The organism is Halomonas sp., assembly GCF_029263665.1.
In the GTDB taxonomy this organism is placed as follows: Bacteria; Pseudomonadota; Gammaproteobacteria; order Pseudomonadales; family Halomonadaceae; genus Halomonas.
Genome location: NZ_JAJUFQ010000003.1, coordinates 230,686 through 288,356, shown reverse-complemented (window position 1 = coordinate 288,356; position 57,671 = coordinate 230,686). Strand labels below are relative to the sequence as shown.

Sequence of the window (57,671 nt, the reverse complement as noted above, 5' to 3'; positions counted from 1 at the left end):
ACAAGCGGCTCTGGTGCTATCACTGATTTCTGGCTTGATGCTGGCCGCCATGGGTTTTCTGCGCCTTGGCTTCTTCGCCAACTTCCTGAGTCACCCGGTGATCGGTGGTTTTTTATCTGCTTCCGGCCTGCTGATCGCTCTGACCCAGTTGACCAACCTTCTCGGCATGCAGGCCAGTGGCTATAACGGCCTTGAGCTGACAGGCAGCCTGTTACGCCACCTGGACAGCTTTCACTGGCCTACGGCGAGTGTCGGGATCAGCAGCCTGATCTTCCTCTATCTTGTTCGCCTGTACGGCCTGCGTGTCCTGAAAGCACTGTTGCTCCCGGATGCCATCGCCGCCCTTTTCGTTCGTGCCGGCCCGGTGATTGCCGTCGTGGTGGCCACATGGATCAGTTGGCACTTTGACCTGGCGGCCAGCGGAGTGGCTACCGTGGGGCAAGTACCGTCCGGTTTGCCAGGCCTGAGCTTTCCCCTGCTCGATACCAGCATATGGCATGCCCTGCTCATTCCCGCTCTGTTGATCAGTATCGTGGGCTTCGTCGAGTCGATTTCCATGGCCCAGATGCTGGCCGCCAGACGCCGCGAACGCATATCACCCAACCAGGAGCTGATCGGACTCGGAGGCGCCAATATTGCCGCTGCCATTACCAGCGGCATGCCAGTGTCCGGAGGACTCTCACGCACAGTGATCAACCAGGAGTCAGGCGCTCAGACCCCTTTTGCCGGCATCTTCGCCACCATTGGTATCGGCATCATCACCCTGTTCCTGACACCACTGCTTGAGCATCTGCCCATTGCCACCCTGGCAGCTACCATCACGGTTGCCATTCTGACGCTGGTCGACATCCCCCTGATTCGACAGACATGGCGCTATTCTCGCAGTGATTTCTCGGCTCTCGCCGCCACCATGGCACTGACGCTGACGGAAGGTGTCGAAGCAGGCATCATTGTCGGTGTCGTCTTGTCCATCGGACTGTTCCTGTATCGCACCAGCCGTCCTCACAGCGCCATTGTCGGACGCATTCCCGGCAGCGAACATTTTCGTTCGGTCACTCGCCATCAAGTCGAGACCGCCAGCCACCTGGCCTTGCTGCGCATCGACGAGAGCCTCTATTTCGCCAACGCCCGTTATCTGGAAGACACCCTGTACGCCCTGGTGGCACAACGTCCCGAACTCACCGATGTGGTATTGATCTGCTCTGCGGTCAACCTCATTGATGCCTCTGCTCTGGAAAGCCTGGATGCCATTAATGCGCGCCTGAAGGACTCACGAGTCACTCTGCATCTGGCTGAGGTCAAAGGTCCTGTCATGGATCGCCTGAAACGATCGGACTTTCTTGACGACCTCACGGGGCGAGTCTTTCTCAGCACCTACGCAGCCTGGGCAGAGCTCAAGAAGCCGAGGAACGCCTGAACATGAAACCTGATACCTTGCTGGCAGATCTGGATACGCCGAGCAATTTGGTATCATGAATGCCTCATCCAAGGGGCAACGCTGGATATGGAACAGCCGTATATGGAACAGCCAGACATGGAACCACAAGGCAAGCAGAACCTCGCCATCAGTGGCTACCGACGACTCAAGCAGGACATCATTCGGGGGCAGTTCCTTCCTGGCGAAAAACTGCTGATGGCACGGCTCAAGGAGCGTTATGCGCTAGGTACCGGCCCCCTGCGCGAAGCCCTGTCGCAACTGGTCGCCGAGCGCCTGGTCGTGGCCATCAGCCAACGCGGCTATCGTGTTGCCCCCATGTCCCTTGACGAACTCAACGATCTTTACGATGCCCGGGCCCAACTGGAAGGTTTGATGCTGGAGCTGGCCATGGAGCGTGGTGATGACGACTGGGAGGCGGAAATACTGGCCTGCGCGCATACCCTGTCCAAGGTCGTCAAGGTCAGCGGCCTGGAAGAACAGCTCGATGTATGGGATGCCCGCCACAAGGCTTATCACACTGCCATCGTCACAGGCTGTCGCTCTCCTCACCTGCTGCAGGTGCGTCAGACACTGTTCGATCAGGTCGAGCGCTATCGTCACCTGTGGTTACGTGAAATCGTGCTGTCGAGCGCCGCCTTGGCAGCCAAGCGCGACGAACATGCCGCCTTGACCGAAACTGTACTGTCCCGAAACAAGGCCAAGGCCCGCCAGATGATGCGTGAGCACTTGATGAGCCCCGTTCCGATCATCACGGAGGTCATGATTCGCCAGGGTCTAGCATAGCCTCAGTCACTGTCGGGGATGCCTGCGGGGGAAGATGTTTCCTGCCACTTGGCCAGTGCCGCCCTGGGGTCGCGTGGATAATAGCGCTCAGGCTGGCTGGCCACATGGGGAAAGAAACGTGTGTCCTTGTAGGGCATTTTCATGAAACCGGAAATGCCCAGTCCCTCGATCAGCCGTACTGCATCAAGGATATCCTCCAGACGATCCCGGAACTCTTCTTCCCGTGATGGATCAAGCAAGCGGTAATGGTGGTGAATCTTCAGATGGGAAGGCAGAGCCTCAAAGATGATCATGCCGGTATGGTGGATCTCATTGAGCTCCTGCAAGGCACTGATGATGGCCTCGGGCAGGACAAGCAGCTCTTCGGGATCCGGGCCATCCTCGAAGTAGCTATGCAGTCGCGAGCGATCTTCCAGCTCAGGTACTCCACTTACTTCATACGACAGGCGCATGGTCGGGTCGACAATGAAAGGGTGCTCGACACCTTCTCTCTCCAGGTGCAGTGTATCCCTGGCATTGAACAGGCAGCTCTTGAAGATACCTTGGCGATGGATGGCTCTGGCCAGGGTCACCATGTTGTTCACTGCCGTGACGAAAGCGGGCTTAAGTTGTGGATCGTAGAGGTTCAGTGATGAATCGATATAGACCCCATCTGCTTCCCAGCGAACCGCCAGCCCGCCGACAAGCGGATACTTGCCCAGGCGGCTGACCGAGGCAAGAAAGGCCTTTTCGGTTTCTCCCATGCCCTGCATGAAGTTGCGGTAATAACGATCCAATTGCACGTCGTTGACGTCATTGAGGGTTTCCTCCACGCCTTCTTCACGTAGAAAGGACTTGCGTGAACTGTATACCACACAGTCGATATCGCGGGTCGCTGCCCGACTCCATACCGGCACCAGCGGGGCCTCGGGCGAGGCCGGCAGGTCAAGCATCACCAAGCGTCCCATGCGCGGCATCTCACTCAGGAAGTAATCCCCGGCCTTGAGACGTGTCTGCGGGTCAGGATCCAGCATACCGTCCAGCACCCGCGCAAACTCCATGGGCAAGCCAAGAGAGCGTGCTGGAATGGCACGCTGGCCAAAACGGCAGGACTGAGCCGACGCTAGGGCATAGAGCGTGGCAGCCACCCCTTGCTCGTCGAAACGTGGCGACGACAAGGCACCATTCAACTGGTCATCACCAATGAAATAGACATCTCCCAGACGGGCATTGGTCTGCTGCAGGTTATCCGACATCAGCTCCATGACGTTGGCGGTCACGAACTGCAGGCGGGCATCAAGCTGGGCGAAGACGGACGATCCCCAGTCAATCAGCGCGACGGTCTCTTGCTCTTCATCGAACACCAGATTGGAAGGCTTGATGTCACCATGCACTACCGGGCGCCGCGGGTTGCCTTCTGGTGTCCTTTCCTGACGCAAGGTGCGCAGGATATCTGCCAGCTGATCGGCAATCCGCACCACCAGACGCGGCGACAGGCGTCCATTGTGCAGCGAGAACTCCTCCAGATTGATACCAGGAGCTCGCTGCATGACCATGATCGATTGGTGACGCACTCGCTGGAAAGCCACCAACCGGGGCACCCGGGGGTGATCCACCTGCTCCAGCATGAACGCCTCTTCTTCAAGACGATCCTGCAGATGCTGCGGCAGCGTCACCCGAGAGAACTTGAATACGTAATGTTCTCGGGAAGCCGTGGTCATACTATTGATACCGGCAAAGACAAAGCCATAGGCGCCCTTGCCGATCAACTCGATATCACGGTAGCCCAGTTGCTCAAGCTGGGCCTGGCATAATGCAACCCACTCCTTGAGCTTGCGCGCATCATCCTGACTGAGCAGATAAATCGACTGCTCTTCGGGAATGTAGAACTGCTGTAACTGGGCCTGGGACATCTACAGAGGCATCAGGACAGATGCAATAACATGGTTTCCGGGCTTTCCAGGAAACCTTTCCATACATTACAGAAGCGAGCAATGGTCCCGCCATCGATCAGTCGATGATCACCGGCCCATGTCACCGTCATGATGGCCCGTCGAGTCACCTCGCCATGTTCATCGAAGCGTGGCAACCACTGGCTCTTGCCGATGGCCACGATAGCCGCTTCCGGCGCATTGATGATGGGTGCTGCGTAAGTGCCTCCCATGGCACCAATATTGGAGATACTGATCGTGCCGCCCTTGAGATCCTCCTGACTGACGCGGCCTTCCCGGGCAGCCTCGGTCAGGCGCTGAACCTCGGCAGCGATATCCAGCACGCTGAGCCCTTCGACTCCTTTGATATTCGGCACCATCAGTCCTGCCTTGCCATCCACCGCCATACCAATATTGCAGTGGGCCAGATACTGGATCTCACTTGCGTCTTCGTTCAGGCGTGCATTGAGAATAGGCTCGGCACGCACGGCCAAGGCCATGGCCTTCATGAAGAACGGCATCAACGTCAGGCGTAGCTGTCGCAATTCAGCCTGGGGCTTGAGACGCTGACGCAACGCCAAAAGCTCTGTGACATCGATTTCCTCCCCGTAGTGGAAATGGGGAATGGTGCTGACAGAAGCCACCATCTGGCGAGCCATGGCTGCACGAATGCCTCGCATGGGCTCGGTGTGCGAGATATTCTCGAACCCCGCCGCTGATGGCCGTACGGCAGTACTGTCGGATGATCTCTCATCCGGTTGCCTGGTCTCTGTGCTCTCGGCCTGCGCCAGATAGGCCAATACATCTTCCTTCAGTACCCTGCCCATGCGGCCACTACCGGGAATCGCCTCAAGCTTGAGGCCATGCTCACGCACCAGGCGGCGCACGGCAGGACTCGCCGGCGTACGCCCGTAGGCCCCTTTTCCCGCCGTGACATTGACACCGGAACCCTCAGCGCCACCCGACATGCCAGAATCTGGCACATGGGATCCTGATGCCGCCACATGATCCACCGCGACGGAAGAAACGGCCTTCTCATGCTTCTCGGCCATCTCGACAGCGGAGTGACCACCTTTTGCACGATAGGCAAACAATGGAGCATGGACCCGGGCCATTTCTCCCTTGGCAACATGCAACGCGCTGACTTCGCCATCTTCCGGCGCGGTGATCTCGACCATGGCCTTGTCAGTCATCACATCGACCAGGTGCTGGTCCTCCGAGATATGATCACCTACGGCAACATGCCATTCGACCACCTCACACTCGACAATGCCTTCACCAATATCCGGCAAAATGAAGTCCACGGCCCCAGCGCTGGTTTTCGTCACTTGCGAGGAACCATGTTCGAGAGGCGTTTCCCAGCGTGCCGCACTGCCTTCTGCTGGCTCCTGGCTCTTGCCGGCAGTCGTGCTTTCACCTTCGCCATCAAGGGCATCGTAACTGAACAATGTCGCGTGCACCCTGGCCATCTCACCCTTGGCCACATGCAACTGCGTCACGCGCCCATCCGTCGGTGCGGTGATTTCGACCAGGGCCTTGTCGGTCATCACCTCCACCACCGGCTGGTCTTCGACGATGGTGTCGCCCTCGGCCACCTTCCACTCAATGACCTCACATTCGACGATGCCTTCGCCGATATCGGGCAATTTGAATTCCGTCATCTTTGTCTCTCCTGTCCGTACCTGTCTCAACGAGCCACCCTCGACGGGCTAGCGGCTCAGTAGTTCATTGCGGCACGAATGGCCTCGTAGATCTTGAGATGGTCTGGCAGATATTCCTTTTCCAGTGTCAGAGGAAAAGGCGTATCCAACCCGGTCACCCGCTGAATGGGAGATTCCAGGTACAGGAAACAGCGCTCCTGAATGGTGGCGGAAATTTCACCTGCAAAGCCACCGGTTCGCGGCGCCTCATGAGTAATCACCAGACGCCCGGTTTTCAGTACGGACTCGACAACAGTATCCTCATCCCAGGGCAGGATGGTGCGTAAATCAATGACTTCACATGACACCCCATCTTTCTCGGCCATTTCCACAGCCTTGTCGATGACTTCCATCTGAGCGCCCCAGCCCAGCACGGTGATGTCACTGCCTTCCTTGGTCACTTCCGCTTCACTGAGGGGCAGTTGGTAGTCTTCTTCCGGCACTTCGCCGACAGCGGCGCGGTACAGGCGCTTGGGCTCGAAAAACAGGACCGGATCAGGGTCGCGAATCGCTGCCAGCAACAACCCCTTGGCCTCGTAGGGATTACGGGGCACCACAATCTTGAGGCCAGGAGTATGAGCGAAATAGGCTTCTGGTGACTGAGAGTGATAATGACCGCCGGAGATACCGCCACCATATGGGGTACGAATGGTCAGCCCACCGACATTGAACAGGTCGCCAGAACGATAGCGATATTTCGCCGTTTCGTTGACGATCTGGTCGAAGGCCGGATAGATGTAATCAGCAAACTGGATCTCGGCCACCGGCACGGACCCCTGGGCCGCCAGGCCATTGGCAAAACCAATGATGCCCTGTTCCACCAGGGGGGTATTGAAACAGCGGGCCTTGCCGTATTTCTCCTGCAGGTGGCTAGTGGCACGAAATACGCCGCCAAATCCGCCCACATCCTCACCGAAGCACAGTACACGCTCATCTTCAGCCATGGCGATATCCAGTGCCTGATTGATGGCCTGAAGCATATTGATCGTCGGCATCTCAAGCACCTCCCTGCTCATTGTGCGCATCCTTTTCCTGCCGCGTGGTATCCAGGAAACGGGCACCGCGCGGGTAGGCCTCGGGGTAATGCCGGATATGGTTCTTGAGCGCATCCAACTGATGCTGCAAGGCTGGCGTGACCTCGGCGTAAACCTCACTCACCAGAGTATCCAATGCAGGTGGCGGGCGCTTCTCGGCGCGCTTCATGGTTTCCAGCACTTCGCGACGCAGACTATCCTGCAGGGCTTTCTCCTCCTCCTCGTCCCACCAGCCTTGATGCTCCAACCAGGCCTGCATGCGACGAAGCGGGTCCTTTTCTCGCCAGGCGTCCTCTTCCTTGCGTGAACGATACCCGGAAGGGTCGTCAGATGATGAATGCGCCGCGAGACGGTAGGTCATCGCCTCGATCAGTACCGGCTTGTTATGCTCCACCACGAGCTGACGTGCGCGCTCGGTGGCGTGATACACCGCCAGCACGTCATTGCCATCGACACGGATCACGTGCATGCGATAGCCGAAAGCTCGGGGGGCCACACCGTCCGCAGCGAACTGCTCCACCGATGGTGTGGAAATCGCATAGCCATTATTGCGACAGAAGAAGATCACTGGCACTTCATGTACCGCCGCCATGTTCAGGGCGGCATGGAAGTCGCCTTCTGAGGCGGCCCCCTCACCAAAGTAGGTGATGGTGCAGTTACCATTGCCAGCCAGCTTCTGGCCATAGGCATAGCCCGTGGCCTGGGGAATCTGAGTTGCCAGAGGCGATGAGATGGTCATGTAATGCAGCTTGCGTGACCCGTAATGGACCGGCATCTGGCGGCCCTTGCCGTAGTCGAGTTCATTGCCAAACAGCTGGTTCATGAACTCATCGATGCTGAAGCCGCGATACATCAAGGCGCCCTGCTCTCGATACTGAGCCATGATCATGTCGGCATCATCGAGGGCTGCAGCACTGCCAATCACGGCGGCTTCTTCACCGGTGCACTGCATGTAGAAACTCAGGCGTCCCTGGCGTTGGGCTGCCATCATGCGTTCATCCATCACTCTGGTCTTCACCATGGTGTGATAGATACGCAGCGCCTTTTCCTTGCCCAGATCAGGTGCCGTGGCGCCAGGAAAAAGCGTGCCATCCTGAGTCAGGACACTGTAGGTCGGGATGGAAAATTCGTCGCCGGCCAGGAAGTCCGGCTCGTGAATCTGAGCTGTCGTTGTCATCGTGCTGTTCCTTTACCCTTTTTGAGGGCAGTGTTGTCGTTATTTCCCCGTCTCGCCAGGGGATTGCCCTGCGAACGGTCAACGCACGATGTGACGTTAACGTAAACTGAAAGAAGTTAATAGACGCAACTTTAGTCGCACAATTGAGCAAAGACACTATCCACGCTCAGCGCCAATAGCGCGACCAGCACAGCTCCCTGCACCACGTAGGCCATGTTGCCGTTGACGATACCGGCAATGATGGGATCCCCCAGATTACTGGCCCCTACTGTCGCGCCCAACGCAGCTGTCGCAATATTGATCGTCACGGAAGTCCGGATACCCGCCCAGATGACGGGAGCCGCCAGAGGCAGTTCCACCTGGAGCAGAACCTCCCTTGTTGACATGCCCATGCCTCGCGCCGCTTCCTTGACCGAAGGATCAATGCCCTCGATGCCTGCCAGGGTATTGCGCACGATAGGCAACAGGCCATAGAGCAACAGCGCCACAATGATCGGCAAGGTGCCAAAGCCCATGACAGGCACTGCCAGCGCCAGCACCGCCACGGGAGGGAAAGTCTGCCCCAGGGATGCTACCTGGCTCACCAGAGGGAGGAAATCGCGCCCCCAGGTACGCGTCACGGCCACTCCCGCTCCTACGCCTATCGCCACGGCTAGAAGTGCAGCCACTCCGACCACCAGCAAATGTCGCCCCAGTAGCACCAGCAGATCGGTCCGGGCATAGATAACCTGTCGATGATCAGGCTCGATCAATCTCAGCAACGGCTCGAGCCCATCCATCATCAGACAACCCGCCACCAGCAGCGACCACCACATCAGAGGCATCAGCCAACGCCAGGCAAGCGGACGCCCCACTGCCTGATCAGTCATTGCTCTGTGCTCCTGCCAGGCGCCGAAAACTCAGTTCACCGATGGGAATATCGTCCTCATCCACGACGGCCAGCCGCTCGACACGCTGCCAGAGCATCATCGACAGCGCCTGACGCAAGGAGGCGTCCTGGGCAATGCGATGCTTGGCCACTCCTCCAGCCCCCAGTGGTGTCATGCGTTCATGCACCGGCAACAAGGCGGCTTCCTTCAGACCGCGGTCCTCACCACCAAGCAAGGAAGCCACAAAGTCATCAGCAGGCTGCCGGAGTAGTTCCAGCGGATGTCCCTGCTGCACGATACGCCCTTGATGCATCACGACCAGCCGGTCGGCCAGGCGCAGGGCTTCATCCATATCGTGAGTGACAAAGACCACGGTCTTGTTCAAGCGAGACTGCAGCTCGCGCAACTCGAACTGCAAGGCCTCACGAGTGATCGGGTCCAGGGCGCCAAAGGGTTCATCCATCAACAGTATGTCAGGGTCTGCAGCCAGAGCCCTGGCCACACCGACACGCTGGGCCTGGCCTCCTGACAATTGGTGAGGATACTTGCTGGCGAACTCGGCAACCGGTAGCCCGAGCAACTCCATCAGCTCTTCGACACGCTGTTCAATACGCGACCCAGACCACTTCAGCAGATTCGGCACCAGGGCAATGTTGCGTGCCACTGTCCAATGAGGAAACAGACCGGTACTTTGGATGACATAGCCAATGCGCCGTCGCAATGTTTCCCCACGGAAGCTGCGAATTGGCTGATTGTCGATATGGATTTCACCATCGCTGTGTTCGATCAAGCGATTGATCATGCGCAACGTGGTCGACTTCCCACAGCCAGAGGTCCCTATCAGGCAACAGAATTCGCCATTTTTCACCGTGAGCGATATATCATCGACAGCTGTCGCCGCCGAGAATCGCTTAGTGACATGAATCAGCTCGATCAACTTGCGTCCTCCGCTCTTCGCACCCACCGCGACAATGCAGCCAGCAGGGCATCGGCAGCCACCGCCATCAGCAGGATTGGCAAAGCCCCCAGTAGCACCATGTCCATGGCCGCCTGTCCCAGGCCCTGGAAGATGAACCTGCCTAATCCTCCTGCACCAACCAGAGCCGCGACAGCAGCCAGGCCAATAGCCTGTACCGTTGTGATGCGGACACCTTCGAGCATCACTGGCAAGGCCAATGGCACCCGGACCTGAGCAAATATCTGGATGCGGCTCATTCCCATGCCACGAGCGGCGTCGATGATACTTTCATCGACGCCTTCCAGCGCCACAAACGTATTACGCACTATTGGCAGCAGACTGTAGATCACCAAAGCCATCAAGGCAGGAGCCCAACCAATTCCGCTGACACCAAGATTCGCCAGCCAAGTGTAGTGGTGGGACAGCCAGGCCAAGGGGCCCAGCAGAAGTCCAAACAATGCCAGGCTTGGCACTGTCTGAAAGAAGTTCAATACAGCAAAGGCAGAGCTCTGCAGACGAGGTACGGCACGTATCGCCAGGGCCATGGCGATACCCAATGAAAGACTCAGCACGACGGTTGCGCTGACCAGCAGCAAGTGCTCGACGACGGCTTTGTGCAAGCCATCACGACGCCCCAGATACTCCTGCCACAACGCCAGAGCATCGAGACCGAGAGGAATACAGATGGCTCCCACTACCACGGGAGATAACACACAGAGCCATACTTGCCAGGTTGCCAGCTTCAGATACGAGCGCAATTCGACCATGGCCAGCAGCAGGACAAACAACAGCACCCACAGGCTGGCTCCAATGCCGAGACGTGCCTGGGGCAAATCAGGGTCTACCAGTTGCCACGATGCCAACGTCATCCATAGTGGCATGCCGATCAGGCTGATCGTGACTAGCACCAGCACTGCCCTGGCATGTCGGGGTGAGAACTTTCTGCACAACCAGCCCCCCACCGCCAATGGCAAGGCCCACACGATCGCCATGGGCCAACCCACCACGGCCCAGACATGATAGTTCGTCCCCGGTACAATGCGATTCGGTGCCAGGCTGACGCTGGGCAGGCCCCACCATGCCAGCATGGCAATCAGCAGCAGACTCAACAGCACGAAATTGGCCCGTCCCTGGGCCTGTCCTTGTGGCATATCAGATGGCTCGATCGGTCATTCCTCGAGAGAGGCCAGATAGTCCTCTGCGACCTTGGCCGGATCCAGGCCATTGACTGCCACTTCGCCATTGAGGCGCTGGAGTGTCTCCAGGTCGAGGGATTCGAATACGGGGGCCAGCAGGTCAGCAATTTCCGGATGCGCTTCGAGCACTTCCTGACGAATCACCGGTGCCGGCTGGTAAACCGGCTGCACTCCTTTGGTATCCTCCATCACGAGCAGGTCCAGGGCTTGCAGGCCACCGTCGGTACCGTAGGTCATGGCAGCATTGACCCCACTGGTCTGCTGGGCGGCCGCCCGCATGGTGGCAGCCGTGTTGCCTCCAGACAGTACCAGTAGCTGGTCTTCATCCAGAGTGAAACCGTAGGCCTCTTGAAAGGCAGGAAGCGCAAAGTCCGATTCAACGAACTCGCTACTTCCTGCCAGTTTGAAATCACCGCCGTCATTGATGTAGGCCGCCATGTCATCAAGGGTGGTCAATTCATTTTCCCTGGCAACATCGCCACGCACACTGATGGCATAGGTGTTGTTGGCCGAAGCGGGAGTCAGCCACACCAGTCCAAGCTCGGCGTCCTTCTGCTTGACGGTATCAAAGGCCGCCGCCGCATCGTGCCATACGTCGCTGTCGGTCATATCATGGAAGAAAGCACCATTACCGGTGTATTCCGGATATATATCAATCTCATCATTGAGCAAGGCTTGGCGCACCACGCTGGTGCCCCCGAGCTGCAAACGGTCTTCAACCTCAATGTCAGCAGCAGATAGACGCTGCAGAATCATCTGTCCCAATACCGAACCTTCAGTATCGATCTTGGAAGACACCACCACTGCATCCGCAGCCTGAGCTGCAGTGGTAGACATCATTGCTGAAAAGACAGTCGCGGAAACAAGCGCAAGAGGTGCTTTCATGAGAGTACTCTCGATCCGTAGTGATGATAATCCTGTTACAACATGAACCAACCGCGTTCTTGTCATCAGAGTCGCTAGCCAATATAGAAGTATGTTATGCAGAAGAGGTAAGGATGAGACGCACCTCAGCATCAGGTATTGTTCATGTCACCATGCCATCTCTTCTCGCCTGCCTCAAATCGGCCGCCACTGATCCATCCACTGGTGCGTGATTTAGCATGGTTAATTGGTGCGCCGGATCTTGTTAACACTACTTGGCCCGGACGCCCTACGCGCCATGACCTGGGCCTGGAAGATCCAGATGTGCTGGCCAGCTATCTGGCCCATGTCGAAAGCCATCCTGCCCCCCTGGAGCGACACACAGGCAAGGCGGCCTTTACCCGCCTGGGTCAGTATCATGAGCGCCTCTGGCAGTTTCTTCTCGACACCGCACCTTCCACGACACTGCTCGCCCACAATGTTCCTGTACGTGCCGATCGGCGTACATTGGGTGAGCTGGATCTGGTCTATCGCAAGCATGATGGTACCGTGGTACACCTCGAAGTTGCGGTGAAATTCTTCCTTGGACTCATTCAGGGCCCCCGTTCTCCGAACGACATGGCACGCTGGATAGGCCCCGGTGGCCTGGACAGCCTGTCACTCAAGGTCCATCACCTGCTGCATCATCAGTTGCCACTGACCCAGACCAAGGAAGCCCGCCAGGTATTGAATGACATCTTGAATGAACTGCCCGGAGCAATACGGAGTGCATTGGCAACGTCCTGTCCCGAAGTGCAGCTGGCCATGCCCGGGGTGCTCTTTTCGCCCTGGAACCACTCCTTGCCCATGCCCGATAAGCTCAACCCCGACGCTTATCAGGGACTCTGGTGTCACTGGAGCGACTGGTCACGACTGTGCTCGGAGCTGGATGAGATGCGTTTTGGCACTTGCCTGGCCAAGCCCCACTGGCTAGCACCACCACTGCCACCCCACTGGATGTCGCGCACCTCTCTGAGCCGTACCCTGGCAGCGCATTTCGCAACCTATGCCACACCTTTGCAATTGATGCTTTGTGCCGAACCACAGTACTTCTCCGATCTTCCTTTCACGCTTCAATGTCATGCTGATGAGAAACACAAAGACGCGCCGTCCAAATATGCTGGACGACGCGTCTTTGTGGTAGGAGATGACTGGCCAAGGCAGATTCCTCTACCCCCGCTGACCTAGGGCGGTTCCCAAGCTATCAGCAAGGCTGTCCTGGAGTTTCTTCCCAACCCTCTGGCCATGGCCTCAACTTTTTTCCACGACCCACGTGGTTCCCTCACGGGAATCCTTGAGGATGATGCCAAGTTCAGCAAGCTCATCTCGGATGCGATCAGCCGCCGCGAAATCCCTGGCTTTCTTGGCTTCGGCACGAGCCTGGATACGTGCTTCAATTTCCTCAGCAGACAAAGCCAGTGAATCGGCAGCCCCCTTGAGGAAAGTGGTTGGGTCCTGACTGAACAACCCCAGCACTCCACCGAGATGCTTGAGCTCCCCAGCCAGTCGAGCTGCACGATCAGCATCGGCCTGCTCGCCCTGCTTGGCCCGGTTAAGCTCACGCGCCAGTTCGAACAGAACAGACAAGGCTTCCGGAGTATTGAAGTCATCGTCCATGGCAGCCGTGAAACGCTCGGCGTAGCTATCTGGAGAAATGCCATTCGGAGAAATGCTGCCTGAAGCATCGTCTTCCACGGCGTCCAGCCCTTCGAGAGCCGTATAGAACCGCTCAAGGGACTTGCGAGCCTCTCCCAGCGAGGCCGGTGCATAATTGATGGCACTACGGTAATGACTCGCCACCAGCAGATAGCGCACCACCTCAGGGTCGTGTTCCTCAAGCACCTCACGAATGGTGAAGAAGTTGCCCAGCGACTTGGACATCTTCTCACTATCGACCCTCACCGCTCCTGCATGCATCCAGGTATTGACGTAAGGCTTGCCTGTTGCCGCTTCGCTCTGAGCAATCTCATTCTCATGGTGAGGAAAGGTCAGATCGGGACCACCGCCATGGATATCAAAGGTGTCGCCCAGACAGCACGTGGACATGGCAGAACATTCGATGTGCCACCCCGGACGCCCGTTACCCCAGGGCGATGACCAATGTGCCTCGCCAGGCTTGGCAGCCTTCCACAATACGAAGTCCAGTGGATCTTCCTTGTGTTCATCGACCTCGATACGCGCACCTGCTCGCATCTCATCCAGGTCGCGATTGTTGAGCTTGCCGTAGCCTTCGAACTTGCGCACCCGATAATAGACATCACCATTATCCGAAGCATAGGCATAGCCCTTGTCGATCAAGGTCTGCACCATGCTGATGATCTCGGCCACATGTCCCGTCGCACGAGGCTCGTGGTCAGGACGTTTGACGAACAGGCGCCCTTCATCTTCATGCATGGCAGCAATCATGCGTTCGGTCAGTTCACCGATGGTCTCGCCATTTTCATCGGCACGACGCAGGATCTTGTCGTCAATATCCGTGATGTTGCGTACATATGTGACGTCATAACCCCGATAGCGCAGATAGCGGGTGATCACGTCGAAGGCCACCATCACCCGGGCATGCCCCAGATGGCAGTAGTCATAGACCGTCATGCCACAGACATACATGCGCACCTTCCCCGGCTCGATGGGGGTGAAGGCTTCCTTGGTGCGAGTCAGTGTGTTGTAGATCTGCATGTCAGCCCTTCTTCTGAATCTTGGCCCAACTATCCTTGAGGCCCACGGTACGGTTGAACACCAGGTGACCGGGGCGGCTGGCGTGGCGATCAGCACAGAAATAGCCTACGCGCTCGAACTGGAAACGATCCTCGGCATTGGCCGTCGCCAGGCTCGGCTCGCCAATCGCCTGAACAGAAACAAGGGACTCGGGATTCAGGTGGTCAAGGAAATCCGCATCCTTGTCCTTGTCGGGCTGTTCGACCAGGAACAGGTTGTCATACAGGCGTACTTCCATAGGAACGCCGTGCCTGGCACTGACCCAATGGATGACCCCCTTGACCTTGCGCCCTTCCGGGTTCTTGCCCAGCGTGTCGAAATCCACGCTGCAGTGCAGCTCTTCCACCTCACCGTCCGCATTCTTGATCACGTCATCGCAACGAATCACATAGCTGTTCCGCAGACGGACTTCCTTGCCAGGAGCAAGACGGAAGAATTTTTTGGGCGCGTCTTCCATGAAGTCGTCCTGATCGATCCACAGTTCACGGGTGAACGGGATGCGACGTACCGGGAAGTCATCACGTGCCGGGTGACCAGGCACTTCATAGACTTCCTCATGGTCTTCCGCGACATTGGTCAGTACCACCTTGAGCGGCTTGAGCACGCACATGGCACGCGGCGCGTTATCTTCCAGGTCCGAACGGATCGCATGCGTCAGCATGGCGATATCGACCAGGCCTCCATCAGCCCGGGTCACCCCGATCATTTCGCAGAACTTGCGAATCGATCCCGGCGTATAACCGCGACGACGCAGACCGGAGATGGTCGGCATGCGCGGATCGTCCCAGCCATCGACGATACCACTGTCCACCAGCAGCTTGAGCTTGCGCTTGGAGGTCAGGGTGTAATTCAGATTAAGCCGAGCAAACTCGATCTGACGCGGCTTGGCGGGTACCGGCAGATTATCCAGAAACCACTCGTACAGCGGGCGATGGTCCTCAAACTCCAGGGTACATACGGAGTGAGTGACGCCTTCGATCGCATCAGACTGGCCATGGGTGAAGTCATAGGATGGATAGATCTTCCACTGGTCGCCAGTCTGATGATGCTGCGCATGGCGGATACGATAGAGGATCGGATCACGCAGATTGATATTGGGCGAAGCCATGTCAATCTTGGCACGCAGTACCTTTTCACCTTCGGCGAACTCGCCCGTGCGCATGCGTTCGAGCAGGTCGAGGTTGTCCTCGACGCTGCGTTCGCGATAGGGGCTCGGTTTGCCCGGTGCGGTCAAGGTGCCACGGTACTCGCGGATTTCTTCTGCGGACAGGTCATCGACGTAGGCCTTGCCTTCACGAATCAGGTGCTGGGCCCAGGCGTACAGCTGATCAAAGTAATCGGAGGCATGCCGGACATCACCGCTCCACTGGAAGCCCAACCAATGCACGTCTTCCTTGATGGCATCGATATATGCCTGTTCTTCCTTAGCCGGGTTGGTGTCATCGAAGCGTAGATGACAGTCACCACCGAACTGTTCCGCGAGGCCGAAATTGAGACAGATCGACTTGGCATGCCCGATATGCAGAAAGCCGTTCGGCTCGGGCGGGAAGCGCGTCACGATCTTCTGTGACCGTCCGGCCTCAATTTCCTCGCGAATCTGATTGCGAATGAAATTTGGCGCGCTGGTGGTCTCGGTGGTCATGTTGATGAGTCAACCTCTGGTGGCTGTGTCTTGACGAATCGCAGGATGAAGGAACGGCCGCGTTCCCGTTTCGCGATATGAAGCAAAACCGGTATTATAACGTCACGCAATGGCAAGGCGCCAAGCCATGTCAGACATAATCAGGGGTAATCTTCCGCGACAAGTGGAACACCCCTGCGCCAGTCATCAACAAGGTCCCGTCCATGATCATCCTGCAGACCAATTTCGGCGATATCAGCATCGAACTCAACCATGACGAAGCCCCCAAGACCGCAGCCAACTTCGAACAGTACGTCAAGGACGGTTTTTATGATGGTACGCTTTTCCATCGTGTCATCGACGGTTTCATGATCCAGGGCGGCGGCTTCGACACTAACTTCGAGCAGAAGCCCACTCGCGACCCCATCGAGAACGAAGCCGATAACGGCCTCAAGAACGATGCCGGCACACTGGCCATGGCACGCACACAGGACCCGAACTCTGCCACAGCACAGTTCTTCATCAATGTCGCCGACAACGATTTCCTCAACCATACCAGCAAGACCATGCAAGGTTGGGGCTACTGCGTATTCGGTCGTGTCGTCGACGGCATGGACGTGGTCAACAAGATCAAGAACGTTGCTACCACTCGTCGAGGCATGCACGCCGATGTCCCCGAAGAGGATGTGATCATCGAGCGCGCCTATATCCAGTAAGCACGTCCGCCCTCTCTCACGCCCGCCTTCCAGCGGGCGTGATCCGTCAAGGACCCATGACACGCCATGACCACTCTGCTGATCTCCGACCTTCACCTGACCCCTGTCGCTCCAGAGATAACCCAGGGTTTCTTCGCCTGGCTCGAACGCAATACCCAGTCACCTGTGGAACTCTATATTCTTGGCGACTTCTTCGACGCCTGGATCGGTGATGACCTGATGGCGCTGGGGGATAACGACCCTACCGGCCATGCTGCTCTAGCCTGTGAAGTCGCCCGCCGCTTGAGAGCTGCCAGCGAACGTGGCGCTCGGATCAAGCTGATGCATGGCAACCGCGACTTCCTGCTCGGCAAACACTTCGCCAACGCTGCCGGCGCCGAACTTATCGGCGACCCTTCCATTATCAAGCTCGGTACCGACAACGTCCTGCTGATGCATGGTGATAGCCTATGCACGAGGGACGATGCCTACATGGCGTTTCGGGCCCAGGCTCGCGACCCACAATGGCAAGCTGGCATTCTGGCCATGTCGATACCTGAGCGCCTGGCCCTGGCTCAGAAGTTGCGAGAACAATCCGGAGAGGCCAACAGCAACAAAGCTGAAGACATCATGGACGTCACGCCCGAAGAAGTGGTTCGCATCATGACCGAGCAGAGCGTCACAACCCTGATTCATGGACATACCCACCGCCCTGATGTGCATGACATCGATCTGCCTGACACAACCGGCAAACGATATGTGCTGGGTGACTGGAGCCGTACCGAAGGCTGGGAAATTCGCGTGGAACCAGATCAATCACTGCAGCTCAACCGCTTTGCTTACACAGAGCTGACTTGACGCCCTTGCTCCTGATATCCTCTCGATCATCATTGAGGCTCATGCATTACCAAGCCGCTGCGCCTCAATGCCAGCTATCACCCCCTCTGGATCAAGATGGGTCTCCTGCGGCCAGATGATCTCAAGGCGCGAATCCCGTCGCCAGCTACTGGCGGCCAATGTCGATGGCCCGGCTCCCCTGTTGTACAGCCGCCAGCCGATATCGGTATGCATCACCGCCTTGATGCGACACTCTCCAGGCAAGGTACTCAGATAAAAGCTCAGGCGATCCAGGTCGAAGCGTTCAGAAGGATGCCAGCGCAGTCCCAGCGTGATGTAACCCAAGGCACTTCCGTGAGAACTGATACCTTTGCCTGGAGCGGGTGCCGCTTCCTCCATGAATACCATGGGTGGTACTGTTTCTACAGCGGCGGCCATGCGATGGCTGGTAGGCTGAGGCAATGCCTGCGAATGGCCCTCATCATGCCGCCTGGCACCTTCAAGCAAGCGTGAGATGGGTAGTCGCCCGTGCTCTGCCCAGGCCACCCAGCGCGGCGCAGGCCAGCGCCTGGCAACCCATTCATCCACATCCTGGCGTTGCTCTTCAGTGACAAGGTCCCCCATCGTGATGACGAGCGCATCTGCCAGCGCCAGTTGGTCACGAAATGTTTCGTGATCCCGAGACCTGGGATCGTCAAGACGACGCGGATCCAGTAATGCCAGGATGTCATTCAGCTCCAGCACTTCAGAAAAGTGCTCATCCTGCAGTACTTCCACCAGCCCGGATGGGTGCCCAAGCCCGGACGGTTCAATGATCAGCCTATCCGGTCGATAGCGCGTCACCAGCCTGATCAGTGTCGCCCGCAACACAATCGACAACTGGCAGCACAAGCATCCCCCAGCCATCGCTTCAACATGCACCTCTCCCTCATAACGGCCTTGCCCTGGCGTATCCTCGAACATGGCCTGATCGATCCCCACCTGACCAAACTCATTGACGAGAATCGCCCAGCGTTCTCCCTCGGGTTTCTGGGCAACGAGTTCACGAATCAGGCTGCTTTTGCCGCTACCGAGAAAACCAGTAATGACATGAGTGGGAATCCGGGCATGGGGTGCCATTGACGCCTCCTTGAATGTTATATAGTAACAATAACATATTCAGCACCTCATGCCAGCGATACCCCCTTCACATGCTGTTTACGGGTTTTTTTGGCGTTCAACATCCTGCAAGATAGATAACGGTATAAATATAGTTTGTTCGCACCCCATAGCCGACCAGGTCTCTGGCATCAGCCAAGGGCAGAATGCTACCTGGAAGCGACACAAAAGGGGCGCCTACGGGCGCCCCTTTTGTTCTTGCTTGTAGACCTACGGTGCTATCGTGAACGTCTAGCGTTCAATATCGCCCGTGGCACGCAAGTATTCCATAAGCCCCTGAATCATCGCCTGGGCATCAAGCCGTCGACTCATGGAAGTCACGTAACCTTCCATTTGTTCATTGGCTTCTCCTTTCGCTACCGACTCCAGGGCAATCAGAGTGACCTGATCTCCATCCACGGCACGTCCGTACACCAAGGAGCCCGCTTCATCAGGATGAGGCAACTGGAAGGCTGTCTCGACGATCGCCTCAGGCACCTGACTGGTCTGCTGTCGAGTGATGTTGGAAACCGCCTGCCAGGAAAGATCCAGGTCCTGACCATCCTTGAGCTGCTGTGCCAGCTTAGCCGCCTTCTCCTTCAGAGCGTCTCGAGTCTTGTCCTGACGCACAGCTTCGGCCACACGTTCCTGAACCTGCTCAAGAGGCAATGTCATCGCCTCACGATGGTCAGTGACACGGAGAACCATGCGACGGTCATCATCCAGCTCGATGACTTCGCTGTTGTAGCCATTATTCAGCACATCTTCACTGAACGCCTGATCCATGACTCCCGGCTCACCCAGGGCCCCTTCGCCTGCATCACGGGCAACCCAATCACTCTGTTCAAGCTTCAGGCCGAGGTCATCAGCAACGCTTTTGAGGTCCTCGGCAGCAAAGCTCTCGTCGATGAGCTGTTGCACCTTGTCATTGAAAGCGCGCTCGATTTGCTGCTGAGCAACCTGATCACGCAGCTCGTCCTTGGATTCCTCGAAACTCGGGTGATCGATCTGCGTTACCTTGAGCAGGTGCAGGGCATCACCTGTATCGACGATATCGGACACCTCACCTTCTTGCAGGGAGAAAGCTGACTTGTCAAAGGCCTCGCCGAAGATACCCTTGACGACAACGCCCAGGTCCCCACCCTTGTCCTTGGTAGCAGCATCATCGGAATACTCGGCAGCAAGGTCCGTGAAGCTTTCCCCCTCTTCAAGACGTTGCTTGACCTCGGCAAGCTCTGCCTCAGCCTGCTCACGACTGCGGTCTCCGCCGACATTCACCATGATATGTGACACACGACGATCCGCTTCCGCTGCCTGGGCCTCCCATGCCTTGTGCAGCGCCTCATCGTCAACCTTGGCATCTGCCGCCATGGCCTGACGATCGAGCACGACATATGCCACCTTGACCTGCTCGGGGCGCAGATAATCCTGCTGGTGCTCATTGTAGTAGGCTGACTGTTCAGCCTCGCTGACAGTGACCGGCTGCTCAAGATCCGCATCGGTCAAGGTGTGGTAGCGGAAGGTACGCGCCTGACGCTGCAGATCAAGCAGGTACTGCTGCTCTTCAGGCAGGACAAAATCACTGCTGATCAAGCCTTGTTGAATCTGCTGCGCTACCAGATCCTGACGCAGCTGAGCCCGGAAAGTCAGCGGTGAATAACCAGCGCCATTCAGACGACTGCGAAACAGGTCCTGGTCGAACTTGCCCTGCGCGTCATGAAACTCAGGCAAACTGACGATGACCTGATCCAGCTGTGTATCGGATATGGCCAGCCCGCCATCTTCGGCATAGCTCGCCATCAGGCGCTCGGCAATCAGGCTGTCCAGCACCTGACCACGCAATGCCCTCTCCTGCTCAGGGGGAACCTGACCACTGCGCAGAGCTCTCTGCACTGTCTGTTCCACCTGCTGGCGCGTAATGGACTCACCATTGACCTTGGCGACCTCGTCGCCGGATTTTCCGAACACGCTGATCAGAGATTCCACTCCAAACAGCGCCATGGCCAGCACCAGTACAGCGATGATGATCTTGGCGATCCAGCTCTGGGAGCGCTCTCGAATACTTTGCAGCATGCACGCCTCTGCGAAAGGGTTGAGTCGGGTCGCGACACATTATACGAAAAAAGGCGCACCGCCAAAGCGGTGCGCCTTTCAGCAACCGGCCTCAGCAATAGGCCTGGCCGGAGCATGCAACCAGGAGCAATACCTTAGTTGACGGAGTCCTTCAGGGCCTTGCCAGCCTTGAAGCTGGGGACCTTGGCCGCGGCAATCTGAATCGGCTTGCCAGTCTGCGGGTTACGGCCAGTACGTGCAGCACGCTCCTTGACGGAGAAGGTACCGAAACCTACCAGAGATACACTGCCACCGCTTTTCAGAGTTTCAGTGACGGAATCCACCATGGCGTCCAGTGCACGAGAAGCAGCGGCTTTCGGGATATCGGCAGACGCAGCAATGGCATCGATCAGCTCGGACTTATTCACACTTCACCCCTTAACTGTTACGGATAATGATACTAAACAGCGATTATTCCTGCCGACAGGTACGATCGCAGCATGGCGACAGTTTATAGCAATGCTGCAAAAGATCTGTCAAGCAACCTTCCCTGCCAATCCGCGTGATGACGGGATTTTACTCTCATCATCACGCATAAAAAGGCATTAGTGTGTGCTGACCATTGAATGAGACGAAGCAGAATCGGAGGCCAATGAATCATCTGTTTTAGGATCCACCTTATCCGACAGCGCTACCTCGAGAACCTCATCAATCCAGCGAACCGGGCGAATATCCAAGGCATCCTTGATATTCGCGGGAACCTCCTTGAGATCTCGGCGGTTCTCCTCAGGTATAAGCACAGTCTTTATACCACCACGCCTTGCAGCCAGCAATTTCTCCTTCAGTCCACCGATAGGCATGACTTCACCACGCAGGTTGACTTCACCGGTCATAGCGACATCACATCGCACTGCGCGACCCGTAAAAGCGGACACCATGGCCGTCACCATGGCAACGCCTGCACTGGGACCATCCTTGGGCGTTGCCCCTTCCGGTACGTGAATATGCAAATCTTCTTTCTCGAAGCGCTCCGGGTCGATACCCAGTGCTTTAGCACGCGCACGCACGACCGTGTGGGCAGCACTGACAGATTCCTTCATTACATCACCAAGAGACCCTGTCTTGTTGACACGCCCTTTTCCTGGAGTGACAACAGACTCGATGCTCAGCAGCTCGCCACCGACCGATGTCCAGGCCAACCCGGTGACACGACCAACCTGGTCTTCACGGTCAGCCAGCCCATAGCTATAGCGACGCACGCCGGCATAGGCTTCGATATCCTCCGCCTCCAGCGCCTGCGGAGCCAATGCTCCTTCCTTGCCTTCCTTCTCCAGGCGTTCGCGCAGCACCTTGCGGCAAACCTTGGCAATCTGACGCTCCAGTTCGCGCACCCCTGCCTCGCGGGAGTAGTAACGAATCAATTCAAGCAACGCATCCTGACCAAAGGTGATTTCGTCTTCCTTGAAACCATTGGCCTTGAGCTGTTTCGGCACCAGATAGCGAGTCGCGATGGCCAGCTTCTCGTCTTCGGTATAGCCAGGCAGCCGGATGACCTCCATACGATCCAGCAAGGGCCCGGGGATGTTCATCGAATTGGCAGTACAGATGAACAGTGTCTCGGACAGGTCGTAGTCAAGCTCCAGGTAGTGGTCACTGAACGTGTTGTTCTGTTCCGGATCAAGAACTTCGAGCAATGCCGAAGCCGGATCACCACGATGATCCATGCCGATCTTGTCGATCTCATCTAGCAGGAACAGCGGGTTCTTCACACCCGCCTTGGCCATGCGCTGGATAGGCTTTCCTGGCAGCGAGCCGATATAGGTACGACGGTGGCCGCGGATCTCCGACTCATCTCGAACACCACCCAAGGCCAGGCGCACGTACTGACGATTAGTTGCCCGCGCAATGGACTTGCCCAGAGAGGTCTTGCCGACGCCAGGAGGCCCGACCAGACACAGCACCGGCCCCTTGAGCTTCTTCACACGCTTATGCACCGCAAGGTACTCAAGGATACGTTCCTTGACTTCCTCAAGACCATAATGGTCTTCATCGAGTACTTTCTGCGCATGAAGCAGATCATGCTTGACCCGAGTGCGCTTCTTCCACGGCACCGACACCAGCCAGTCCAGATAGGAGCGAACCACCGTCGCCTCGGCAGATGACGGCGACATCATGCGCAGCTTGCCCAGCTCCTGGCGCGCCTTGTCAGCAGCTTCCTTGGGCATCCCGGACTCTTCGATGGCCTGTTCGTACTTGTCGGCCTCGTTTGGCGAGTTCTCCAGCTCACCCATCTCTTTCTGGATGGCCTTGAGCTGTTCATTGAGATAATACTCGCGCTGAGATTTCTCCATCTGGTCCTTGACCCGAGAGCGAATGCGCTTCTCGACCTGAAGCAGATCAATCTCGGCCTCGATAAGGGCCATCAGGTGCTCAATGCGGTCACGCACCCGGTCCATCTCGAGCAGCTCCTGCTTGTCACCGATCTTCAGCGACAGATGAGCGCAGATGGTATCCACCAGGCGACTGGGATCTTCAATACCAGAAAGGGAATTGAGAACCTCATTAGGCACTTTCTTGGACATCTTGACGTACTGCTCGAACTGATTGAGCAATACACGCACCAGAGATTCCTGCTCACGCTCGCTGAGCGGTTCGCTATCACGCAACATGACGACGGCTTCGCTGAAGCCATCTTCACTGGTGATGATTTCCTGAATGTCGGCACGAGACTCACCCTCGATCAGTACCTTGACAGTACCATCAGGCAGCTTGAGCAGCTGCATGATCTCTGCCACGGTACCGATGGAAAACAGGTCCTCGTTATCAGGATCGTCCTTGCTCGCTTCACGCTGGGCCACCAGCAGGACCCGCTTGTCGTTGGCCATCGCTGTTTCCAGCGCCTGGATCGACTTCTCTCGACCGACGAACAGGGGGATAACCATCTGCGGGTATACCACGACATCACGCAGCGGCAAAAGGGGCAGACTCAGGGTCTGTTCGGCGTTCTGCTGCATCGCAGACGTTCCTCAAACATGGCGGGTTAATACCAGTGGAATGGGGGCACACCACTGGTATTGCAAGGGGAGTGACACCATTGGCCGGGACTTGGTAAAAGTGCTGCAGATGGAAGGGGCCGCATTTGCGGCCCCTGTTCTGCATCATGCAAGCAATGTCGCGACCGGCGTCACGCACGAATGTGTGACATCAACCATCGGTGCCATCAACGCGGGCCTGCTCTTCTTGCTCAGCCTGAGAGTAGATGAGCAGAGGATCACTTTCTCCTCCGATCACCGAGGCATCGATGACCACCTTGGAGACTCCTTCCAAGGAAGGGATTTCATACATGGTATCGAGCAACACCGATTCCATGATGGAGCGCAGACCACGAGCGCCCGTCTTTCGGGCCATGGCTTTGCGGGCCACGGCCTGGAGCGCATCTTCGCGAAAATCCAGCTCGACACCCTCCATCTCGAACAAACGGCTGTACTGCTTGACGAGGGAGTTCTTTGGCTCGGTGAGGATCTGGATCAAGGCGTCCTCGGTCAGCTCTGTCAGCGTCGCAATCACGGGAAGACGGCCGACGAACTCAGGAATCAGGCCAAACTTGACTAGATCCTCTGGCTCCACTTCACCAAGCAGCTCACCGACACCTTTACTCTCATCCTTGCTCTTGACCTCAGCATTGAAGCCAATGCCACCGGTCTCGGCACGGTCGCGAATGACCTTGTCGAGGCCAGCGAAAGCGCCACCAACAATGAACAGGATATTGCTGGTATCAACCTGCAGGAACTCCTGCTGAGGATGCTTGCGCCCACCTTGAGGAGGTACTGAAGCCGTCGTGCCTTCGATCAGCTTGAGCAGTGCCTGCTGCACCCCTTCCCCCGATACGTCACGGGTGATGGAAGGATTGTCTGACTTGCGTGAAATCTTGTCGATTTCATCGATATAGACAATGCCTCTCTCTGCCTTGTCCACATCGTAATCGCACTTCTGCAGCAACTTCTGGATGATGTTCTCGACATCCTCACCGACATACCCCGCCTCGGTGAGCGTGGTGGCATCAGCAATGGTGAAGGGAACATTGAGCAAGCGTGCAAGCGTATCGGCAAGCAGCGTCTTGCCGCTACCCGTTGGTCCAATCAGCAGAATGTTGGACTTGCCGAGCTCGATGTCATCCTTGCTGCTATTCTTCGCCCCATGACGCAGACGCTTGTAATGATTGTAGACCGCCACAGACAACACCGTCTTGGCGCGGTCCTGGCCGATCACATAATCATCGAGAGTGTGGCGAATCTCGCGTGGAACGGGCAGGCGTTCCTCTTCACTCTCGGCATCGGCATCGAGAACTTCTTCGCGAATGATGTCGTTACACAGGTCGACACATTCATCGCAGATATACACGGAAGGACCGGCAATCAGCTTGCGTACTTCATTCTGGTTCTTGCCACAGAACGAGCAGTACAACAGCTTGCCATTGTCGTCCTTGCCTTTGCCGTCGGCCATTCGCGTACCTCTCTGGCAGCGGTGGCCACGAATGGCCACCGGGAAATCACGTATTCACAGCGCGCAAGACTGCCACGCTATCAGGATACTGGCCGCTTATCCAGCACTGCGTCGATCAGGCCATACTCTGCAGCCTGAGCGCCACTCATGAAGTTGTCACGGTCAGTATCCCGGGCAATGGTGTCAAGGTCCTGACCAGTATGCTGGGACAGAATCTTGTTCAGCTTTTCACGGATCCCCAGGATCTCACGGGTATGAATCTCGATATCCGTGGCCTGACCCTGATAACCACCCAAGGGCTGATGAATCATCATCCGTGAGTTGGGCAGGCAGTAGCGCTTGCCAGCTGCACCTCCAGCCAGCAGCAACGCACCCATGCTGGCTGCCTGACCAATACACACAGTAGACACATCAGGCTTGATGAACTGCATGGTGTCATAGATTGACATGCCAGCCGTTACCGAACCGCCCGGTGAATTGATGTAGAGATGGATATCCTTGTCCGGATTTTCGGACTCGAGAAACAGCAACTGAGCCACCAGCAGGTTGGCCATGTAGTCTTCCACCGGTCCCACGAGGAAGATCACGCGTTCCTTGAGCAAGCGGGAATAGATGTCATAAGCACGCTCGCCGCGGGCGCTCTGCTCGACGACCATGGGCACCAGGCCCCCGGCGGCGCGAATGTCGAACTCGTTGTGCATGGGAAGATGTCCTTGCATCCGGTGTGAATGGGGGAAGAGACGACAAGGCCGACCCAGTGGGCCGGCCTGCGGCGTGCTATCAGGCGTCTTCGCCTTCCTGCTCGTCGTCATCGCCCGGCTGCTGCTGCGCTGCTGCCAGAGCATCCTGGTAGGACATTTCTACGTCCTTCACAGTAGCCTGCTCAAGCAGTTGAGCCACAGCCTTCTCTTCAAGCAGAGCAGATTTCACCTGAGTTTTCATCTGCTCATTGTTCATATAGTACTCGACAACCTCTTCCGGCTGCTGGTACTGCTTGGACAGATCTTCGACCTTGGCCTTGATCTCATCATCGCTGGCTTCCAGCTCGTTGGCCTTGATCACTTCGGCGAGCAACAGGCCAACCTTGACACGGGTCTTGGCCTGATCAGCAAACAGCTCGTTAGGCAGCTGGCTGACATCGAAGTCTTCACCCAGGCCAAACTGCTGAGCAGCCTGGCGCTTGAGGACATCGGTTTCCTGCTGAATCAATGCCTGAGGCACAGGAATATCATTAGCCTTCTGCAGAGCGCTCAGCACCTGGCTCTTGACGCGGTTTTCCACCGCCTGGCCAGCTTCGCGGCTCATGTTGCTCTTGATCTCGGCGCGGAAGGCCTCGACATCGCCGCCTTCGACACCGAACTTCTCGATGAAGTCCGCATCGATTTCAGGCAGAGCCTGGCCCTGGACGCCATGCACCTTGACCTTGAAAGTTGCTTCCTTGCCCGCCAGGTTTTCAGCCTGGTAGTCCTCAGGGAAGGTAACCTTGATTTCCTTGTCCTCACCAGCGGTGGCACCAATCAGCTGGTCTTCGAAACCAGGAATGAAGCTGCCGGAACCCAGAACCAGATTGTGGCCCTTGGCACTGCCGCCTTCGAAGGCTTCATCACCGAGGAAACCTTCGAAATCGATGTTGACCTGATCGCCATCGGCTGCGGCGCGTTCGACATCTTCCCAAGCAGCATTCTGCTTGCGCAGAGTCTCGATCATTTCATCGACATCGCTATCGGCGATATCGACCACCGGACGCTCTACTTCTGCGCCTTCGATGGACGCCAGCTCGATCTCCGGATACACCTCGAGGATGGCAGTGAACTCAAGATCCTTGCCCGCTTCATTAACGTTGGCCTCAATCTGGGGCCAACCAGCCGGGTTGAGCTTTTCATCGGTGATGGCACGCACATAGCGCTCGCGCATCACTTCGCCCACGACCTCGTTACGTACTTCCTGACCATAGCGCTGGCGAACTACCGACATCGGTACCTTGCCCCTACGGAAGCCGTCGAGACGGACATTCTTGGCGGCATCCTGAAGACGGGCGGCTACGGCCTCGTCGATCTCGGCGGCCGGCACCTGGATGTTGACGCGGCGTTCGATCTGGGAGGTCGTATCGACGGAAACTTGCATGAATAATCCTCTACCGACTGGAGTCGTACTGGAACAATGTAAAACATCAAAGAAAGGATTTTATGAATCCCTTTGAGCACTGGCAAGCGCGAACCCTACCACTATGGGGTCCCTTTTCACTATTACAAGGGCAAAACCATGGCAACATGCGCAAAAAACTGTCGTGATGACGATGCCGGATCATATCGACCATGCCCGACACAGCGCACCCATACAATACGAAACAACGAGAGCAGCCTGCTGGATCAACAACATCCACATGAAAAATCAAAGGCCAGAAGCGAGTAAAGAGATGAGCTCTAGCGAGCCTTGCCAGCAGAACACACCAGCGCACACACATTGACAATAGAGAGCCAAGAAGAGAGAGAAGCAGACAGGAAAGGTCAAGGAAATGGGGTGGATGATGGGGATCGAACCCACGACCACCGGAGCCACAATCCGGGGCTCTACCACTGAGCTACATCCACCACAACCTTGAAGATCTGCCTTGTAGACCTTCAGCCAACCCAGATCAACACCAACACGAGGCCTGGACCAGCAAGTCACTACAAAATCAGTTGCCGCATCGAGTGGGGTGGATGATGGGGATCGAACCCACGACCACCGGAGCCACAATCCGGGGCTCTACCACTGAGCTACATCCACCATATCGATAACAGCCTGCCTGACACCACCGGAAGACCATGGATTGGCCACCACACGACGTGGCGCGCCCAGCAGGACTCGAACCTGCAACCCACGGCTTAGAAGGCCGTTGCTCTATCCGGTTGAGCTATGGGCGCATACTACACAACCGCATGCTTCACCACAATCTTGTCGAAGAATATTCTTCAATACAATCAACAAGTTGTGGTCGGGGTGGAGGGATTCGAACCCCCGACATCCTGCTCCCAAAGCAGGCGCGCTACCAGACTGCGCTACACCCCGTCGGCACAAGTTGCACGGCCCTTGACGCTGCCTTCACAGGTCTTGCCAAGCGCTGCGTATTCTACGGAAATCTGACCCGGCGTCAAGCGGATAGAGAAAATTCCTTGTAAACCCCATGCAACGGCGCAACGCCTACATCTATATGCCAACGCCTTAATTCCGTGTATTGCCATGCTCTACCCTTCGATACCCTAGGACATTCAGCCCCGCATCAAGTAACCCATCAAGCCATGCATGATCCGGAAGCACAAAAGATACTGGAAAGAAGTCATGCAACAAGCCGGTTCCACTGAACGACCCGGCATGCGAAAATCTTTGCGCATTTTTTGTGCCTATCCACTTTTCTTGTGCTGAGGGAAGCCAATGACCGCCCAACTCATCGATGGTAAATCGATAGCCGCCTCTGTTCGCCAGCAAGTTGCCCGCCAAGTGCAGGCACGCCGTGAAGCCGGCGCCAGGGTCCCGGGACTGGCGGTCGTGCTGGTCGGAGAGGACCCCGCTTCCGAGGTCTATGTGCGCAACAAGCACAAGGCATGCGAAGAAGCAGGTCTACACTCCGTCAAGCACACCTTGCCAGCATCCACGACCCAGGCAGAACTGGAGACACTGGTCGACAAGTTGAACGCAGACCCCAGCATTGACGGCATTCTGGTTCAGCTCCCCCTGCCGAACCACCTCGACTCCCGCCCGATCCTCGAACGCATTCTGCCAAGCAAGGATGTAGACGGTTTCCATCCCTATAACCTGGGGCGCCTGGCACAACGCCTGCCCCTACTGCGCCCCTGCACTCCTAAGGGCGTCATGACCCTGCTCCAGCACACTGGGCTCAAGGTGCGCGGCCTCAATGCCACGGTAGTTGGCGCCTCCAACATCGTCGGCCGCCCCATGGCACTCGAATTGATGCTGGCTGGCTGCACCACTACGGTATGTCACCGCTTCACCAGAGACCTCGAACAGCATGTCCGCCGTGCCGAGGTACTGGTCGTCGCTGTAGGCAAGCCAGGCCTGGTGAAGGGCGAGTGGATTCGCGAAGGCGCCATTGTCATCGACGTAGGGATCAACCGACAGGAAGATGGCACCCTGATAGGAGACGTGGACTTTGCCGCCGCCTCAGAGCGCGCCAGCTACATTACCCCCGTACCCGGCGGCGTCGGCCCCATGACTGTCGCCAGCCTGCTGGAGAACACGCTGATGGCGGCAGAACTGCATGATGCCGAGCAGGCCTGATCATCAGCATGAATAACTTGTTCGATTGAACAAGGCGGAACGCATTTCCCGCGCGCAACCTGCCGATTCTCGCGCGCCAGCAGACATATCGTGCTTCCCCGAGGCGTTCGCTGGTGCGGACGCCTCAACACTTTAGTAGAATGAGCAGCCGTTTTTTCTTTTATCGTTACATCCGTTTCTCGCGAGGTCCGCGCCATGAGCGACAAGAAGATGAATGTCGAAAGCTTCAACCTTGACCACACCAAGGTGAAGGCCCCCTATGTCCGCCTGGCCGACATCAAGACTGGCGAGAATGGTGACCGTATCCACAAGTACGATCTGCGCATCTGCCAGCCCAATCGCGAGCACATGGAAATGCCTGCACTCCACTCACTGGAGCACCTGTTGGCCGAGCTATCGCGCAATCACTCCGACAAGGTAGTGGACATCAGCCCCATGGGCTGTCAGACCGGCTTCTATGTCGCCATGATCAACCATGATGACTATGACGATGTCCTTAGCCTGATCGAGAACACCCTCAAGGATGTGCTCACTGCAACAGAAGTGCCCGCCTGTAATGAAGTGCAGTGCGGCTGGGCTGCCAGTCATAGCCTGGAAGGCGCTCAGGCACTAGCAAGGGACCTCCTGGCCAAGCGAAACGAATGGACCCAGGTCTTCGCCTGAGCCCTCACTTCACTTCGTTCAGGAGACCCCTCTCAATATGAAACGCATTGGCATTATTGGCGCCATGGCTCAAGAAGTTGCCATTCTGGCCAGCCAACTGGAAGACGTCACCACTCACACCCATGTCGGCTCCACCTTCCATGTGGGCCGCTTGCATGGAGCAGAGGTGATCCTGCTGCAATCCGGCATTGGCAAAGTGAATGCCGCGATTGGCACGACACTGCTACTCGACACCTATCAGCCAGAAGCCATCATCAACACCGGTTCTGCCGGCGGGTTTGGCGAGGGCTTGAATATTGGCGACATCGTCGTTTCCAGCGAGGTTCGCCATCATGACGTCGATGCTGTGGTATTCGGTTATGAGCATGGCCAGGTACCCAACATGCCGGCTGCCTACCTCCCCGACGAGCGTCTGGTAAAGGTGGCTGCCGAATGCGTCGAGGCCATGGGCGAGGTCAAGGTCACCGAAGGCCTGATCGCCACTGGAGATGTCTTCATGGCCTGCCCGGATCTCGTTGCCCGCACCCGCTCACGCTTCCCGACCATGCTTGCAGCAGAGATGGAAGCTGCCGCCATTGCCCAGACCTGCCATCTCTACGGCTGCCCTTTCGTGGTCATCCGCGCGCTCTCGGACATCGCCGGCCAGGGAGACAACCATTTATCCTTCGAGGATTTCCTCGAACAGGCCGCAGAACATTCCAGTCGCATGGTCAGTGCCATGGTCGCGCGCCTGGCCTCCCCGGTCACCCAGCTCGACACGCCCACCGAACAGGCCTGAGCAGATCCAGACTCGAAATATGATAGCGTCCTGCCATCCCCCTGGACGCTATCATGAAATGGCCAGCCCGGCGGCTTCGCCGCGGTGTCACTGTCCCGCACACCCACCAAACGTGGTATTTTGGTGGCACATTGCTTAGCTTGCCCATGAGGAACGCGCCAATGGCATCTTCCGAGATTCAAAAAACCCGGATCATCAATGAGCTAAAAGGGTTTATCAGAAAACTGCTCCAGGACCCCAAGATTCTCGAAGCTTCACTGGAAATCGCCCGCCGGCACCTGTCCGAAAATGCTGAGGGTGACGTCATGGCCGCCATCGCCAATGAAATATCCGACACCACCAGCATTCATATCCCCGAAAACCCCGAGGATCATTCAGAAGCCGATAGACTGTTTCTGGAGCTGTTGAAAGAAGTCATACAGGAAGAACAGGCTCTTTACTGACAGCCCACCCGAAACAACTGACTTCCCGGTTTATCAGAGCAGCGCATCCAGAACCAACATACCAGGCCAGCACATCATAGAGAGCCATGCCGTGGCCTGTCGGTCGCGGCGCACATGTTGCCATCCATCACTCGCCCTGGCTTCTTTTACTTTACTCATCATTCCGCTGCCGGACTTGCATTTTCCTATCTGAAGTTTCCTCATGGACTATCACCTCACACTTGCTCCTGACATCACCATCAAGTCCCGCTCGGTACGCCGTCACCTGACAAAGTGCCTGGCCCGAAATGTCCGCAATACACTGCGTCGTTCAGAGCCTCAGGCTGTCGTATTGAATCAATGGGATCAGTTGATCGTGCGCCTGCCCCAGACACTCTCTGCCGGCCTACGCGAGATTCTGGAAAAGTCCATGACCCGCATACCGGGAATCCACCGTATCTCCCGGGTAAGAATGTCGGAGTTTGGCGATCTGAACGCTTTGATTGAAGAGGTGGCAGATGAATGGGCGCCACGCATCTCCGGCAACAGCTTTCGGGTGAGCGTCAAGCGCAGCGGCCAGCATGACTTTCGTTCGGTCGACCTGGAACGCCGCCTGGGAGCCGTTCTCCTTGAACGCGCCAATGATGCCCGTGTCAGCCTGACCGCAGCACAAGTCGATGTCCGCCTGCGCATCGACCAGCAAATCGTCATGCAGGAAGACACAAGCTGGCCTGGAGCCGGAGGCTTCCCCATTGGCACTCAAGGCCAGGCTCTGGTACTGATGTCCGGTGGCTTTGACTCACCTGTAGCAGCGTGGAAAATGATGCGACGCGGCATCAAATGCCACTTTCTGCTGTTCCGCTTCGCCGGAGAAGATCAGGAGCGCGCAGTAAGAGCCATTACCCTGCGGTTATGGCAACTGCATGGCGCTTCTCACAATATCACCTTCACCACAGTGCCTTTCGAAGACGTCATCGATACCATTCGCCGTGATGTTCCCGACGGCCTGATGGGTGTCGTGCTGAAACGCTTGATGATGCGTGCAGCCGAAAGGGTTGCCATACGCGCCCGCCTGCCCGTGCTGGTCACGGGTGAAGCCATCGGCCAGGTATCAAGCCAGACGCTGGCCAACCTGAGCCTGATCGATGGGGCCTGTCGCTTGCCGATCCTGCGTCCCTTGCTGACGGATGACAAGCAGGACATCATCGATATCGCAAGACACATTGAAACAGCTGAGCTATCCGAGGTAATGCCTGAATATTGCGCCGTCATTTCACGCAAACCTCACGTCAAAGCGCCCTGGCCACTAGTGGAAGCCGCAGAAGCCGCCTTGCCAGAGGATCTACTCGACAGGGCCATTGCCAATCTGCATCGTTGTGCCGTTGACGCCCCTATGGAACCAGATGACGCACAGGGCTCCACTGAGATCGACACCATCAGCTTTGCCAAACTGCATGAACTGAGCGAACCAAGACCTCAAGTCATTGATATCCGTGCCCCGGATCAGGCAGAAACCAATCCGCTGCAACTCGATGACTGGGATATACGGCATATCCCCTTCTACGAGCTTGCCTCGCAAGGTAGCCAGCTTGATCCGCAAGGCTCTTATGTCCTGTACTGCGATCAGGGCATCATGAGCCGCCTGCAGGCACTACATCTCAAGAGCCAGGGCTTCGACCATGTTGCCGTGCTGAGCAGCAAGCCGAACCAGGCCTGAGGTCATCACCGATACGGAGGATCCAGCGTTTCCCTGAAGCTGGATCCTAGCTACAATCGTCGCCTATTTTTAACGGGATATTTGTACTGCCATGTCCAACGCCACACCTGCCTCGCGCAAGATCCTGGTCACCAGTGCCCTGCCCTACGCCAACGGTGCCATCCACCTGGGTCATCTGCTGGAATACATCCAGACCGACATCTGGGTGCGCTTCCAGAAGAGCCGCGGCCACCAGTGCCATTATGTGTGTGCTGACGACGCCCATGGTACTGCCATCATGCTGCGGGCCGAACAGGAAGGCATTACCCCCGAAGAACTGATCAACCGCGTATCGCAGGAACATCAACGCGATTTTTCCCGTTTTGGCGTGGCGTTCGACAACTACCATTCGACCCATTCCGAGGAAAATCGCTACTTCAGTGAATTAATCTACAAGCGCCTGCGCGACAAGGGGCATATTGCCACCCGTGACATCGAGCAGATGTACGATCCGGTCAAGGGATTGTTTCTGGCTGATCGTTTTATCAAAGGCACCTGCCCAAAATGTCATACCGCAGATCAATACGGCGATAACTGTGAAGCCTGTGGTGCCACCTACACGCCAGCGGATCTTATTGACCCGGTATCCGCCATTTCCGGAGCTACGCCTGAGGTCCGCAGTTCCACCCATTATTTCTTCAAGTTGCCGGACTTCGCTGACTTCCTGAAATCCTGGATCGATGATGGACACGTGCAGCCCCAGATTCGCAACAAGCTGATGGAGTGGTTCGAGTCCGGTTTCAATGAATGGGATATTTCCCGTGATGCCCCTTACTTCGGCTTCGAGATTCCCGATGCTCCAGGCAAGTACTTTTATGTCTGGCTGGACGCCCCCATCGGCTATCTGGCCAGCTTCAAGAACCTGTGCGAACGAGAGGGTCTAGATTTCGACAGCTATTGGCGCAAGGACTCTGATGCCGAGGTCTACCACTTCATCGGCAAGGATATCGTCTATTTCCATGCCCTGTTCTGGCCGGCCATGCTGCATGGTGCCGACATGCGCACTCCCAGCGCCGTGAACTGCCATGGTTTCGTGACCGTCAACGGCGCCAAGATGTCCAAGTCCCGCGGCACCTTCATCAAGGCAGAAACCTACGCTGAACACCTCAATCCGGAGTACCTGCGTTATTACTTCGCAGCCAAGCTTGGCAGCCGCGTGGATGATCTTGACCTCAACCTCGAGGACTTCGCCCAACGCGTCAATTCCGACCTGGTAGGAAAGGTCGTCAATATCGCCAGCCGCTGCGCCGGCTTCGTCAAGAAGCTCGGCGGTGGCCGTCTTTCCGCTCAGTGCACCGAACCGCAGATGCGCGAACGCTTCATTGCGGCCGGCGAGGAAATCGCGAGCTACTATGAAGACAGGGAATTCGCCCGCGCCATGCGCTTGATCATGGAACTGGCCGACGAGGCCAATACCTATATTGCCGACAAGGCTCCCTGGGCCCTGGCCAAGGAAGATGGTCGCGAACAAGAAGTGCTGGACATCTGCTCCATGGGCATCAACCTGTTCCGCCAGTTGATGGTCTATCTGGCCCCCGTGGTTCCGGCCATGGCCGAACAGACGGCCAGCTTCCTGAAGCTTGACTCTCTGGACTGGAGCAGTCGCGAACAATGGCTGCTCGACCATGAGATCGCCAAGTTCAAGCCACTGATGACCCGCGTCGAGACGGATCGTATCAATGCCATGATCGAAGCATCGAAGGAGGACCTGGTGGAAGAACAGAAGCTCAAGGAGGCACCCAAGGGCCCCTTGGCAGATGAACCCATTGCCGAACAGATCACCTTTGACGACTTTGCCAAGGTCGACCTGCGCATTGCACGCATTGCAAAGGCAGAGTATGTGGAAGGTGCCGACAAGCTGCTCAAGCTGACGCTGGACCTTGGCGGTGAAACTCGCCAGGTGTTTGCCGGCATCCGCCGGGCCTATGCTCCTGAAGCACTGGAAGGCAAGCTGACCGTGATGGTTGCCAACCTGGCACCGCGCAAGATGCGCTTCGGCATGTCAGAAGGCATGGTCCTGGCTGCTGGCGACAATGATGGTATCTATCTACTGGAACCCCATAGCGGCGCCAAGCCGGGCCAGCGCGTCAGCTAAGCCAACCGTGATGAATCAGCACGCCCTGATCGAGACCATCGATGCCACCTTGCCGCAAACCCAATGCGGCAAGTGTGGACATGCTGGCTGCCGCCCCTACGCCGAAGCCATCGCTGCCGGAGACCCCATCAATCGCTGCCCGCCCGGTGGAGAAACCACCATCGTGCGGCTTGCCGAACTCACCAACCGCGCCATCCTGCCACTCGAACAACCCGCTCAGTCACCGCTGACAGCGTGGATACGTGAAGACGAATGTATTGGTTGTACCAAGTGCATTCAGGCCTGCCCTGTCGATGCCATTCTCGGGGCAGCCAAGCATATGCATACGGTCATCACTAACGAGTGCACTGGCTGTGAACTGTGTATCGCGCCTTGCCCGGTTGACTGTATCGACCTGTTGCCACACCCCGGCTGGCAAGCGGCCAACGACGATGCCGAGCGCCAGGCGTATCTCGCCCAGCGCGCGAGCACTGCCCGTCAGCGCTTCCTGGCGCGCAATGAGCGACTGGTCCGCCAGACAGAAGAACGCCGTCAACGTCGCGCCAGACGCCTGGCAAGTCGAAATACCCGCCAGGGCATGGACAAAGATGCACATGCGCGCACAGATCAGAGCACTGTTCAACCAGCGCATGTATCGAGTGTGCCACCTAGCAGCCTGCGTACCAAGCGCGTCAGCTTGCTCGCCAATCTCAAACGCGTGACCCGACAGCAGCAGCAGGATGGGCTTACGGATGCTCAAGGCGCCGAACTGGAGCGGCGCGCAACCGAGTTGCGCGCACGCCTCGCCGATATCGATCAGCAGTTGAGCAATACCAACGCAACACGGCCCGATCCAGGCGAGCGTCAGCGCCGTTTTGCTGTCAGTGCGGCGGAACAGTCACTGCGTCGGGCCCAGCAGCAACTTGCCCACGCTGAGCGGCAGGACGACCCGGTGGTCATCGCCAATGCGCAACAGCAGCTCGAACAGGCCAAACAGATACTTGCCGATGCCCGTGCCGCCCAATCGTCCTGATGCCCATCTGGCCATACGAGCCCACCGAGGCGGTAATGATATAATCGGCACTGATGACGCTACAGGGCCTTGTAGCGTCCCGGCAGCACCTCAGACACCGGGACGACGCACCCCTTGTCCTTACTTCTGATACCGGCTCACTCATGAATGCCCAGATACGTCTCGAAATCTTCACGCGCCTACGCGAACATAACCCCGAGCCCACTACCGAACTGAACTGGTCCACGCCCTTCGAGTTACTGGCGGCGGTGCTGTTATCCGCCCAGGCCACTGATGTGGGCGTCAACAAGGCAACTGCCCGCCTGTTCCCGGTAGCCAATACGCCACAAGGAATCATCGACCTGGGTATCGGTGGTCTCAAAGAGCACATCAAGACCATTGGCCTGTTCAATACCAAGGCCGAAAACCTCATGAAGACCTGTCATCTTCTACTGGAACGCCACAATGGCGAGGTTCCCCAGACACGCACTGCCCTGGAAGCCTTGCCAGGAGTCGGACGCAAGACAGCCAACGTGGTGCTCAACACTGCATTCGGCCAGCCTACCATCGCCGTCGACACACATATCTTTCGTGTATCCAACCGTACCGGCATTGCCAAGGGCAAGGACGTTGTGGAAGTGGAGCAAAAGTTGCTGCGTCACGTTCCCAAGGAATTCAAAAAGGACGCTCACCACTGGCTGATTCTGCATGGCCGCTACACCTGCGTGGCTCGCAAGCCCCGTTGCGGGAGTTGCGTCATTGAGGATCTGTGCGAGTTCAAGGACAAGACCGAGCTCTAGATGCTGCCACTCATGCCATGGTTGTCATGCCAAAGTGGTAACGCCCTTGTCCTGCCAAGCCGTTAGGCTAAAGGCATTCTCTCGACATGAGCATTTAGCGATGCAGGACGCGGCACACGAACTCCTGATTCCTCTCGCCATGGCAGCCAGCTTCGGCGCTTTCACGGGCTCCCTGTTTCGTCTTACAGGCCGTCCAGGAAGCCAGCGCCCACTGATGTTTCCGATCCTTGGCCTGCTGGGCGGCATCACGGCCTTCATGATTCACCGAGTGCTGGTATGGACTTTCGATGCTCCTGTCTGGCTCTTGCCCATTCTGGTGGTACTGCAAGTCTGGCTATGGCTAGGCCCCTTGGGCCCCAAGATCGCACAACCTTCCAGGACTCCAGACAACGACCATTGATCGTCAGCACGCATACGTCAGACGCCACCGTTTCGGTGGCGCCTGATTCGTACTTGATCGATTCAACATGCACCTGCCCTGAGGTATCACTGGGCTCTGCACCATATTTATCTGGCATCCGTCATCGCCTTGAGGGGCACGGCGCTCCACAAGGTGCACAGGCCGAAGCGTCACGCTGGTTCAAGGACGCCTTGGCATGCCCATCCCCCATATTGAAAGCAAAGGTCGGACTGTGCAGGTGATCCATCATGATCAGCACCAGAGCTGCCAGCAGGATGCCGAGCACTCGGTGACGTTTATACATGCCTTTCATGGGGCTTCCTCACCGTCATCAATTGGCCAGGCGGAAAAATGGGCGCAGGCGAATGCCGATCAGTGAACCGGCAAAAGCACAGGCGAACCATATCCACGCGTGCAGGCTACCCGATGCCAACCCTGAGAACAGAGCCCCGATATTGCAGCCGAACCCCAGACGCGCGCCGTAGCCCAGCAGCAGGCCGCCACCGATAGCCGCAATGAACTGGCGAGCGACCAAGGGCTGATTGCTGGCAGCATTGAACTTGTTGGCCATGCCAGCGGCCCACATGGCCCCCAACAACAGGCCAAAATTCATCACCGAAGTGATGTTGACCAGCACCGAATCCGACAACGCCATGGCGGGATAATCCCAGGTCCAGAACTCGAACTGGCTCATGTCCACGCCCAGCGCCTGCAATACCTTGGCCCCCCACAGATTGAAGGCAAAGGTGATCCCCCATGGCGCCCCACCGATGGCCAGTGTTGCCGCATTGCCCAACGCCAGCACCACAATCGCCCAGACAAAAGGCCAGCGCCCCGTCAGCAAAGTGCGCCATACACCACCCTCCGCTGGCATCATGCGCAACTCGCCATGTTCGACATTGCCATGAGCACGCCGCTCGACACGATTGACCCACAACAGCACCAGTCCCAGACCGAGCCATTGCACAGCGATGGCACCGGGAACCCCCATGAGTGTGATGAGATTCACCGGATCAAAGCCTGGCAAATCCAGCCACCAGGGAAGATGAATGGAACCCAGCACCGCACCAATGATGAAAAACAGCAGCGTCACCATCATGCGAATGTTGCCCGCACCTACAGTGAAGAGCGTACCGGAGCCACATCCACCACCGAGCTGCATACCGATGCCAAACATGAAGGACCCTACGACAAGGGATACTCCAATAGGAGCCACAGCTCCGGTCATGCCCGGGTGACCACTACCCAGCAGCGGAATCATGATCAGAGAAGCCAGGGCAAACAACATCAACTGAGCACGCATTCCAGCACCACGCTTGGTGGTCACCAGATTGCGCCAGCCGGCGGTGAAGCCAAAGGCGCCATGGTAAAGAGCTACGCCAAGCACAATGCCTACCGCGAACAGAGCAACGAGGAATGGTGCGGTTTCAAGCCAGATCAACCCACCCAGAACCAGCATTCCCACCAATGCCACGCCCACGACAAAGGTATCGACTACCGGGCGCTCCGCCGTTGTCATTACAGAAGATGACTGAGTCATGAGATCCAAGGCCCTTTTGCTTACTCTTTACCAACGCCAAGCGCGTCCAATATCTTGCCCAGGCCTTTCTTGGCCACGACAAGGGGGCGGCTATCATCCTGAGTCCATTCGACCATGGAGCCATCATAGAGAGCGACATTGTCAAAACCGGCAATTTCACTCAGCACGAACCAGTCAGTAGACGCCCAGTGTCCCGTGTTGCAGAAGGACACGGTCGGCTGGCTGGGATCCAGGCCTGCAGCCTGAATACGCGCTTCAACCTCCGCGGTATTCAGATGCCAGGCACCATCATCACCGGAGAGAAAATCTTGATTAGGGAGATTGAGTGCATCCGGGATGGTACCTGGCGCCTTGGCATCCGGAGCCTGGGTCCGGCCGGCAAAGAAATCCTGTGGACGAGCATCCACCAATTGCTCTCCTGCTTCACGGGCAGCCACGACATCGTCGGTAGTGGCAATCAATGACTCGTCCAGCTTGCCTTCGAAGCGTACTGGATCACGATATTCCGCCTCCCCACTGGCCACTTCCAGGCCGGCCTCCTGCCAGCCGGCAAAACCGCCATCAAGAATCGCCACCTCATCGTGACTGAGAACCTTGAAGGTCCAGTAGATCCGGGCAGCACTACCGAAGTCGGTAGGCCCAGTACCTGCAGGTACAATCACGACCGTATCGTCATTGCCAATCCCCAGGCCACCGATGAGGCGCTCCAAGCTCGACACGGGAGGCAGCATTCCGACCACGCCATCACGGGTTTCACGCCAGCCATCTTCACTGTAGTTGGAATAGATACTGCCGGGGATATGGGCCGCTTCATAATCAGAGCGGTCACCACCATCATCCACACTTGAGCGAACATCAAGTACCACTAGCCCCTCATCGCCCAGGTGATCATTCAGCCACTCGGGACTGACCAAAGGTTCCACATTGCCGGCATATGCCTGACTGGTGGCCACCAGGGCACCTGCCAATATCAGTGACCTCAGCATAATCTTGACCCCTTTGCCTGGTTATTCATGCATCTATTATGCTGCTGATTCCCATAAACTCAACGACAGCGCCCCATTGATGCGTCACCAATAAGCAACGCCCCCATGCTCGTGGAGCATGGGGGCGTGATCGGCGCTTCGAACAGTCTATCGCTCAGAGAACATATCGTCGCCTATCTCATCGATGAAGCGTTCGGCCTTCTGCCGCATCAGTTCATCGCAGGCATCACGAGAAGACAGCATATCCGAGCGTTCGAAACGGTATTCCAAGGTCTCTTCGGATTCACCGTCTGCCAGCGTCTTGCGGATAATGCCGCTCACCCGATACTGCCCACCCTGCTGTTGCGGCAGGGAGATGATCAGATAACCACGGTATTCATGCTCTACTCCCGTGGCTTCAGTTTCTGAGTGACGCTCACCACCCTTGAACAAACCACCCAGCAGTTTCTTCAACATGAGCGATACCTCCCTGCCAAAAACAGTCAGTCCTGACGGCGCCCTTTACCTGCCGCAATACGCAGTCGCAAGGAATTGAGCTTGATGAAGCCTTCGGCATCCTTCTGATTGTAAGCACCTTGGTCGTCCTCGAAAGTCGCGATGGACTCATCGAACAAGGAAGCATTCGAACGACGGCCGGCCACACTGGCATTACCCTTGTACAACTTCATGCGTACTACGCCAGAGACATTCTTCTGGGTTTCATCGATGGCAGCCTGCAACATGCGGCGCTCCGGGCTCCACCAATAGCCGTTGTAGATGACTTCGGCATATTTCGGCATCAACTGATCTTTCAAGTGTGCCTCTTCACGATCCAGAGTGATGGACTCGATGGCACGATGGGCGCGAAGCATGATGCTGCCCCCTGGGGTTTCGTAGCAGCCACGAGACTTCATGCCCACATAACGGTTCTCGACGATATCGAGGCGGCCGATACCGTTGGCACCCCCAAGCTCATTGAGCTTGGCCAGCACTTCATGGGGCTTCATCGGCACGCCGTCAAGGGCAACGATGTCCCCTCTCTCGTAGGTCAGTTCCACGTAGGTCGGAGCATCCGGGGCTGCTTCCGGAGATACGCTCCAGCGCCACATGTCTTCTTCGGCCTCTGCCCACGGATCCTCGAGGATGCCGCCTTCATAGGAAATGTGCAGCAGGTTGGCGTCCATGGAATATGGCGACTTCTTCTTCTTGGAGAAGTCCACTGGAATATCGTGCTGCTGACAGTATGCCATCAGCTTCTCGCGCGAATTCAGATCCCACTCGCGCCATGGTGCGATAACCTTGACCCCCGGCTTGAGGGCATAGGCGCCCAGCTCGAAACGTACCTGATCATTGCCCTTACCGGTCGCGCCATGGGAGATGGCATCGGCCCCTGTCTGGTTGGCAATTTCGATAAGGCGACGTGCAATCAGCGGGCGCGCAATAGAGGTACCCAGCAGGTACTCACCTTCATAGATGGTGTTGGCACGGAACATCGGATATACATAGTCACGCACAAACTCTTCGCGCAGATCTTCGATGTAGATCTCTTTCACGCCCAGGGCCTCGGCCTTGGCACGTGCTGGCTCGACCTCTTCCCCCTGGCCGATATCAGCAGTAAAGGTCACCACCTCACAGTCGTATGTTTCCTGCAACCATTTGACGATCACGGAGGTGTCCAGACCACCGGAATAGGCGAGCACGACCTTCTTGACATCGGACATGCGAGCGGCTCCTTCTTATTGAGGGGAAATGTGAGGGGTCAAACATGGTGGGCGTCAGAGGACGCCGACAGAGAGGCGATTATAGCGCGCCAGGCGCGCCACGAATACCATCAACGGGACGCCGCGTCCCTAAGCTGCTAGACTTTCGCCACTTTCGTCCCAGTATTCAGCATTCATCCGTATATATCCCAAGGAGAGGTGCATGAGCGAGCTGATTGCCCGCGAACTCATGGCTCAACGCTTTCGCAGCTTCCTGCCAGTAGTGGTAGATATCGAAACGGGTGGTTTCGATCCGCACAAGGACGCCCTGCTGGAAATTGCTGCCGTGACGCTGACCATGGATCCCGAGGGCAACCTGCTGCCCGATGCGACCTATGCCTATCACGTGACACCTTTTACAGGTGCCAATGTCGAACAGTCAGCACTGGACTTCACCGGCATCCGCCTTGATGACCCACTGCGTCAACAGGTTGCTGTCAGCGAAGATGAAGCCCTAGGCGAGATTTTTCGCCCTATCCGCAAAGCCGTGAAAGCCCACGGCTGCACTAGAGCCATTCTGGTTGGGCACAACTCTGCCTTCGACCATGGCTTTCTCAATGCCGCTGCAAGCCGTTGTGATATCAAGCGCAATCCTTTCCACCCATTTTCCAGCTTCGATACCGCTTCCCTGGCAGGGCTGGTCTATGGGCAGACTGTTCTGGCCCGGGCCTGTCGGGCCGCTGGCATCGAATTCGACAACAGCTCCGCCCACTCTGCCCGCTACGATACCGAACGTACCGCCGAACTGTTCTGCGCCATGGTCAACCGCTACAAGGACCTGGGCGGCTGGCGACTGGCCCTGCAGGAGCAAGGCTTCGAGGACGACGATTGAATCAACACGGTACTCTCCGTGATGAATACCTCTGAATGCACAAGGCCCTGCCGGATAACCGGCAGGGCCTTGTCTCAGACAGGCATCGGGCAAACTGTCAGGCCTGTCCTTCTTCCTGCTGGCGGGCACGCTCGGCAGCCTGCTTGATCAGCGGCTCAAGTTCGCCATTGCCATGCATCTCAAGGACAATGTCACAACCGCCAACCAGTTCTCCTTCGACCCACAACTGCGGGAAAGTCGGCCAGTTGGCATACTTGGGCAGCTCGGCGCGAATATCCGGATTGTCCAGGATATTGACGAAAGCGAAACGCTCACCACAGGACATCAGAGCCTGAACGGTACGCGCAGAGAAGCCGCATTGCGGCAGCTGCGGAGATCCCTTCATGTAGATAAGAATCGGGTTCTCGCTGATCTGGCGCTGAATGTTCTCGAGAGTAGTGCTCATCACGGCTCCTTGATAAATAGTGCTTTACAGTAACGCTGAGGCATTACCTGTGACATGGGGCCACTTGCCCTGATTTCAAGAGCAAGTCTTCAAGGACAAAGAGGTTGCATGAATCTGACCTTGACCATATCCGACAATATTACTCAACTTTATTGTTGCGCGCATTGTACGTCCATAGCGCACATTGCGCATCATTGAAGGCCTGTCATAGGATGGTTTCTTTTTTTCCGCTGGAGAGCAGTCATGGGCCCACGCCACTTCCTGACGCTTCTGGACCTGAGTCCCGAAGAACTGCGTTATCTGATTCAACGCGCAATCACCATCAAGAACGGCCTCAAGGCTCATGGCCCGACCTACACTCCGTTCACCAACCGCACCATGGCCATGATCTTCGAGAAATCATCCACTCGCACGCGAGTCTCCTTCGAGACAGGCATGGCGCAGTTCGGTGGGCATGCGCTGTTTCTGTCCCCCCGAGATACTCAGCTCGGCCGGGGGGAACCCATTTCCGATACCGCGCGAGTATTATCGGAAATGGTCGATATCGTCATGATCCGCACCTTCTCCCATACGGGGCTGGAAGAATTTGCTGCTGCCAGCTCCGTGCCTGTCATCAATGCCCTGACGGATGATTATCACCCCTGCCAACTGTTGGCCGACGTGATGACCTGGACCGAACTGCGCGGTAGCGTTCGCGGGCGCACGGCTGTCTGGGTCGGTGATGGCAACAACATGTGCCACTCCTGGATAAATGCTGCACGCCAGTTTGATTTCAACCTGCGAGTCTGCTGCCCGGAAGGTTATGAGCCTCGAGCAGACATCATGGCTGCAGCAGGAGACCACGTCACCCTGATGCGTGACCCCATGGCAGCCGCTCAAGGGGCAGACCTGATCACGACGGATGTATGGGCATCCATGGGCCAGGAAGAAGAACAGGCTAAGCGCGAGGCAGACTTTACCGGCTTCCAGGTCACAGAATCCATGCTCGATATCGCTGCCGATGACGTGCTGTTCCTGCACTGCTTGCCAGCTCACCGAGGAGAAGAAATCAGCACGACTCTGCTTGACGATCCACGCGCAGTCGTCTGGCAGGAAGCAGGTAACCGCCTCCACGCCCAGAAAGCATTGATCGAGTTTCTATTGCTGGGACAAGTCAGCCATTGATCGCAGCTTCCCCCATGAACGGGAAAGGCCCGCCATGATGGCGGGCCTTTCCCGTTCATGGGGGAAACGTGACCGTTAGCCTGGCGGAAGTGGCTCGCTGTCCGAAGAATCCCTGAACACTTGTGCCCTCTCCTGCACCGCTCTCTCCTTCCATCATATCCCTCGTTCCTTCCCCTGCTTCTTCAGCCTTCTCCTTGTCTTCTTTCTTGAAGTCCTCACCATTTTTCCTGCTCGACTGCCCTATACAGCACAACTTACATCATTTTTAGTCCTTTTCTTACAAATAGAATCAGAATTTACACAATTGAACTGCAGCTAAACATATTGAAACAATAAGAACATTCCGCACAACAATGAGATTAAGGATGTTTCATTATGGAGCAAAAGACACAAAGAAGGTCGAAGGCAAGCTATGAAGGCAGGCGACGTCAGGCCTCTGTGATCATCGTGGATGACCATCCTATGATCCGCATGGCCGCTGCCATCACACTGGAACGCTCAGGCATGAATGTCGTGGCAGAAGCAGACAACGGCGTGGACGCTATCCAGCTGACAAAACAGCTCACCCCAGACGTCATGATCCTCGATATTGGCATCCCCAATCTGGACGGGCTGACTGTCATCAAGCGTACCAAGGCCCTGGACAACCCTCCCGGCATTCTGGTGCTGACTTCATTCGACGGAGATGTTTATGCCCGTAGATGCCACAAGGCCGGGGCTTCGGGCTTCATCAACAAGAGCCTGGACATGTCTGCACTTGTCCGAGGCGTGCAATGCATTGTCGATGGATATACGTTCTTTCCCAGTTCCGTTACCTCAGAAAAATACGAACAGATCAACGATGACGAAGATGTCGCCGACAAGCTTTCCAATCGTGAGTTGATCGTCCTGCAGCAACTACTCAAGGGAATGAGCAACAAGGAAATCTCTGACTTGATGCTGCTTAGCAACAAGACCATAAGCACCTACAAACAGAGAATCTTCGAAAAGCTCAATGTCAGTAACATCATTGACCTTGCTGATGTCGCCAAACGACATAACCTGTACGACGGCATGACCAAGTAATCAGGCAATCTCAATGAGGATTCTAGAAGTAAGCGGGCAGCACTGGCTGCCCGCTTACCTTTCCTGGCGCCACTTCATTTTCCAGGCATCCCTTCAATCCGATGACAACGCTATCTAGCCGCTTCTATCACGATAGGTCATCAGACACGTTTGGTTAGAGCCTAGAGGGGAATCCCTCCATGAGTCAGAGCAACAGGATCCAGCAGACGCTCCAGCTCATCACGGGAAAGTTCCGTTTCCTCCAATGCGACATCGATGATAGGACGCCTCGCCTGATACGCTTTCTTGGCGATAGCTGCAGCAGCATTGTAGCCAATGACCGAATTCAAGGCGGTTACCAGAATCGGGTTACGGGCCAGAGGGCCTTGCAATTGATCTTCACGTACACGAAACGAGGCAATCGCCTTGTCAGCCAGCAAACGCGAGGTATTGGACATCAGCCTGATCGCGGTAAGCAGGTTACTGGCCACTAGTGGCAACATGACATTGAGCTGAAAATTACCGCTTTGCCCTGCCACGGTCACCGCCATATCCAGCCCGATCACCTGAGCAGCAGCCTGAGCAGCAGATTCTGGAATGACAGGATTTACCTTACCAGGCATGATCGAACTCCCTGGTTGCAGAGCCTCCAGTTCAATCTCGCCAAGGCCCGCCAGAGGTCCAGAATTCATCCAGCGCAGATCATTGGCGATCTTCATGACCACGCAGGCCAGCCCGCGCAACTGCCCTGATAGCTCTACCGCAGCATCCTGCGACCCTAGACTTGCGAAGAAACTGTCGTTGGGTACGAGAGGCAAGCCAGTCTGGCGCGACAGGGCAGTGGACATGCGAGTGGCAAATTCCGGGTGTGCATTGATGCCCGTTCCCACTGCTGTTCCTCCCTGGGCCAGTCGGCATAACCGCACAAGTGCACTGTCCAGGCGCTCAATGGCTTGTCCCACCTGGCTCGCCCACCCATCCAACTCCTGACTCAAACGCAGGGGCATGGCATCCATCAGGTGTGTACGGCCAGTCTTGACCACCCCCCCGACCTCCTGCGCCTTGGTCTCGATCACTGCTCGCAAGTGTTCCAGGGTTGGCTTCAGAACATTGACAACTTCCAGAGCCGCAGACAAATGCAGTGCTGTAGGAATCACGTCATTGCTCGACTGCCCCATGTTCACATGATCGTTGGGGCTCACTTCGAGACTATCGGTCGAGGCCAGGTGGGCGATCACCTCATTGACATTCATGTTACTGGAAGTACCGGAACCGGTCTGAAACACATCGATGGGAAACTGATCATCATGGGCCCCTGCGATGATCGCATCGGCTGCTGAGACGATAGCTTGGCAACGTGCTTCATCAAGTAGACCAAGATCGTGATTCACCTCAGCCGCAGCTCGCTTGATCCGAGCAATCGCATGAATGAAAGGCGCAGGCATGGGCTGGCCAGAGACAGGAAAGTTATTGACCGCACGCTGGGTCTGAGCGCCATATAGAGCACCTGCTGGCACCTCCAACTCCCCCATGCTATCGCGCTCTATACGAGAGTGATGCATTGGAACCTCCATTGGTGAACATAGCGACATCTCCTTTCACAATGGCAACTCCCTCTTCCCATGACAAGCATCACGACAATGGCGAGTATCGTGGTCATTCAAGGTATGCATTACAGCTTTCCAGGGCATGCGTCACAACTTCGTCATGCTCCGGATCTATGCTGGCAATTCCTTTACCACACACTTCTTGCTGCATCGCACAAAAACGTTGCAGCGCATAAATCGCAATGCTATTGTGCACTGCAACAGAAGTCGAAATGTGAGCAGAAGGCTCCGGCCCTGGTGGGCAATGCCTTCAAGCGATAGAGATAAACGCAACATCTACCCATTAGCAGGAGACATCACCATGGTCCGTACATTCGACGCCAAGGCCCTATTCAACAACGAGCAGCTGGAAGAACTGTTTTTCGCGCCAGCTCGCGCCTATGCCACTCTGTCCGTCGACTTTGCCGAAAAGCTGACCAATGCTCAGCTTGATGCTGCCAAGGCCTACACTGAGACCGGCCTGGCCCAGGTTCGTGCCTTCACCGCCGTCAAGGACGTCGAAGGTCTGCGTTCCTACATGGAAGGCCAGCAGAAAGTCGCCAAGGATCTGACAGATCGCATGAAGGGCGATGCCGAAAAGGTCGTCGCTCTGCAGCGGGACTTTGTGGCAGAAAGCCAGAAACTGGCCGAAGCCAACGTCAAGAAGGCCAGCGATACCGCTACCAAGGCTAGCACTGCACAATAAAACATGTGCTGAAACTAGCGAGATAATCAAAACCGGCTTTCGATCCCCATCGGAAGCCGGTTTTGTATTAGGCTGTCATGGCACAGGGCATAAAAAAGGAGCGATTCCGGCAAGATCCAGTGCTTGCGGAATCAACAAACCCAGTTTGTCATGAGGGATACGGAGATGACCCAGCTACCCAGCCGCTACTTGCCGCTTACGGCCTTGGCGACTTTAGCGATCGCTCTTGCAGGTTGCCAGAGCATCATTCCAACCGATAGAGGCCAGGGCCCCGATGTGGTTGACATTGGCCAGCCGGAGCCAAGCCAACCAACCCCAGCAGAGAAACCCACCACCCCACCTCCCGTACAACGTGTCAGCCGCACGGTAGCATTCGATCCAGCAATGTATGCGCAGTTGCCCAAAACGGGTACTGCTGTGGTGACTGGCCGTTTGACGCTCAACACCAGCAACGGGGTTGTCATCGGTTCACAACAGGGTGTTTCTGTGGCCCCTGTTACTCCCTACTCTGCAGAGGCCGTTGAGCAGGCTCTGGCAGGCAAGACGGTCGAGCGCGCCGACCCCCGGGCCCAGGAGTACACCCATAGCACCCGCACTAATGCAAACGGCTACTTCATACTCAGCAACCTGCCGCCCGGCCACTTCTATGTCTCCGGTATCGTGGAAAACCCCAGCACTGGCGAACGCGAGATTGTCATCAAGGAAGCAACTCTGAGCAACGACCGTACAACAGAAGTTGAACTGACTCGCTAGACCTTCAGCGCGACTCCATCCTGGCCGTTTTACCAGCCCAGTGCATTCTTGACGAAGGGTATCGTCAGTTTGCGCTGGGCGGAGAGTGACGCACTATCAAGAACATCCAGGCAGCGCAGTATATCTCCCAGTTGCCGAGGTCCTCGATGCAGAATATAACGGGCCACTTCATCAGGCAGTTGCATGCCACGCAAGGATGCCCGCAACTGCAGGGCTCCCAGGCGCTCTTCGTCTCCCGGCAGCCCCATATGGAAGGTCACCCCCCAGGTCAGGCGTGATGCCAGATCGGCCAGTTGCACGTCAAGCTGGCGGGGCGGCCTGTCGGCCGCAATCACCAAGCGCTTTCCGCTGTCACGAAGCCGGTTGAAAGCATGGAACAGCGCTTCTTCCCAGCGCTTCCGCCCTACAACGCGTTCCAGATCATCAATGGCCAGCAGGTCAAGGCGTTCCACGTCTTCCAGCATCAGCGGCGGGAAATGCCCTAGCTCCTCAAGTGGTAAATACAACGTGCGCAGATCGCGAGCCGAAGCCTGATGACAGGCCGCCTGCAGCAGGTGACTACGCCCTACTCCGGGTGGTCCCCATAGATACAGAAATGGCTCCCCATCCGCGTCAAACTGATGCAGCAAGCGCCCGACCAACGGCTCGCTGGCACCAGGGTAAAAATTGCTGAAGGTGGCATCGTCACGCAGACCGAGCCCCAATGGCAGTTGTGAGGGCGCACGCCTCATGAAGGTTCCTCGTTGTCTCCCCTTGAAGGGGGAATCTCCTCTGACTGGTGCGACTCCTTGGCACCGATCTTTCCTGAACTATCATACAGAGAAGATTTTTTATAATTTTCATGCAGATAACGCAATACTACCATGACCACAGCCGCGACAGGCAAAGCCAGCAACACACCAGTAAACCCAGCCAGCTGCCCTCCCGCGAGAACAGCGAAGATGACAGCCACCGGATGCAAGCCAATCTTATCGCCCAGCAACTTCGGTTGCAGGACCACACTTTCGACAAGCTGTCCGAAACCGAACACACCCAGCACAGCCAACAGCATCAGTGGATCATGAAACTGGAAGAATGCCACAAGACCCGCCACCGTGATGCCAACGATCACGCCAAGATAGGGCACAATACTGGCCAGCCCCGAAAGCAGGCCGATCAACAGGCCAAAACGAATGCCGAAGAGCGTCAAGCCAATAGCATAGATCACACCCAGGCACAGCATCACGATCAGCTGTCCGCGCAGGAAGGACGACAGCACCTCGTCGCACTCCCGGCTCAAGCGGACAGCAGCGGGCTCCCAACGGCGTGGCAAGGAGTCGCGCAGCTTGGCCACAAGGCGGTCCCAATCAAGTAACAGATAGAAAGTGACCACTGGAATCAAGGCCAGATTCCCTATCCAGGCAACCAGCGCCAGGCTGGAGCGGGAAACCTGAGCCAATACCGTCGCAGCCACGGTGCTGGTCTCCTTCCAGTTGGATACCAATGCCTCTTTCATTTGATCGAAATCGGTATTCAGATCGAGACCCGTCAGCGATTGCAACTTGGGCAGTACACTTTCCTGCACCCAGTTCAGTATGGAGGGAATGGCTTCAGCCAACTGCCCGACCTGACGTCCGAGGGCGGGCACGACCAGCAGCAACGTCAAGCAGATGAGAAAGGTCAGCAGGACAAATACCACCGTGACCGACAAGCGCCGGGACAACCCCCAGACTTCCAGACGATCAGCAATCGGATCCCCCAGATAAGCCAGCACCGCGCTGATGAAAAAGGGAGCCAGAACCGGCTCTATACTGGCGAAAAACCATAGCGCGATGGCCACTACGACCGCGACGACCCACCATTGCCTACGCATTCTGTTCTCCCTGAAATGAAGCGTAATGCCTGATTTCTTCATGCAACGCATGACCCGCCTTGCGGGATACGCAGCATAACGATTGAAAATAGTGCTACAATCCGGCCCCCAACGTCTCATTGTCTCATGTCACCACCACGCAGCAATACCAGACCGCTAACCTTTGATCTCATTCTGCGTGGGACGACTGAATCCACAGGATCCGTCATGACCGACTCTTCCTCCCGCCCCGAACAGGCCTCGCTCAGCTACAAGGACGCCGGTGTCGATATTGATGCTGGAAATGCCCTTGTCGACCGTATCAAGGGTGTTGCCAAACGCACTGCTCGCCCAGAAGTCATGGGGGGACTCGGTGGCTTCGGCGCCCTGTGCCAGTTGCCCAGCGGTTATCGCGAGCCAGTACTGGTTTCCGGTACCGATGGAGTCGGCACCAAGTTGCGCCTGGCCATGGACCTCAACCGCCATGATACGATCGGCATCGACCTTGTCGCCATGTGCGTCAATGATCTGGTCGTCGCTGGTGCCGAGCCCCTGCTGTTCCTCGACTATTATGCTACCGGAAAGCTGGATGTCGATGTCGCCGCCGACGTTGTCACCGGTATCGGCGCTGGCTGTGAACAGGCCGGATGCGCCCTGGTCGGAGGAGAAACCGCCGAGATGCCCGGCATGTACGAGGGCAACGACTACGACTTGGCAGGCTTCTGTGTCGGCGTCGTGGAAAAAAGCGAGATCCTGGATGGCAGCAAAGTGGCAGAAGGTAATGTTCTGCTTGGCCTGGCCTCATCTGGCCCCCACTCCAACGGCTACTCGCTGATCCGCAAGATCCTCGAGGTCAGTAACGCAGACCTGACGACCGAGATTGACGGCAAGCCCCTGGCCGATGCTCTGATGGCGCCAACCCGTATCTATGTCAAGTCACTGCTTGAGCTGTTGCGTAGCGACGAATATGCCATCCATGCTCTGTCCCACATCACAGGGGGCGGTCTGCTGGAAAATCTGCCTCGCGTACTGCCCGAAGACCTGACCGCTCATATCGACACGTCCAGTTGGCAGCGCCCGGCTGTGTTCAACTGGTTGCAACAGAAAGGAAACGTGGCTGAGCGCGAAATGTATCGCGTACTCAACTGCGGTATCGGCATGGTGCTGGTGGTGCCCGCCGAGAAGGCCGACGCCACCGTCACCAAGCTCGAGAGCCTGGGTGAACAAGTCTTCCGTATCGGCCAGATTGCTCCGCGCCAAGGTGATGAAGAACAGGTCCAGCTGGCATGAATGGTGACGACACTCTGAATGGCTTCACTCCTGAGGAAGCCACCCAGCCTCGAGTGGTCGTATTGATCTCTGGTGGCGGCACCAATCTTCAGGCCCTGATCGATGCCCAGACTCATGACCAGCTGGGTGGCGAGATCGTGGCAGTGGTGTCGAATGTCCCTGACGCCTATGGACTGCAGCGAGCGCGGGATGCCGGCATTGATGCCGTGGTACTGCCTCACCAGGAGTACGAGACCCGCGATGCTTTCGATGGTGCCCTGATAAAGGTGATCGAGCGCCATGAACCGGATCTCGTGGTCCTGGCCGGTTTCATGCGCATTCTCACCCCGCGCTTCGTGCAAAGGTTCCTGGGTAGGATGATCAATATCCACCCCTCTCTGCTGCCGGAATATCAGGGCCTGCACACTCATGCACGGGCTCTGGCAGATGGCGCCGAAGAACACGGCTGCAGTGTGCACTTCGTGACGGAAGAACTCGATGGTGGACCCGTCATCGTGCAGGCTGCCGTGAAGGTTCTTCCAGACGATGACGAAGACAGCCTCAAGAGCCGAGTTCTGACTCGTGAGCACCTGATCTTCCCTATCGCTGTACGCTGGTTCCTGGAGGGCCGCCTGCAGCTGCAAGGCAACCTGGCAACGATCGACGGCCAGCCACTGCCGCTTTGTGGCATGCGCCTGTCCCATGAAGATGCAGCAGAAGAACTGGACGAAGACGGGGCACTATAAGCTATAAGCTATAAGCTATAAGCTATAAGCTGTCAGTTTGTCATTCTGAAGCCATTATACGAGACCACCCCACCAGCAGCACTGGCGGGGTGGTCTTCTTATAGCTTCCGACTTACAGCTTACAGCTCATCAGCAGACGTCTCGGCACCTATGTCCTCGGCAGAGTCACGCCACGTTGGCCCATGTACTTGCCGCCACGATCCTTGTAGGAAGTCGCACAAACCTCATCTGACTCCAGGAACAGCATCTGGGCCACGCCTTCGTTGGCATAGATCTTGGCTGGCAGATTGGTGGTATTCGAGAATTCCAGCGTCACATGCCCTTCCCATTCCGGCTCCAGCGGAGTGACATTGACGATGATGCCACAACGGGCATAGGTCGACTTGCCCAGGCAAATGGTCAGCACACTACGCGGGATGCGGAAATACTCCACGGTGCGTGCCAATGCGAAGGAATTCGGCGGAATCACACAGACATCCCCTTTCACATCCACAAAGCTCTTCTCATCGAAGGCCTTGGGATCCACTACCGCGGAATGGATGTTGGTGAATACCTTGAATTCATCAGCACAACGCACATCGTAACCGTAGCTGGAAGTCCCGTAGGAAATAACCCGTCGCTCGTCGACGTAGCGTACCTGATCGGCCTCGAAAGGCTCGATCATGCCTTCGTTTTCAGCCATGCGGCGAATCCAGTGGTCAGACTTGATGCTCATGGGATTTCCTGGTGGATAACGGTGACGATTGGCCCAACAACGCAGGCCGGTAGAAATAGGGGCCTTATCATAACGGCCCCGGGCGATGGCGTCACCAAGGGCAATGTTTTCTCTATTGTGCTTCTCTACTCTTCACTGAAACTGATGGAGGGGCCGCTGTCACCAGCCGAAGCCGCAATCTGCTCGGCTACCTGCCGGGCCATGTCACGGAAGCTGGCAGCAATGTCACCATCGGGCTCAGCCACTACGCTGGGGCGACCACCATCCACTTGTTCCCGAATCGACAGGGCAAGAGGAAGGCGTCCCAATACTCGGGTGTCGTACTCTGTCGCAATGCGCTCCCCGCCTCCAGCGCCAAAGATCGGCTCCTGATGGCCGCACTGAGAACAAGTATGAAGGCTCATGTTCTCGACCACTCCCAGCACCGGGACCTTGACCTTACGGAACATTTCTATGCCCTTACGAGCATCCAACAAGGCGATATCCTGGGGCGTCGTGACAATCACCGCACCATCCACCGGCACCTTCTGGGCCAGTGTCAGTTGAACGTCCCCGGTACCCGGTGGCATATCGATGAACAGATAATCCAGATCATCCCATCGGGTCTGGGTCAGCATCTGCTGGAAAGCGCCTGCCACCATTGGTCCCCGCCATACCATGGGCTCGCGCACGTCGACCATGAACGCCATGGACATGGCCTGGATACCATGAGCTTCCAATGGCAGGAAACGGTTCTCTCCTGCCGCCTGAGGCCGAACACCCTCGCCGACTCCCAGCATCTGTGCCTGACTGGGACCATGGATGTCAGCATCGAGGACACCGACTCGATACCCCTCGGCAGCCATGGCCAAGGCCAGATTGACCGTCACGGTAGACTTGCCGACACCACCTTTGCCGGAGGCTACTGCAACGATATGCTTGACTCCTTCGATCACGAATCGCTCCTATACGTTGGGCTCGGGCAGCCGGAATCCCCACTATCTGGAGAACTTTCACTACCCGGGAAACTTCCAATACCCGAGTATACTCGTCAGACTTTAACGGTGTCTTCCTCACCGTCACGGATGAACTGGTAGATGACAAAATCCCGTTGGTATCACCATGCCCTCTTCACCCTGCTGCCGCATCTGGCCATGTTCACCTGGCGGGTCATCACCAATTTCCTGCACAACCGAGGCATGCTGCTGGCCAGCGGAGTGGGCTTCAACATACTGCTATCGAGCATTCCGCTGTTTGCCCTGATCGTGGTGGTGTTGGCCCAACTGGTCGACGAGCAACAACTGTTCATGTTGATCAGCATTCAGGCCCGCCATATCGCACCGGGTCATGCCGACGTGGTATTGCAGTCTGTCCAGGCCCTGCTGAATTCTCGCGAGATCATCAGCCTCTATGGTCTGCCGGTGCTGTTGCTATTCAGCTCGGTGGCATTTCGCATGCTGGAGAATGCCCTGTCGGCCATTTTTCACAAGCCCGACGTCAAGGATACTCGCAGTGTCTGGGTATCCTTCCTGCTGCCTTATGGTTTCATGCTGGTATTGAGCATGCTGCTGTTGGCCCTGGCCATTGCGGTCAGTCTGGCCAGCACCCTGAATGCCATGTGGATGGTGATGTATGGCAAGGAACTGGTCGTCGCGTCCTTGTCGGAAGAAGTGCTTAATCTGTGCAGCTTCATCGGCGTCTTTCTGCTGTTCAGCGCCATCTACAAGATTCTGCCGGTCGTCAGCATCTCGCTGCGCCGTGCTCTGGCAGGAGGGTTCGCCGCGGCCTTGTTATGGGAAGGCGCACGCTTCGCTCTGGTCTATTACTTTGCCAACCTGTCGCTCGTCAGCGATGTCTATGGGCCATTGGCCACACTGATCGTCCTTTTATTGAGCCAGGAAATCGGCGCAGCCATCGTGTTGCTTGGCGCCCAGGTCATTGCTGAGCTGGAGCATAATGCCCGCCTGGGGCTACCATGGCATCAGGACCCTGGACGCCAGCATCATGATCAGGATGCCATTATTGATGATGAGAGCCTTGCTTCCCCCTCAGACGACGAATCAGCCCCATCAAGCCACGACCGCTGATCATCCCCAGCAAATAGATGATCACCACCAGCAGCGCCATCGGCATGCCGATGGTCCAGCCCAGCAACTGGACATGAACCACTTCGATGTTCTGCACTACCAGAACAACGATCAGCGCCAGGATAACCACCTTTACTGCCAACCAGAACTTGTCCATGACCTTTTCTCCTTGAATATCCCCAAGCGTCCCCACCTCTCCCCAGGAGGAGAAAGTAAGTTGAAAACACATCGTGACGCTTGAGGAACATGGAATCCACCGTCATTGCTGTCAAGTCAGCCACTCGAGTATTGGCAACCAGGACGAGCCCCATGGCTAGAAAGTGGACAGCCCTGTCGCCTCCATTACCCGATAACGCCAAGCAGCCAAGCGACCAGGGTCGTGTTCAGGCTTCCACGGACGGCTGGTCCGATGATCAGGCGATGACGCCCAGCGTTCATTAAACCAGTCTGCCTGATCACGCATGGCCGAAAGGTCTGCATCCCCTTTCAGCAACACACTGGTCTCCAGATTGAGGTTATCGAGATTACGCCGCGTCAGATTGGCTGATCCAAGGATGACCTCATCAGAGGATGTGGTCGAATGCAATCTCAATACCTTGCTGTGGCACTGCTCTCCAGATGTCAGGCACCAGCGCACCTTGATTCCCGCCTGGACCAGTTCCGCTGCCACCGGCTGATTAGGCAAGCCGCCCTTGTCGAAACCAAAGGCTTCACGATTGCGATCCAGCAGGGCGCGAACCTTGACTCCCCGAGCAACCGCATCCTTCAGGGCTTCTATGACCTTGCGATGGGAAATATAGAAGGCGGCCAGATCCAGCCGATCCCCTCGATCTGCCGCATTGATCATTTCAAGGGAGGCATCACGAATCGCCCCCTCCGTCAGCAGCTGAACGGTAGCAGCGGTGGAGACATTCGCTTCCGAAGTACGGAGAGCAGGTGCCGACGGCATGGAAAGCTCGACTCCCGCCCAGGAAGCCAGCACAGCCTCCGAGGCAACGAGGTCATGGGCCATCTCACCTTCCACGCGCAAGGCCACATTACCGTGCCGGCTACTGCCATCATGAGGATTAGCACTGCCGACCAGTGCGACCCACTGTTGACCGTCATCGGTCACCAACGTCTTGCGATGATTGGCACGGAAATTAGGTAACGCCAGATAGCTACGCAATGTCACAGGATCACCACCGAACGCATTGGGTAACCAGCCGCCATCCGGGTCATTGCCGAGCCTGTCCAGCCCAAGGTGATAGAGCCCCGAATACAGTGGATTCGATGCCCGCAGGCGATTCAGGTCAGTGATGACGACATCAACCCCGACTGCCCTCATGTGTTCGAGGTGCTTCAGACGCACCCCTCCGTAGACGGTATTCAGAGGGTCGGTAATCACGACCACCTGCATGTCGGGGTGACGCTGCTTGGCCTCGATCAGCGCGGCGCTGAGTTCCTCGGCGATGGGTCGCAAGTCGACAGGCGCATCCTGCCCTTCCAGGGAATTGAACAAGAACATGTCCATCACGATAAGACGACGCGCCTCACGAATCATGGCCAAGGCTTCATCAAAGATATGCTGATCCATATGACGTTTGCCACGGGTGTCATACCAGGTCCGATCCGTCAGGAAGCGCACATCTGTCACTTTTCGTTCCGGCCACGCCTTGCCTATTCCATCAGGTAACGGCTTCGCGCTTTGCCATATCCCCATGCTCAACCAGGCAAGGGCCAGGGCCAGCCCCGCCCCCAACCACTTGATACCGATCAGCTTGAAACGCTTGCCCATATCTATCGTCCCTGATGCGTCGACTCGACCTGCTTTGCCGACAATGATCGATTGCCGTGCGCATAAACACAAATGCCCGGCATGTCTACCGGGCATAATGGCTGAACGGGACCAATATCAGCTGAAGGCGAAGAAGGCTCCACAGGCCGCGATCAAGCCTCCGATGACACGCAGGACGCGTTGCTCGCGTTGCATTAGCCAGGTACCCAGGTGCCGAGCCAACATGGTGATGACCAACGTGGAAACCGTAAAGCCCGCGATATAGGCAAGCAGGGAGCTACCCATCGGCATTTCGCTGCCATGTGCATAGCCATGGAACATCATGAAGGCAATGACCAGAATGGCACCCACGCTTGCCGGTACTCGTGCATACGTGGCAAGAAGGATACCCACCAACAATACGGACAAGGCAATCACGTACTCGACACCAGGCACTGCCACACCGAACAGCGAAAGCCCAGCACCAGCCACCATGCCAAGCACCATCAACAAGGGTGTAGCCACTCTTAAGCGCGGTGCCTGCTTCAGGCTCCACAGCCCAATGGCGGCCATGGCCAGCAGATGATCCAGTCCCAACCAGGGATGGCCAAGACCGGCAACGAACCCAACGTGCCCAACTTCATGGCCAGGATGGGCCAGCGCAGCACCGGAAGCCAGCGCCAGGGGAAGAGTACCCAGCCAAGTCCAGCGACGCTTGGTCGATGCCACGACAGCTTGAGGTTCCATTCAATGTCTCCTTGCTCGATGATCAAAAATTTATC

Annotated in this window: 53 protein-coding genes and 4 tRNA genes (1 of these 57 running past the window's edge); 22 read left to right on the top strand and 35 right to left on the bottom strand. The window is 56.8% G+C overall.

Annotation, left to right across the window (positions count from 1 at the left end; translation table 11 throughout):
* Positions 1–1,417, top strand: the 3' portion of a protein-coding gene (gene sulP / locus Q1K07_RS04605) for a SulP family inorganic anion transporter (protein ID WP_300308508.1). The gene continues 299 nt to the left of window position 1, outside the view; the window shows 1,417 of its 1,716 coding nt (coding positions 300–1,716); the start codon falls outside the window, past its left edge; it ends in the stop codon at positions 1,415–1,417.
* Positions 1,418–1,504: 87 nt separating this feature from the next.
* Positions 1,505–2,221, top strand: coding sequence for a DNA-binding transcriptional regulator CsiR (gene csiR, locus Q1K07_RS04600; protein ID WP_300308505.1), 717 nt, complete (start codon positions 1,505–1,507; stop codon positions 2,219–2,221).
* A gap of 2 nt (positions 2,222–2,223) precedes the next feature.
* Here csiR and Q1K07_RS04595 read toward each other — a convergent pair whose 3' ends face one another.
* The 8 genes from Q1K07_RS04595 to Q1K07_RS04560 form a co-directional block, all read right to left on the bottom strand.
* Positions 2,224–4,113 carry a protein kinase gene (locus tag Q1K07_RS04595; RefSeq protein WP_300308502.1) on the bottom strand — a complete coding sequence of 630 codons (1,890 nt, stop codon included), beginning with the start codon at positions 4,111–4,113 and terminating at the stop codon, positions 2,224–2,226.
* An 11-nt stretch (positions 4,114–4,124) separates the two neighbouring features.
* Positions 4,125–5,792: a dihydrolipoyllysine-residue acetyltransferase gene (locus Q1K07_RS04590; RefSeq protein ID WP_300308499.1), complete on the bottom strand. Its 1,668-nt coding sequence runs from the start codon at positions 5,790–5,792 to the stop codon at positions 4,125–4,127.
* A 56-nt stretch (positions 5,793–5,848) separates the two neighbouring features.
* Positions 5,849–6,826: a transketolase C-terminal domain-containing protein gene (locus Q1K07_RS04585; RefSeq protein ID WP_300308496.1), complete on the bottom strand. Its 978-nt coding sequence runs from the start codon at positions 6,824–6,826 to the stop codon at positions 5,849–5,851.
* Between the two features lies 1 nt (position 6,827).
* The gene (locus tag Q1K07_RS04580) at positions 6,828–8,042 is read right to left on the bottom strand and encodes a thiamine pyrophosphate-dependent dehydrogenase E1 component subunit alpha (RefSeq protein WP_300308494.1); all 1,215 of its coding nucleotides are present in this window, start codon (positions 8,040–8,042) and stop codon (positions 6,828–6,830) included.
* Between the two features lie 131 nt (positions 8,043–8,173).
* Positions 8,174–8,911, bottom strand: coding sequence for an ABC transporter permease (locus Q1K07_RS04575; protein WP_300308491.1), 738 nt, complete (start codon positions 8,909–8,911; stop codon positions 8,174–8,176).
* Positions 8,904–9,848: an ABC transporter ATP-binding protein gene (locus tag Q1K07_RS04570; RefSeq protein WP_149284657.1), complete on the bottom strand. Its 945-nt coding sequence runs from the start codon at positions 9,846–9,848 to the stop codon at positions 8,904–8,906. The genes Q1K07_RS04575 and Q1K07_RS04570 overlap by 8 nt, the downstream gene beginning before the upstream one ends.
* Positions 9,845–11,020 (bottom strand): ABC transporter permease, encoded by a 1,176-nt coding sequence (locus tag Q1K07_RS04565; protein ID WP_300308485.1) that lies wholly within the window; start codon positions 11,018–11,020, stop codon positions 9,845–9,847. Before Q1K07_RS04565 ends, Q1K07_RS04570 begins: the two co-directional genes overlap by 4 nt.
* Positions 11,021–11,038: 18 nt before the next feature.
* Complete coding sequence (locus Q1K07_RS04560; RefSeq protein WP_300308482.1) at positions 11,039–11,950, bottom strand: ABC transporter substrate-binding protein; 912 nt, start codon at positions 11,948–11,950, stop codon at positions 11,039–11,041.
* Positions 11,951–12,154: 204 nt separating this feature from the next.
* On the opposite strand from Q1K07_RS04560, the gene Q1K07_RS04555 reads away from it, so the two are divergent.
* On the top strand, positions 12,155–13,156 hold the full coding sequence (locus tag Q1K07_RS04555) for a DUF1853 family protein (protein ID WP_300308478.1): 1,002 nt from the start codon (positions 12,155–12,157) through the stop codon (positions 13,154–13,156).
* 63 nt (positions 13,157–13,219) lie between these two features.
* Here Q1K07_RS04555 and cysS read toward each other — a convergent pair whose 3' ends face one another.
* Both cysS and Q1K07_RS04545 read right to left on the bottom strand, forming a co-directional pair.
* The gene (cysS, locus tag Q1K07_RS04550) at positions 13,220–14,644 is read right to left on the bottom strand and encodes a cysteine--tRNA ligase (RefSeq protein ID WP_300308475.1); all 1,425 of its coding nucleotides are present in this window, start codon (positions 14,642–14,644) and stop codon (positions 13,220–13,222) included.
* A 1-nt stretch (position 14,645) separates the two neighbouring features.
* On the bottom strand, positions 14,646–16,325 hold the full coding sequence (locus Q1K07_RS04545; protein WP_300308472.1) for a glutamine--tRNA ligase/YqeY domain fusion protein: 1,680 nt from the start codon (positions 16,323–16,325) through the stop codon (positions 14,646–14,648).
* Between the two features lie 203 nt (positions 16,326–16,528).
* On the opposite strand from Q1K07_RS04545, the gene Q1K07_RS04540 reads away from it, so the two are divergent.
* Positions 16,529–17,020 (top strand): peptidylprolyl isomerase, encoded by a 492-nt coding sequence (locus Q1K07_RS04540; RefSeq protein WP_300308469.1) that lies wholly within the window; start codon positions 16,529–16,531, stop codon positions 17,018–17,020.
* A 66-nt stretch (positions 17,021–17,086) separates the two neighbouring features.
* Complete coding sequence (locus tag Q1K07_RS04535; protein ID WP_300308466.1) at positions 17,087–17,857, top strand: UDP-2,3-diacylglucosamine diphosphatase; 771 nt, start codon at positions 17,087–17,089, stop codon at positions 17,855–17,857.
* 39 nt (positions 17,858–17,896) lie between these two features.
* Here the strand turns inward: Q1K07_RS04535 and Q1K07_RS04530 are convergent, their stop codons facing one another.
* The 11 genes from Q1K07_RS04530 to Q1K07_RS04480 form a co-directional block, all read right to left on the bottom strand.
* Positions 17,897–18,955 carry a GTP-binding protein gene (locus Q1K07_RS04530; protein WP_300308463.1) on the bottom strand — a complete coding sequence of 353 codons (1,059 nt, stop codon included), beginning with the start codon at positions 18,953–18,955 and terminating at the stop codon, positions 17,897–17,899.
* 270 nt (positions 18,956–19,225) lie between these two features.
* Positions 19,226–21,046 (bottom strand): SurA N-terminal domain-containing protein, encoded by a 1,821-nt coding sequence (locus tag Q1K07_RS04525; protein WP_300308460.1) that lies wholly within the window; start codon positions 21,044–21,046, stop codon positions 19,226–19,228.
* Positions 21,047–21,180: 134 nt separating this feature from the next.
* A complete protein-coding gene (hupB, locus tag Q1K07_RS04520; RefSeq protein WP_149284647.1) occupies positions 21,181–21,453 on the bottom strand; it encodes a nucleoid-associated protein HU-beta in 273 nt (90 codons plus the stop codon).
* Positions 21,454–21,630: 177 nt separating this feature from the next.
* Positions 21,631–24,039, bottom strand: a complete 2,409-nt coding sequence (gene lon / locus Q1K07_RS04515; protein ID WP_300308454.1) for an endopeptidase La — start codon at positions 24,037–24,039, stop codon at positions 21,631–21,633.
* Positions 24,040–24,229: 190 nt separating this feature from the next.
* Positions 24,230–25,528, bottom strand: a complete 1,299-nt coding sequence (gene clpX / locus Q1K07_RS04510) for an ATP-dependent Clp protease ATP-binding subunit ClpX (protein ID WP_300308451.1) — start codon at positions 25,526–25,528, stop codon at positions 24,230–24,232.
* Between the two features lie 80 nt (positions 25,529–25,608).
* Positions 25,609–26,229 (bottom strand): ATP-dependent Clp endopeptidase proteolytic subunit ClpP, encoded by a 621-nt coding sequence (gene clpP, locus Q1K07_RS04505; protein ID WP_300308448.1) that lies wholly within the window; start codon positions 26,227–26,229, stop codon positions 25,609–25,611.
* Positions 26,230–26,308: 79 nt separating this feature from the next.
* Positions 26,309–27,652, bottom strand: a complete 1,344-nt coding sequence (gene tig / locus Q1K07_RS04500; RefSeq protein WP_300308445.1) for a trigger factor — start codon at positions 27,650–27,652, stop codon at positions 26,309–26,311.
* A 392-nt stretch (positions 27,653–28,044) separates the two neighbouring features.
* Positions 28,045–28,119, bottom strand: a tRNA-His gene (locus tag Q1K07_RS04495).
* Between the two features lie 103 nt (positions 28,120–28,222).
* Positions 28,223–28,297 (bottom strand) — tRNA-His (locus Q1K07_RS04490).
* Positions 28,298–28,357: 60 nt separating this feature from the next.
* A tRNA-Arg gene (locus Q1K07_RS04485) sits at positions 28,358–28,434 on the bottom strand.
* 68 nt (positions 28,435–28,502) lie between these two features.
* Positions 28,503–28,579, bottom strand: a tRNA-Pro gene (locus tag Q1K07_RS04480).
* 363 nt (positions 28,580–28,942) lie between these two features.
* On the opposite strand from Q1K07_RS04480, the gene folD reads away from it, so the two are divergent.
* The 9 genes from folD to Q1K07_RS04435 all read left to right on the top strand — a co-directional run bounded on the left by folD (position 28,943) and on the right by Q1K07_RS04435 (position 37,711).
* On the top strand, positions 28,943–29,806 hold the full coding sequence (gene folD, locus Q1K07_RS04475) for a bifunctional methylenetetrahydrofolate dehydrogenase/methenyltetrahydrofolate cyclohydrolase FolD (RefSeq protein ID WP_300308442.1): 864 nt from the start codon (positions 28,943–28,945) through the stop codon (positions 29,804–29,806).
* A 195-nt stretch (positions 29,807–30,001) separates the two neighbouring features.
* On the top strand, positions 30,002–30,469 hold the full coding sequence (locus Q1K07_RS04470; RefSeq protein ID WP_300308439.1) for an S-ribosylhomocysteine lyase: 468 nt from the start codon (positions 30,002–30,004) through the stop codon (positions 30,467–30,469).
* Positions 30,470–30,506: 37 nt separating this feature from the next.
* Entirely contained in the window at positions 30,507–31,247 is a 741-nt protein-coding gene (mtnN, locus tag Q1K07_RS04465) for a 5'-methylthioadenosine/S-adenosylhomocysteine nucleosidase (RefSeq protein ID WP_300308436.1), read from the top strand.
* Positions 31,248–31,408: 161 nt separating this feature from the next.
* Entirely contained in the window at positions 31,409–31,690 is a 282-nt protein-coding gene (locus Q1K07_RS04460; RefSeq protein WP_300308659.1) for a hypothetical protein, read from the top strand.
* Positions 31,691–31,892: 202 nt separating this feature from the next.
* Positions 31,893–33,386: a tRNA uracil 4-sulfurtransferase ThiI gene (gene thiI, locus Q1K07_RS04455; RefSeq protein WP_300308433.1), complete on the top strand. Its 1,494-nt coding sequence runs from the start codon at positions 31,893–31,895 to the stop codon at positions 33,384–33,386.
* Between the two features lie 91 nt (positions 33,387–33,477).
* Positions 33,478–35,520, top strand: coding sequence for a methionine--tRNA ligase (gene metG / locus Q1K07_RS04450; RefSeq protein WP_300308430.1), 2,043 nt, complete (start codon positions 33,478–33,480; stop codon positions 35,518–35,520).
* Positions 35,521–35,530: 10 nt separating this feature from the next.
* The gene (locus Q1K07_RS04445; RefSeq protein ID WP_300308427.1) at positions 35,531–36,532 is read left to right on the top strand and encodes an RnfABCDGE type electron transport complex subunit B; all 1,002 of its coding nucleotides are present in this window, start codon (positions 35,531–35,533) and stop codon (positions 36,530–36,532) included.
* A gap of 143 nt (positions 36,533–36,675) precedes the next feature.
* Positions 36,676–37,311 (top strand): endonuclease III, encoded by a 636-nt coding sequence (nth, locus tag Q1K07_RS04440; protein ID WP_300308424.1) that lies wholly within the window; start codon positions 36,676–36,678, stop codon positions 37,309–37,311.
* A gap of 100 nt (positions 37,312–37,411) precedes the next feature.
* On the top strand, positions 37,412–37,711 hold the full coding sequence (locus tag Q1K07_RS04435; protein ID WP_300308421.1) for a hypothetical protein: 300 nt from the start codon (positions 37,412–37,414) through the stop codon (positions 37,709–37,711).
* Between the two features lie 121 nt (positions 37,712–37,832).
* On the opposite strand, the gene Q1K07_RS04430 is transcribed toward Q1K07_RS04435, so the two are convergent.
* The 5 genes from Q1K07_RS04430 to Q1K07_RS04410 form a co-directional block, all read right to left on the bottom strand.
* Positions 37,833–38,024: a hypothetical protein gene (locus Q1K07_RS04430; protein WP_300308417.1), complete on the bottom strand. Its 192-nt coding sequence runs from the start codon at positions 38,022–38,024 to the stop codon at positions 37,833–37,835.
* 18 nt (positions 38,025–38,042) lie between these two features.
* Positions 38,043–39,251 (bottom strand): YeeE/YedE family protein, encoded by a 1,209-nt coding sequence (locus Q1K07_RS04425; protein WP_300308414.1) that lies wholly within the window; start codon positions 39,249–39,251, stop codon positions 38,043–38,045.
* Between the two features lie 20 nt (positions 39,252–39,271).
* Positions 39,272–40,237 (bottom strand): sulfurtransferase, encoded by a 966-nt coding sequence (locus Q1K07_RS04420; RefSeq protein WP_300308411.1) that lies wholly within the window; start codon positions 40,235–40,237, stop codon positions 39,272–39,274.
* Between the two features lie 147 nt (positions 40,238–40,384).
* Positions 40,385–40,693 (bottom strand): HlyU family transcriptional regulator, encoded by a 309-nt coding sequence (locus Q1K07_RS04415; RefSeq protein WP_300308408.1) that lies wholly within the window; start codon positions 40,691–40,693, stop codon positions 40,385–40,387.
* Between the two features lie 26 nt (positions 40,694–40,719).
* Positions 40,720–41,937, bottom strand: coding sequence for an argininosuccinate synthase (locus Q1K07_RS04410; protein ID WP_300308405.1), 1,218 nt, complete (start codon positions 41,935–41,937; stop codon positions 40,720–40,722).
* Between the two features lie 202 nt (positions 41,938–42,139).
* Here Q1K07_RS04410 and rnt point away from each other — a divergent pair, with 202 nt between their 5' ends.
* Entirely contained in the window at positions 42,140–42,808 is a 669-nt protein-coding gene (gene rnt, locus Q1K07_RS04405) for a ribonuclease T (RefSeq protein WP_300308402.1), read from the top strand.
* A 97-nt stretch (positions 42,809–42,905) separates the two neighbouring features.
* Here the strand turns inward: rnt and grxD are convergent, their stop codons facing one another.
* The gene (grxD, locus tag Q1K07_RS04400; RefSeq protein WP_300308399.1) at positions 42,906–43,253 is read right to left on the bottom strand and encodes a Grx4 family monothiol glutaredoxin; all 348 of its coding nucleotides are present in this window, start codon (positions 43,251–43,253) and stop codon (positions 42,906–42,908) included.
* Between the two features lie 243 nt (positions 43,254–43,496).
* Between grxD and argF the strand changes: the two genes are divergently transcribed.
* Both argF and Q1K07_RS04390 read left to right on the top strand, forming a co-directional pair.
* Positions 43,497–44,417 carry an ornithine carbamoyltransferase gene (gene argF / locus Q1K07_RS04395; protein ID WP_300308396.1) on the top strand — a complete coding sequence of 307 codons (921 nt, stop codon included), beginning with the start codon at positions 43,497–43,499 and terminating at the stop codon, positions 44,415–44,417.
* A gap of 375 nt (positions 44,418–44,792) precedes the next feature.
* Positions 44,793–45,482 (top strand): response regulator transcription factor, encoded by a 690-nt coding sequence (locus Q1K07_RS04390; protein ID WP_300308393.1) that lies wholly within the window; start codon positions 44,793–44,795, stop codon positions 45,480–45,482.
* Between the two features lie 161 nt (positions 45,483–45,643).
* Here the strand turns inward: Q1K07_RS04390 and Q1K07_RS04385 are convergent, their stop codons facing one another.
* The gene (locus Q1K07_RS04385; protein WP_300308390.1) at positions 45,644–47,023 is read right to left on the bottom strand and encodes a lyase family protein; all 1,380 of its coding nucleotides are present in this window, start codon (positions 47,021–47,023) and stop codon (positions 45,644–45,646) included.
* 346 nt (positions 47,024–47,369) lie between these two features.
* Between Q1K07_RS04385 and Q1K07_RS04380 the strand changes: the two genes are divergently transcribed.
* Entirely contained in the window at positions 47,370–47,753 is a 384-nt protein-coding gene (locus tag Q1K07_RS04380; RefSeq protein ID WP_300308387.1) for a phasin family protein, read from the top strand.
* 165 nt (positions 47,754–47,918) lie between these two features.
* Positions 47,919–48,506, top strand: a complete 588-nt coding sequence (locus tag Q1K07_RS04375) for a hypothetical protein (RefSeq protein WP_300308384.1) — start codon at positions 47,919–47,921, stop codon at positions 48,504–48,506.
* A gap of 29 nt (positions 48,507–48,535) precedes the next feature.
* Here Q1K07_RS04375 and hda read toward each other — a convergent pair whose 3' ends face one another.
* Positions 48,536–49,237 carry a DnaA regulatory inactivator Hda gene (hda, locus tag Q1K07_RS04370; protein WP_300308381.1) on the bottom strand — a complete coding sequence of 234 codons (702 nt, stop codon included), beginning with the start codon at positions 49,235–49,237 and terminating at the stop codon, positions 48,536–48,538.
* Positions 49,234–50,358 carry an AI-2E family transporter gene (locus Q1K07_RS04365; protein WP_300308377.1) on the bottom strand — a complete coding sequence of 375 codons (1,125 nt, stop codon included), beginning with the start codon at positions 50,356–50,358 and terminating at the stop codon, positions 49,234–49,236. Before Q1K07_RS04365 ends, hda begins: the two co-directional genes overlap by 4 nt.
* Positions 50,359–50,565: 207 nt before the next feature.
* On the opposite strand from Q1K07_RS04365, the gene purM reads away from it, so the two are divergent.
* Both purM and purN read left to right on the top strand, forming a co-directional pair.
* Positions 50,566–51,627 (top strand): phosphoribosylformylglycinamidine cyclo-ligase, encoded by a 1,062-nt coding sequence (purM, locus tag Q1K07_RS04360; protein ID WP_300308374.1) that lies wholly within the window; start codon positions 50,566–50,568, stop codon positions 51,625–51,627.
* Complete coding sequence (gene purN, locus Q1K07_RS04355) at positions 51,624–52,352, top strand: phosphoribosylglycinamide formyltransferase (RefSeq protein WP_300308371.1); 729 nt, start codon at positions 51,624–51,626, stop codon at positions 52,350–52,352. The genes purM and purN overlap by 4 nt, the downstream gene beginning before the upstream one ends.
* Before the next feature lie 148 nt (positions 52,353–52,500).
* Here purN and dcd read toward each other — a convergent pair whose 3' ends face one another.
* Positions 52,501–53,067 (bottom strand): dCTP deaminase, encoded by a 567-nt coding sequence (gene dcd, locus Q1K07_RS04350; protein WP_300308368.1) that lies wholly within the window; start codon positions 53,065–53,067, stop codon positions 52,501–52,503.
* Between the two features lie 125 nt (positions 53,068–53,192).
* Positions 53,193–53,999 carry an iron-sulfur cluster carrier protein ApbC gene (apbC, locus tag Q1K07_RS04345; RefSeq protein ID WP_300308657.1) on the bottom strand — a complete coding sequence of 269 codons (807 nt, stop codon included), beginning with the start codon at positions 53,997–53,999 and terminating at the stop codon, positions 53,193–53,195.
* 144 nt (positions 54,000–54,143) lie between these two features.
* On the opposite strand from apbC, the gene Q1K07_RS04340 reads away from it, so the two are divergent.
* A complete protein-coding gene (locus Q1K07_RS04340) occupies positions 54,144–55,133 on the top strand; it encodes a YihY/virulence factor BrkB family protein (protein ID WP_300308365.1) in 990 nt (329 codons plus the stop codon).
* Here the strand turns inward: Q1K07_RS04340 and Q1K07_RS04335 are convergent.
* The 3 genes from Q1K07_RS04335 to Q1K07_RS04325 form a co-directional block, all read right to left on the bottom strand.
* The gene (locus Q1K07_RS04335; protein WP_300308362.1) at positions 55,066–55,290 is read right to left on the bottom strand and encodes a DUF1049 domain-containing protein; all 225 of its coding nucleotides are present in this window, start codon (positions 55,288–55,290) and stop codon (positions 55,066–55,068) included. The genes Q1K07_RS04340 and Q1K07_RS04335 overlap by 68 nt on opposite strands.
* A gap of 156 nt (positions 55,291–55,446) precedes the next feature.
* Positions 55,447–56,910, bottom strand: coding sequence for a phospholipase D-like domain-containing protein (locus tag Q1K07_RS04330; RefSeq protein WP_300308359.1), 1,464 nt, complete (start codon positions 56,908–56,910; stop codon positions 55,447–55,449).
* 117 nt (positions 56,911–57,027) lie between these two features.
* Positions 57,028–57,636, bottom strand: coding sequence for a HupE/UreJ family protein (locus Q1K07_RS04325; RefSeq protein WP_300308356.1), 609 nt, complete (start codon positions 57,634–57,636; stop codon positions 57,028–57,030).
* Positions 57,637–57,671: the final 35 nt, after the last annotated feature.

Excerpts from the sequence above, each read along its gene's own strand:
- csiR (WP_300308505.1), top strand. The coding sequence starts at position 1,505 with ATGGAACAGCCGTATATGGAACAGCCAGACATGGAACCACAAGGCAAG.
- Q1K07_RS04595 (WP_300308502.1), bottom strand. The coding sequence starts at position 4,113 with ATGTCCCAGGCCCAGTTACAGCAGTTCTACATTCCCGAAGAGCAGTCG.
- Q1K07_RS04590 (WP_300308499.1), bottom strand. The coding sequence starts at position 5,792 with ATGACGGAATTCAAATTGCCCGATATCGGCGAAGGCATCGTCGAATGT.
- Q1K07_RS04585 (WP_300308496.1), bottom strand. The coding sequence starts at position 6,826 with ATGCCGACGATCAATATGCTTCAGGCCATCAATCAGGCACTGGATATC.
- Q1K07_RS04580 (WP_300308494.1), bottom strand. The coding sequence starts at position 8,042 with ATGACAACGACAGCTCAGATTCACGAGCCGGACTTCCTGGCCGGCGAC.
- Q1K07_RS04575 (WP_300308491.1), bottom strand. The coding sequence starts at position 8,911 with ATGACTGATCAGGCAGTGGGGCGTCCGCTTGCCTGGCGTTGGCTGATG.
- Q1K07_RS04565 (WP_300308485.1), bottom strand. The coding sequence starts at position 11,020 with ATGCCACAAGGACAGGCCCAGGGACGGGCCAATTTCGTGCTGTTGAGT.
- Q1K07_RS04560 (WP_300308482.1), bottom strand. The coding sequence starts at position 11,950 with ATGAAAGCACCTCTTGCGCTTGTTTCCGCGACTGTCTTTTCAGCAATG.
- cysS (WP_300308475.1), bottom strand. The coding sequence starts at position 14,644 with ATGCAGATCTACAACACACTGACTCGCACCAAGGAAGCCTTCACCCCC.
- Q1K07_RS04545 (WP_300308472.1), bottom strand. The coding sequence starts at position 16,325 with ATGACCACCGAGACCACCAGCGCGCCAAATTTCATTCGCAATCAGATT.
- Q1K07_RS04540 (WP_300308469.1), top strand. The coding sequence starts at position 16,529 with ATGATCATCCTGCAGACCAATTTCGGCGATATCAGCATCGAACTCAAC.
- Q1K07_RS04535 (WP_300308466.1), top strand. The coding sequence starts at position 17,087 with ATGACCACTCTGCTGATCTCCGACCTTCACCTGACCCCTGTCGCTCCA.
- Q1K07_RS04530 (WP_300308463.1), bottom strand. The coding sequence starts at position 18,955 with ATGGCACCCCATGCCCGGATTCCCACTCATGTCATTACTGGTTTTCTC.
- Q1K07_RS04525 (WP_300308460.1), bottom strand. The coding sequence starts at position 21,046 with ATGCTGCAAAGTATTCGAGAGCGCTCCCAGAGCTGGATCGCCAAGATC.
- lon (WP_300308454.1), bottom strand. The coding sequence starts at position 24,039 with ATGCAGCAGAACGCCGAACAGACCCTGAGTCTGCCCCTTTTGCCGCTG.
- clpX (WP_300308451.1), bottom strand. The coding sequence starts at position 25,528 with ATGGCCGACGGCAAAGGCAAGGACGACAATGGCAAGCTGTTGTACTGC.
- clpP (WP_300308448.1), bottom strand. The coding sequence starts at position 26,229 with ATGCACAACGAGTTCGACATTCGCGCCGCCGGGGGCCTGGTGCCCATG.
- tig (WP_300308445.1), bottom strand. The coding sequence starts at position 27,652 with ATGCAAGTTTCCGTCGATACGACCTCCCAGATCGAACGCCGCGTCAAC.
- folD (WP_300308442.1), top strand. The coding sequence starts at position 28,943 with ATGACCGCCCAACTCATCGATGGTAAATCGATAGCCGCCTCTGTTCGC.
- Q1K07_RS04470 (WP_300308439.1), top strand. The coding sequence starts at position 30,002 with ATGAGCGACAAGAAGATGAATGTCGAAAGCTTCAACCTTGACCACACC.
- mtnN (WP_300308436.1), top strand. The coding sequence starts at position 30,507 with ATGAAACGCATTGGCATTATTGGCGCCATGGCTCAAGAAGTTGCCATT.
- Q1K07_RS04460 (WP_300308659.1), top strand. The coding sequence starts at position 31,409 with ATGGCATCTTCCGAGATTCAAAAAACCCGGATCATCAATGAGCTAAAA.
- thiI (WP_300308433.1), top strand. The coding sequence starts at position 31,893 with ATGGACTATCACCTCACACTTGCTCCTGACATCACCATCAAGTCCCGC.
- metG (WP_300308430.1), top strand. The coding sequence starts at position 33,478 with ATGTCCAACGCCACACCTGCCTCGCGCAAGATCCTGGTCACCAGTGCC.
- Q1K07_RS04445 (WP_300308427.1), top strand. The coding sequence starts at position 35,531 with ATGAATCAGCACGCCCTGATCGAGACCATCGATGCCACCTTGCCGCAA.
- nth (WP_300308424.1), top strand. The coding sequence starts at position 36,676 with ATGAATGCCCAGATACGTCTCGAAATCTTCACGCGCCTACGCGAACAT.
- Q1K07_RS04435 (WP_300308421.1), top strand. The coding sequence starts at position 37,412 with ATGCAGGACGCGGCACACGAACTCCTGATTCCTCTCGCCATGGCAGCC.
- Q1K07_RS04430 (WP_300308417.1), bottom strand. The coding sequence starts at position 38,024 with ATGAAAGGCATGTATAAACGTCACCGAGTGCTCGGCATCCTGCTGGCA.
- Q1K07_RS04425 (WP_300308414.1), bottom strand. The coding sequence starts at position 39,251 with ATGACTCAGTCATCTTCTGTAATGACAACGGCGGAGCGCCCGGTAGTC.
- Q1K07_RS04420 (WP_300308411.1), bottom strand. The coding sequence starts at position 40,237 with ATGCTGAGGTCACTGATATTGGCAGGTGCCCTGGTGGCCACCAGTCAG.
- Q1K07_RS04415 (WP_300308408.1), bottom strand. The coding sequence starts at position 40,693 with ATGTTGAAGAAACTGCTGGGTGGTTTGTTCAAGGGTGGTGAGCGTCAC.
- Q1K07_RS04410 (WP_300308405.1), bottom strand. The coding sequence starts at position 41,937 with ATGTCCGATGTCAAGAAGGTCGTGCTCGCCTATTCCGGTGGTCTGGAC.
- rnt (WP_300308402.1), top strand. The coding sequence starts at position 42,140 with ATGAGCGAGCTGATTGCCCGCGAACTCATGGCTCAACGCTTTCGCAGC.
- grxD (WP_300308399.1), bottom strand. The coding sequence starts at position 43,253 with ATGAGCACTACTCTCGAGAACATTCAGCGCCAGATCAGCGAGAACCCG.
- argF (WP_300308396.1), top strand. The coding sequence starts at position 43,497 with ATGGGCCCACGCCACTTCCTGACGCTTCTGGACCTGAGTCCCGAAGAA.
- Q1K07_RS04390 (WP_300308393.1), top strand. The coding sequence starts at position 44,793 with ATGGAGCAAAAGACACAAAGAAGGTCGAAGGCAAGCTATGAAGGCAGG.
- Q1K07_RS04385 (WP_300308390.1), bottom strand. The coding sequence starts at position 47,023 with ATGCATCACTCTCGTATAGAGCGCGATAGCATGGGGGAGTTGGAGGTG.
- Q1K07_RS04380 (WP_300308387.1), top strand. The coding sequence starts at position 47,370 with ATGGTCCGTACATTCGACGCCAAGGCCCTATTCAACAACGAGCAGCTG.
- Q1K07_RS04375 (WP_300308384.1), top strand. The coding sequence starts at position 47,919 with ATGACCCAGCTACCCAGCCGCTACTTGCCGCTTACGGCCTTGGCGACT.
- hda (WP_300308381.1), bottom strand. The coding sequence starts at position 49,237 with ATGAGGCGTGCGCCCTCACAACTGCCATTGGGGCTCGGTCTGCGTGAC.
- Q1K07_RS04365 (WP_300308377.1), bottom strand. The coding sequence starts at position 50,358 with ATGCGTAGGCAATGGTGGGTCGTCGCGGTCGTAGTGGCCATCGCGCTA.
- purM (WP_300308374.1), top strand. The coding sequence starts at position 50,566 with ATGACCGACTCTTCCTCCCGCCCCGAACAGGCCTCGCTCAGCTACAAG.
- purN (WP_300308371.1), top strand. The coding sequence starts at position 51,624 with ATGAATGGTGACGACACTCTGAATGGCTTCACTCCTGAGGAAGCCACC.
- dcd (WP_300308368.1), bottom strand. The coding sequence starts at position 53,067 with ATGAGCATCAAGTCTGACCACTGGATTCGCCGCATGGCTGAAAACGAA.
- Q1K07_RS04340 (WP_300308365.1), top strand. The coding sequence starts at position 54,144 with ATGACAAAATCCCGTTGGTATCACCATGCCCTCTTCACCCTGCTGCCG.
- Q1K07_RS04335 (WP_300308362.1), bottom strand. The coding sequence starts at position 55,290 with ATGGACAAGTTCTGGTTGGCAGTAAAGGTGGTTATCCTGGCGCTGATC.
- Q1K07_RS04330 (WP_300308359.1), bottom strand. The coding sequence starts at position 56,910 with ATGGGCAAGCGTTTCAAGCTGATCGGTATCAAGTGGTTGGGGGCGGGG.
- Q1K07_RS04325 (WP_300308356.1), bottom strand. The coding sequence starts at position 57,636 with ATGGAACCTCAAGCTGTCGTGGCATCGACCAAGCGTCGCTGGACTTGG.